The sequence below is a fragment of the Mycobacterium sp. Panama NTM2 genome, assembly GCF_054355555.1.
Genome location: NZ_CM135953.1, coordinates 3532611 through 3588839 on the forward strand (window position 1 = coordinate 3532611; position 56229 = coordinate 3588839).

At 69.9% G+C, this 56229-nt stretch carries 57 protein-coding genes (2 of these 57 running past the window's edge); 20 read left to right on the forward strand and 37 right to left on the reverse strand.

Annotation, left to right across the window (positions count from 1 at the left end):
• On the reverse strand, positions 1–615 hold the 5' portion of the coding sequence (gene lepA / locus ACXYX3_RS16675) for a translation elongation factor 4 (protein WP_458612117.1). The gene continues 1272 nt to the left of window position 1, outside the view; the window shows 615 of its 1887 coding nt (coding positions 1–615); it begins with the start codon at positions 613–615; its stop codon lies off the left edge, out of view.
• Positions 616–684: 69 nt separating this feature from the next.
• On the opposite strand from lepA, the gene ACXYX3_RS16680 reads away from it, so the two are divergent.
• A complete protein-coding gene (locus ACXYX3_RS16680) occupies positions 685–1296 on the forward strand; it encodes a type II toxin-antitoxin system PemK/MazF family toxin (RefSeq protein ID WP_241206211.1) in 612 nt (203 codons plus the stop codon).
• 18 nt (positions 1297–1314) lie between these two features.
• Here ACXYX3_RS16680 and ACXYX3_RS16685 read toward each other — a convergent pair whose 3' ends face one another.
• The 10 genes from ACXYX3_RS16685 to ACXYX3_RS16730 form a co-directional block, all read right to left on the reverse strand.
• Entirely contained in the window at positions 1315–2679 is a 1365-nt protein-coding gene (locus ACXYX3_RS16685; RefSeq protein WP_458608272.1) for an NADH-quinone oxidoreductase subunit N, read from the reverse strand.
• Between the two features lie 3 nt (positions 2680–2682).
• On the reverse strand, positions 2683–4173 hold the full coding sequence (locus ACXYX3_RS16690) for a complex I subunit 4 family protein (RefSeq protein ID WP_458612118.1): 1491 nt from the start codon (positions 4171–4173) through the stop codon (positions 2683–2685).
• A gap of 7 nt (positions 4174–4180) precedes the next feature.
• Positions 4181–5971: a proton-conducting transporter transmembrane domain-containing protein gene (locus tag ACXYX3_RS16695; protein WP_458608273.1), complete on the reverse strand. Its 1791-nt coding sequence runs from the start codon at positions 5969–5971 to the stop codon at positions 4181–4183.
• A gap of 4 nt (positions 5972–5975) precedes the next feature.
• Positions 5976–6278 (reverse strand): NADH-quinone oxidoreductase subunit NuoK, encoded by a 303-nt coding sequence (locus ACXYX3_RS16700; RefSeq protein WP_458608274.1) that lies wholly within the window; start codon positions 6276–6278, stop codon positions 5976–5978.
• Positions 6275–6838 (reverse strand): NADH-quinone oxidoreductase subunit J, encoded by a 564-nt coding sequence (locus tag ACXYX3_RS16705; protein WP_458612119.1) that lies wholly within the window; start codon positions 6836–6838, stop codon positions 6275–6277. Before ACXYX3_RS16705 ends, ACXYX3_RS16700 begins: the two co-directional genes overlap by 4 nt.
• 20 nt (positions 6839–6858) lie before the next feature.
• Entirely contained in the window at positions 6859–7761 is a 903-nt protein-coding gene (locus tag ACXYX3_RS16710; protein WP_458608275.1) for an NADH-quinone oxidoreductase subunit H, read from the reverse strand.
• Positions 7758–8792: a hypothetical protein gene (locus ACXYX3_RS16715; RefSeq protein WP_458608276.1), complete on the reverse strand. Its 1035-nt coding sequence runs from the start codon at positions 8790–8792 to the stop codon at positions 7758–7760. Before ACXYX3_RS16715 ends, ACXYX3_RS16710 begins: the two co-directional genes overlap by 4 nt.
• Entirely contained in the window at positions 8783–9127 is a 345-nt protein-coding gene (locus tag ACXYX3_RS16720) for an NADH-quinone oxidoreductase subunit A (protein WP_458608277.1), read from the reverse strand. Before ACXYX3_RS16720 ends, ACXYX3_RS16715 begins: the two co-directional genes overlap by 10 nt.
• A gap of 67 nt (positions 9128–9194) precedes the next feature.
• A complete protein-coding gene (locus ACXYX3_RS16725; RefSeq protein WP_458608278.1) occupies positions 9195–9800 on the reverse strand; it encodes a GNAT family N-acetyltransferase in 606 nt (201 codons plus the stop codon).
• 10 nt (positions 9801–9810) lie between these two features.
• Positions 9811–10911 (reverse strand): LLM class flavin-dependent oxidoreductase, encoded by a 1101-nt coding sequence (locus ACXYX3_RS16730; RefSeq protein WP_458608279.1) that lies wholly within the window; start codon positions 10909–10911, stop codon positions 9811–9813.
• Positions 10912–11053: 142 nt separating this feature from the next.
• Here ACXYX3_RS16730 and ACXYX3_RS16735 point away from each other — a divergent pair, with 142 nt between their 5' ends.
• The 4 genes from ACXYX3_RS16735 to ACXYX3_RS16750 are packed head-to-tail and all read left to right on the forward strand — an operon-like array spanning position 11054 to position 15042.
• On the forward strand, positions 11054–12049 hold the full coding sequence (locus ACXYX3_RS16735; protein ID WP_458608280.1) for a methionine ABC transporter ATP-binding protein: 996 nt from the start codon (positions 11054–11056) through the stop codon (positions 12047–12049).
• Complete coding sequence (locus tag ACXYX3_RS16740; RefSeq protein WP_241206201.1) at positions 12046–12729, forward strand: methionine ABC transporter permease; 684 nt, start codon at positions 12046–12048, stop codon at positions 12727–12729. Before ACXYX3_RS16735 ends, ACXYX3_RS16740 begins: the two co-directional genes overlap by 4 nt.
• Before the next feature lie 10 nt (positions 12730–12739).
• The gene (locus ACXYX3_RS16745; RefSeq protein WP_458608281.1) at positions 12740–13645 is read left to right on the forward strand and encodes a MetQ/NlpA family ABC transporter substrate-binding protein; all 906 of its coding nucleotides are present in this window, start codon (positions 12740–12742) and stop codon (positions 13643–13645) included.
• Positions 13646–13683: 38 nt separating this feature from the next.
• Entirely contained in the window at positions 13684–15042 is a 1359-nt protein-coding gene (locus tag ACXYX3_RS16750; protein ID WP_458612120.1) for an NtaA/DmoA family FMN-dependent monooxygenase, read from the forward strand.
• Here the strand turns inward: ACXYX3_RS16750 and ACXYX3_RS16755 are convergent.
• Positions 15029–15457, reverse strand: coding sequence for a CBS domain-containing protein (locus ACXYX3_RS16755; protein WP_241206199.1), 429 nt, complete (start codon positions 15455–15457; stop codon positions 15029–15031). The genes ACXYX3_RS16750 and ACXYX3_RS16755 overlap by 14 nt on opposite strands.
• A 111-nt stretch (positions 15458–15568) precedes the next feature.
• Here ACXYX3_RS16755 and ACXYX3_RS16760 point away from each other — a divergent pair, with 111 nt between their 5' ends.
• Together ACXYX3_RS16760 and ACXYX3_RS16765 are read left to right on the forward strand one after the other, a co-directional pair.
• Entirely contained in the window at positions 15569–16591 is a 1023-nt protein-coding gene (locus ACXYX3_RS16760) for an aldo/keto reductase (protein ID WP_458608282.1), read from the forward strand.
• 40 nt (positions 16592–16631) lie between these two features.
• Positions 16632–17492, forward strand: a complete 861-nt coding sequence (locus ACXYX3_RS16765; protein WP_458608283.1) for a ribonuclease Z — start codon at positions 16632–16634, stop codon at positions 17490–17492.
• Here the strand turns inward: ACXYX3_RS16765 and ACXYX3_RS16770 are convergent.
• The 3 genes from ACXYX3_RS16770 to ACXYX3_RS16780 form a co-directional block, all read right to left on the reverse strand.
• On the reverse strand, positions 17476–18315 hold the full coding sequence (locus ACXYX3_RS16770) for a transglutaminase family protein (RefSeq protein WP_241206196.1): 840 nt from the start codon (positions 18313–18315) through the stop codon (positions 17476–17478). The two genes, ACXYX3_RS16765 and ACXYX3_RS16770, sit on opposite strands and share 17 nt — an antisense overlap.
• A gap of 67 nt (positions 18316–18382) precedes the next feature.
• Positions 18383–19357: an alpha-E domain-containing protein gene (locus tag ACXYX3_RS16775; protein WP_241206195.1), complete on the reverse strand. Its 975-nt coding sequence runs from the start codon at positions 19355–19357 to the stop codon at positions 18383–18385.
• 12 nt (positions 19358–19369) lie between these two features.
• Positions 19370–21007: a circularly permuted type 2 ATP-grasp protein gene (locus ACXYX3_RS16780; protein WP_458608284.1), complete on the reverse strand. Its 1638-nt coding sequence runs from the start codon at positions 21005–21007 to the stop codon at positions 19370–19372.
• Between the two features lie 211 nt (positions 21008–21218).
• On the opposite strand from ACXYX3_RS16780, the gene rpsT reads away from it, so the two are divergent.
• Complete coding sequence (gene rpsT, locus ACXYX3_RS16785; RefSeq protein ID WP_221362558.1) at positions 21219–21479, forward strand: 30S ribosomal protein S20; 261 nt, start codon at positions 21219–21221, stop codon at positions 21477–21479.
• 9 nt (positions 21480–21488) lie between these two features.
• On the opposite strand, the gene holA is transcribed toward rpsT, so the two are convergent.
• From holA to ACXYX3_RS16800, 3 genes are read right to left on the reverse strand one after another with little or no spacing between them, the layout of a single operon-like run.
• Positions 21489–22430, reverse strand: a complete 942-nt coding sequence (holA, locus tag ACXYX3_RS16790; protein ID WP_458612121.1) for a DNA polymerase III subunit delta — start codon at positions 22428–22430, stop codon at positions 21489–21491.
• Between the two features lie 8 nt (positions 22431–22438).
• Positions 22439–23911, reverse strand: coding sequence for a ComEC/Rec2 family competence protein (locus ACXYX3_RS16795; RefSeq protein ID WP_458612122.1), 1473 nt, complete (start codon positions 23909–23911; stop codon positions 22439–22441).
• A 43-nt stretch (positions 23912–23954) separates the two neighbouring features.
• Positions 23955–24797: a ComEA family DNA-binding protein gene (locus tag ACXYX3_RS16800; protein WP_458608285.1), complete on the reverse strand. Its 843-nt coding sequence runs from the start codon at positions 24795–24797 to the stop codon at positions 23955–23957.
• A 108-nt stretch (positions 24798–24905) separates the two neighbouring features.
• Here ACXYX3_RS16800 and ACXYX3_RS16805 point away from each other — a divergent pair, with 108 nt between their 5' ends.
• The 3 genes from ACXYX3_RS16805 to ACXYX3_RS16815 are packed head-to-tail and all read left to right on the forward strand — an operon-like array spanning position 24906 to position 27723.
• Positions 24906–25595: a hypothetical protein gene (locus ACXYX3_RS16805; protein WP_458608286.1), complete on the forward strand. Its 690-nt coding sequence runs from the start codon at positions 24906–24908 to the stop codon at positions 25593–25595.
• Positions 25595–26734: an acyl-CoA dehydrogenase family protein gene (locus tag ACXYX3_RS16810; protein WP_458608287.1), complete on the forward strand. Its 1140-nt coding sequence runs from the start codon at positions 25595–25597 to the stop codon at positions 26732–26734. The genes ACXYX3_RS16805 and ACXYX3_RS16810 overlap by 1 nt, the downstream gene beginning before the upstream one ends.
• Positions 26731–27723: an acyl-CoA dehydrogenase family protein gene (locus tag ACXYX3_RS16815; protein WP_458608288.1), complete on the forward strand. Its 993-nt coding sequence runs from the start codon at positions 26731–26733 to the stop codon at positions 27721–27723. Before ACXYX3_RS16810 ends, ACXYX3_RS16815 begins: the two co-directional genes overlap by 4 nt.
• On the opposite strand, the gene ACXYX3_RS16820 is transcribed toward ACXYX3_RS16815, so the two are convergent.
• The gene (locus tag ACXYX3_RS16820) at positions 27713–28522 is read right to left on the reverse strand and encodes an SDR family NAD(P)-dependent oxidoreductase (RefSeq protein ID WP_458608289.1); all 810 of its coding nucleotides are present in this window, start codon (positions 28520–28522) and stop codon (positions 27713–27715) included. The genes ACXYX3_RS16815 and ACXYX3_RS16820 overlap by 11 nt on opposite strands.
• A gap of 49 nt (positions 28523–28571) precedes the next feature.
• Between ACXYX3_RS16820 and ACXYX3_RS16825 the strand changes: the two genes are divergently transcribed.
• Positions 28572–29615 (forward strand): NAD(P)H-dependent amine dehydrogenase family protein, encoded by a 1044-nt coding sequence (locus ACXYX3_RS16825; protein ID WP_374238394.1) that lies wholly within the window; start codon positions 28572–28574, stop codon positions 29613–29615.
• Here ACXYX3_RS16825 and ACXYX3_RS16830 read toward each other — a convergent pair.
• Genes ACXYX3_RS16830 through ACXYX3_RS16855 form a run of 6 tightly spaced genes read right to left on the reverse strand, consistent with a single transcriptional unit; the run spans position 29593 to position 33615 of the window.
• Positions 29593–30447, reverse strand: a complete 855-nt coding sequence (locus ACXYX3_RS16830) for a DegV family protein (protein ID WP_458608290.1) — start codon at positions 30445–30447, stop codon at positions 29593–29595. The two genes, ACXYX3_RS16825 and ACXYX3_RS16830, sit on opposite strands and share 23 nt — an antisense overlap.
• 2 nt (positions 30448–30449) lie before the next feature.
• Positions 30450–31190 carry a diglucosylglycerate octanoyltransferase gene (gene octT, locus ACXYX3_RS16835; RefSeq protein WP_458608291.1) on the reverse strand — a complete coding sequence of 247 codons (741 nt, stop codon included), beginning with the start codon at positions 31188–31190 and terminating at the stop codon, positions 30450–30452.
• On the reverse strand, positions 31180–31857 hold the full coding sequence (gpgP, locus tag ACXYX3_RS16840; protein ID WP_241206186.1) for a glucosyl-3-phosphoglycerate phosphatase: 678 nt from the start codon (positions 31855–31857) through the stop codon (positions 31180–31182). The genes octT and gpgP overlap by 11 nt, the downstream gene beginning before the upstream one ends.
• Positions 31854–32225 carry a ribosome silencing factor gene (gene rsfS / locus ACXYX3_RS16845; protein ID WP_458612123.1) on the reverse strand — a complete coding sequence of 124 codons (372 nt, stop codon included), beginning with the start codon at positions 32223–32225 and terminating at the stop codon, positions 31854–31856. The genes gpgP and rsfS overlap by 4 nt, the downstream gene beginning before the upstream one ends.
• Positions 32209–32826: a nicotinate-nucleotide adenylyltransferase gene (gene nadD / locus ACXYX3_RS16850; RefSeq protein WP_458612124.1), complete on the reverse strand. Its 618-nt coding sequence runs from the start codon at positions 32824–32826 to the stop codon at positions 32209–32211. The genes rsfS and nadD overlap by 17 nt, the downstream gene beginning before the upstream one ends.
• A gap of 60 nt (positions 32827–32886) precedes the next feature.
• Positions 32887–33615 (reverse strand): GntR family transcriptional regulator, encoded by a 729-nt coding sequence (locus ACXYX3_RS16855; RefSeq protein ID WP_241206185.1) that lies wholly within the window; start codon positions 33613–33615, stop codon positions 32887–32889.
• 150 nt (positions 33616–33765) lie between these two features.
• Between ACXYX3_RS16855 and ACXYX3_RS16860 the strand changes: the two genes are divergently transcribed.
• Genes ACXYX3_RS16860 through ACXYX3_RS16875 form a run of 4 tightly spaced genes read left to right on the forward strand, consistent with a single transcriptional unit; the run spans position 33766 to position 39285 of the window.
• Positions 33766–35244 carry an amino acid permease gene (locus ACXYX3_RS16860; protein WP_458608292.1) on the forward strand — a complete coding sequence of 493 codons (1479 nt, stop codon included), beginning with the start codon at positions 33766–33768 and terminating at the stop codon, positions 35242–35244.
• Positions 35241–36674, forward strand: a complete 1434-nt coding sequence (locus ACXYX3_RS16865; protein ID WP_458608293.1) for an FGGY family carbohydrate kinase — start codon at positions 35241–35243, stop codon at positions 36672–36674. Before ACXYX3_RS16860 ends, ACXYX3_RS16865 begins: the two co-directional genes overlap by 4 nt.
• Positions 36671–38056, forward strand: a complete 1386-nt coding sequence (locus tag ACXYX3_RS16870; RefSeq protein ID WP_458608294.1) for an NAD(P)/FAD-dependent oxidoreductase — start codon at positions 36671–36673, stop codon at positions 38054–38056. Before ACXYX3_RS16865 ends, ACXYX3_RS16870 begins: the two co-directional genes overlap by 4 nt.
• Positions 38053–39285, forward strand: a complete 1233-nt coding sequence (locus tag ACXYX3_RS16875; RefSeq protein WP_458608295.1) for an NAD(P)/FAD-dependent oxidoreductase — start codon at positions 38053–38055, stop codon at positions 39283–39285. The genes ACXYX3_RS16870 and ACXYX3_RS16875 overlap by 4 nt, the downstream gene beginning before the upstream one ends.
• A 63-nt stretch (positions 39286–39348) precedes the next feature.
• Here the strand turns inward: ACXYX3_RS16875 and ACXYX3_RS16880 are convergent, their stop codons facing one another.
• The 4 genes from ACXYX3_RS16880 to ACXYX3_RS16895 all read right to left on the reverse strand — a co-directional run bounded on the left by ACXYX3_RS16880 (position 39349) and on the right by ACXYX3_RS16895 (position 43955).
• Positions 39349–40218, reverse strand: coding sequence for a type IV toxin-antitoxin system AbiEi family antitoxin (locus tag ACXYX3_RS16880; RefSeq protein WP_458608296.1), 870 nt, complete (start codon positions 40216–40218; stop codon positions 39349–39351).
• 130 nt (positions 40219–40348) lie between these two features.
• Positions 40349–41785 carry a vWA domain-containing protein gene (locus ACXYX3_RS16885; RefSeq protein ID WP_458608297.1) on the reverse strand — a complete coding sequence of 479 codons (1437 nt, stop codon included), beginning with the start codon at positions 41783–41785 and terminating at the stop codon, positions 40349–40351.
• Positions 41785–42672 (reverse strand): AAA family ATPase, encoded by an 888-nt coding sequence (locus ACXYX3_RS16890; RefSeq protein ID WP_458608298.1) that lies wholly within the window; start codon positions 42670–42672, stop codon positions 41785–41787. The genes ACXYX3_RS16885 and ACXYX3_RS16890 overlap by 1 nt, the downstream gene beginning before the upstream one ends.
• Positions 42673–42686: 14 nt before the next feature.
• Positions 42687–43955, reverse strand: a complete 1269-nt coding sequence (locus tag ACXYX3_RS16895) for a glutamate-5-semialdehyde dehydrogenase (RefSeq protein WP_458608299.1) — start codon at positions 43953–43955, stop codon at positions 42687–42689.
• Between the two features lie 23 nt (positions 43956–43978).
• Between ACXYX3_RS16895 and ACXYX3_RS16900 the strand changes: the two genes are divergently transcribed.
• A complete protein-coding gene (locus ACXYX3_RS16900; protein WP_458608300.1) occupies positions 43979–44836 on the forward strand; it encodes a PfkB family carbohydrate kinase in 858 nt (285 codons plus the stop codon).
• Here the strand turns inward: ACXYX3_RS16900 and ACXYX3_RS16905 are convergent.
• Complete coding sequence (locus ACXYX3_RS16905; protein ID WP_458608301.1) at positions 44833–46875, reverse strand: NAD(+) synthase; 2043 nt, start codon at positions 46873–46875, stop codon at positions 44833–44835. The genes ACXYX3_RS16900 and ACXYX3_RS16905 overlap by 4 nt on opposite strands.
• Positions 46876–46929: 54 nt before the next feature.
• On the opposite strand from ACXYX3_RS16905, the gene ACXYX3_RS16910 reads away from it, so the two are divergent.
• From ACXYX3_RS16910 to ACXYX3_RS16920, 3 genes are read left to right on the forward strand one after another with little or no spacing between them, the layout of a single operon-like run.
• Positions 46930–47469 (forward strand): cysteine hydrolase family protein, encoded by a 540-nt coding sequence (locus ACXYX3_RS16910; RefSeq protein ID WP_241206031.1) that lies wholly within the window; start codon positions 46930–46932, stop codon positions 47467–47469.
• A gap of 50 nt (positions 47470–47519) precedes the next feature.
• Entirely contained in the window at positions 47520–48356 is an 837-nt protein-coding gene (locus ACXYX3_RS16915; protein WP_458608302.1) for an NAD-dependent protein deacetylase, read from the forward strand.
• Complete coding sequence (locus ACXYX3_RS16920; RefSeq protein WP_241206029.1) at positions 48353–48967, forward strand: hypothetical protein; 615 nt, start codon at positions 48353–48355, stop codon at positions 48965–48967. The genes ACXYX3_RS16915 and ACXYX3_RS16920 overlap by 4 nt, the downstream gene beginning before the upstream one ends.
• Here ACXYX3_RS16920 and proB read toward each other — a convergent pair.
• The 7 genes from proB to ACXYX3_RS16955 all read right to left on the reverse strand — a co-directional run.
• On the reverse strand, positions 48964–50064 hold the full coding sequence (gene proB, locus ACXYX3_RS16925; RefSeq protein WP_458608303.1) for a glutamate 5-kinase: 1101 nt from the start codon (positions 50062–50064) through the stop codon (positions 48964–48966). The two genes, ACXYX3_RS16920 and proB, sit on opposite strands and share 4 nt — an antisense overlap.
• Entirely contained in the window at positions 50061–51503 is a 1443-nt protein-coding gene (gene obgE / locus ACXYX3_RS16930) for a GTPase ObgE (protein ID WP_458608304.1), read from the reverse strand. The genes proB and obgE overlap by 4 nt, the downstream gene beginning before the upstream one ends.
• A gap of 95 nt (positions 51504–51598) precedes the next feature.
• On the reverse strand, positions 51599–51865 hold the full coding sequence (rpmA, locus tag ACXYX3_RS16935) for a 50S ribosomal protein L27 (RefSeq protein WP_043410731.1): 267 nt from the start codon (positions 51863–51865) through the stop codon (positions 51599–51601).
• A 17-nt stretch (positions 51866–51882) separates the two neighbouring features.
• A complete protein-coding gene (rplU, locus tag ACXYX3_RS16940) occupies positions 51883–52206 on the reverse strand; it encodes a 50S ribosomal protein L21 (RefSeq protein WP_046366659.1) in 324 nt (107 codons plus the stop codon).
• Positions 52207–52365: 159 nt separating this feature from the next.
• Positions 52366–55308, reverse strand: a complete 2943-nt coding sequence (gene rne, locus ACXYX3_RS16945) for a ribonuclease E (protein WP_458608305.1) — start codon at positions 55306–55308, stop codon at positions 52366–52368.
• 310 nt (positions 55309–55618) lie between these two features.
• The gene (gene ndk, locus ACXYX3_RS16950) at positions 55619–56029 is read right to left on the reverse strand and encodes a nucleoside-diphosphate kinase (RefSeq protein ID WP_458608306.1); all 411 of its coding nucleotides are present in this window, start codon (positions 56027–56029) and stop codon (positions 55619–55621) included.
• Between the two features lie 32 nt (positions 56030–56061).
• Positions 56062–56229, reverse strand: partial view of a DUF4233 domain-containing protein gene (locus ACXYX3_RS16955; RefSeq protein WP_241206025.1) — the 3' portion only. Its footprint extends 228 nt past the window's final position; the window shows 168 of its 396 coding nt (coding positions 229–396); the start codon falls outside the window, past its right edge — the gene reads right to left on this strand; its stop codon occupies positions 56062–56064.

The window sequence follows — 56229 nt, forward strand, 5'->3', positions numbered from 1 at the left end:
GACCTGTCGCACGACCTCGTCGAGCAACGCGGCGACGCCTTCGCCCGTCTTGCCGGACACGCGCAGCACGTCGGAGGGTTCGCAGCCGATGATGTGGGCGAGTTCGCCGGCGTAGCGGTCCGGATCGGCGGCGGGCAGGTCGATCTTGTTCAGCACGGGGATGATCGTCAGATCCCGGTCCAGCGCCAGGTACAGGTTGGCCAGCGTCTGCGCCTCGATGCCCTGGGCGGCGTCGACCAGCAGCACGGCGCCTTCGCAGGCCTCCAGGGCGCGAGACACCTCGTAGGTGAAGTCGACGTGGCCGGGCGTGTCGATCAGGTGCAGGACGTGCTCCTGGTCACCGACACGCCATGGCAGCCGCACGTTCTGCGCCTTGATCGTGATGCCGCGTTCCCGCTCGATGTCCATCCGGTCGAGGTACTGCGCACGCATGTCGCGGTCGGAGACCACGCCGGTGAGCTGCAGCATCCGGTCGGCCAGCGTCGACTTGCCGTGGTCGATGTGGGCGATGATGCAGAAGTTCCGAATCTGCGCCGGCGCGGTGAAGGTCTTGTCGGCGAAACTGCTAATGGAATTTCTCCTGGTGAGCGCGATACGGGTACCGGAAACGGCCAGTCCAGAGTAACGAGCACCCGCCCGCGCGACACAATCGAGCGCCGCGGCGAGCGCCTACAGTGGGGTGTTATGGCGTCATCGTCCTCGCCCTTCAAGACTTTCCAGAGGCTGGTGTTCTCCGAAGCTCCCAAGCTGGTGCGGCACATCCAGCGGTCGGATTCGCTACAGCGTGGGATCCAACAGGGCATCCAGTACGGGCTTGCGCAGGGCTTGCGGCTGGGCATGGAGGTCATCGCCGGCACCCAGACTCAGCCGGTCCCGGCGCTCCCCGCGGGCCGCCCGGTCTCGAACACCTTCGTCCCGACCGCGCATCGCGCCCGCCGAGTCGTCTACGCCCCCGACCTGGACGGCCGTGCCGATCCGGGCGAGATCGTGTGGACCTGGGTGGTCTACGAGGACGACCCGACCCGCGGCAAGGACCGTCCGGTGCTGGTGGTGGGCCGGGACCGCGACACTCTGCTCGGCCTGATGCTGTCCAGCCAGGATCACCACCGCGGCGATCCGAACTGGGTCGGCATCGGGTCCGGGTCCTGGGACTACGAGGGCCGGGCCAGCTGGGTGCGGTTGGACCGGGTGGTCGATGTGCCCGAGGAGGGCATCCGGCGCGAGGGCGCGATCCTGGACCGCACGACGTTCGAGGCGGTGGCCACCCGACTGCGCGCCGAGTACAGCTGGTCCTAGGCCTGCGCTGGGCCTGCGTCACCCCGAGAGCGCGGGCCACGCCAGGCCGGCGGCCACGCCCAGGGCCAGGCTCAGTCCGGCGGCCACCACCGCCGCACCCGCCGACCAGCGTCCGGCTGGGAACGCTCCGCCGGTTCGCTGCACCGCAGGGACGATCCAGCGCAGGTAGTAGAACAGGCTGATCAGCGTGTTGACGAACACGACCACCGCCAGCCATGCCGCCCCTGCCTGCCACGCCGCGGCCGTGGTGGTCAGCTTGCCGACGAACACCGCCGTCGGCGGGGTGCCGACGAGCCCGAGCAGCGCCACGATCAACGCGAGCGCGAGCCAGGGCCGCGCGCGCAGCAATCCCCGGTAGGACGCGAGTTCGCGGGCCTGCGGCAACGCGGTCGACACCGCGAACGCCGCACTGTTGGTCAGCGTGTAGGCGGCCAGGTAGAAGAGCAGTGCGGGCTCGGCCAGCGCGGCGCGCCCGGCGACCGCGACCGGTACCAGCAGGTAGCCGACCTGGCTGACGGTCGACCAACCCAGCAGCCGCCGCGGATCGGTTTGCCACATCGCGGCGAGATTGCCCAGCGTCATGCTCGCCACCGCCAGGACCGCGATCAGCAGCGGCCAGGCGACGGTGCCCGGCAGGATGTGAACCAGCCGGTAGATCGCGACGACCGCCCCCACCTTCGGCACGGTGGTGAGGAACAGCGCGGCGGTGCCGGTCGAGCCCTGGGCGGCGTCGGGCACCCAGAAGTGGCCGGGCACGGCACCGGCCTTGAACAGCAACCCGCCCAACACGCCGACCGCGCCGGCGGCGACGAGACCGACGGGCGCGCCCGCCAGGCGGTCTGCCACCTCCGGATACAGCGTGGTGCCTGCGGCGCCGTAGAGCAGCGTGACACCGAGCAGCATCAGGATTCCGAACAGCGCGCCCAGCAGGTAGGCCTTCATCGCCGCCTCGGCGCTGCGCGCACTGCCCGCCAGGCCGATGAGCGCATACAGCGGGATGCTGGCCAGCAGGTAGCCGACGGCGAGCACCATCAGGTCGTGGGCGCCGGCCAGCACGAGCACCCCCGCGGTGGCGAACAGCAGCAACGCATACGTCTCGCTCTCGCGCGCCGAGCCGGCGAGTTCGTCACCCGCCACGACGAGCGCCAGCAGCGTGCCGAGCGCGGCGACGACGCGCACCACCCCGGTCGCGGTATCCGAGACGAACGTGCCGTCGAAGGCGCTGCCGCCGGGGCCGGCCCAGTGCACGGCGGCGACGGCCGCCGCAGCGATCAGCGCCGCCGCCGCCAGCGCTCGGCCCCATCGCTGGCGTTCCCTGCTCGAGAACGATCCGCTCAGCAGCACGAGCAGCCCCGCACCGAAGATCAGCAGTTCAGGCAGCACCGGTTACCGCCCGACCAGGGTGACGAGCGTGCTCGCGGCGGGCTCGATGATGTCGAGCAGCGCCCCGGGCAGCAGACCGATCACGACCGCCAGCCCCAACAGCGTTGCCGGCGGCCAGAATTCGACGCGCGCCAGGTCGGTGAAGCCATCCGAGAGGCCCGTGGCCGGGCCGGTGAACATCCGCTGGAGCGCCCGCAGGAACAGCGCGGCGGTGATCAGGATTCCGGGCAGGGCGACGGCGGTGACGGGCGCGGCCGCGATGCTGCCGGCGAAGATCTGGAATTCGGCGATGAAGCCGGAGAACCCGGGCAGCCCCAACGACGCGAACGCGCCCACCGCGAACAACGCCGCGAGCTTCGGGGCGGGACCGGCCAGGCCGCCGTAGTCGGCCATCCGGTAGCTGCCGGTACGGGCGTGGAACACCCCGGCCAGCAGGAACAGCGCACCGGTGATGAGCCCGTGACTGACCATCTGGGTGACCGCACCGGTGACGGCGATGTCGCGGGCGTCGGCGGTGCCGGTTGCCGCCACCCCCGCGGCGCCGACCGCGAGCACCACATAGCCCATGTGGTTGACCGAGGTGTAGGCGATCATCCGCTTGAGGTTCTCCTGGGCGAGCGCCACCAGCGCGCCGTACAGGACCGAGACGATGCCGACCGCGACGATCACCCATGCCCAGTCCCGCCACGCCTGCGGCAACATCGGCATCGCGATGCGCACGAAACCGTAGGTGCCCATCTTCAGCAGCACGCCGGCCAGCACCGCGGAGCCGATCGCGGGAGCATCGGTGTGCGCGGGCGGCAGCCAGGTGTGGAACGGGAACGCGGGGGTCTTGATCAGCAGCCCGATGAGCACCGCGGCCAGCACCAGCGCGCCGGCCGACGGACGGCCGTCCAGCGGCGCCGCGGCGGCCAACGCGAGCATGTCGAAGGTGTGCGGTTCGGCAGCGACGAAGAGGCCGATGAAGCCGGCCAGCAACGCCAGTGACCCGAGGAAGGTGTAGAGGAAGAACTTCAGCGCCGACCGGCCCGCATCGCCGTGGCCCCAGCCTGCGATCACGAAGTACATCGCGACGATGGACAGGTCGAAGAACACGAAGAACAGGATCAGATCCGCGGCGACGAAGAGCCCGAGGCTCACGGTCTGCAGGAACAGGAAGAGGGCGGCCTGTGTCCGGGGGCGGTCGGTGTCGCGCAGGCTGTGGACCGCGCACGCCAGGAAGATCACCGACGTGAGCGCGACCAGCGGCAGCGACAGGCCGTCGACACCGACGTGGTAGCTGCTGTCCACACCGGGAATCCACGCCACCTGTTCGTCGAAGGCCAGCGTGTTCGGCGGCGGGGTCTCGTAACGCAGCCACACCGCCGCGACCAGCGCCAGATCGACGGCGGCGGTTCCCACCCACAGCCATCGCACCGCGGCATCGCCGAGGCGCGGTACCGCGAGCAGCATCAGCGCTGCGGCCAGCGGCAGGAAGACGATCAGGCTGAGCACAGTCACCTCACGTGAGAAGGAGAAGGACGGCGACGACGACGAGGACGGCGGCGGCCATGTAGTACTGGTGCAGCTGCCCGGTCTGCGGGCGGCGCGCGAGCTGTCCCGACCGGCGGATCAGCGCTGCCGACGCCTCGACCGCGCCGTCGACGCCACGGTGGTCGGCGCGGTCGGCGCCCCGGGCCACGGTCACTGTTGCCGTCGCCGTCGTCTCGACGGCTCGGTCGAGCACCCGGTCGTCGAACCGGGCGAGCGCGTCGGCCAGCCGCAGCACCGGCCGCACGACGACCCGGTGGGCGGCCGCCTCGAGCCCGAGCCAGGAGCGCGCCCACCGCGGCTCGGGCACACCCCAGCGCAGCACCGCGAGCACCACGACGGCGGCGAGCACCGCCGATCCGACCAGCTCGGTCACGGGAGCGCTCTCGGCGATGCCCCAGGGCGGCACGGTGAGCACGCCGGCGGCCGCCGCGCCGAACGCCAGCACCACCAGCGAGATCTGTTCGCCGGCACCGGGCGTCGCGTCGACGGCGTCTCCGCCGGGGACGGGCCGCCAGACGACGAGCAGGATCTTGCCCGCGTAGGCCGCCGACAGCGCGGTGGCGAGCAGACCCGCCGCGTACCACCACACCGAACGGTCCAGGGCGGCCGCGAGCACCGCGTCCTTGGTCGCCCACAGCGACAGCGGCGCGACACCGGCCAGCGCCAGCGCCAACACCGTGGCGGCGACGCCGACCACCGGCCAGCGCCGCGCCGCCCCACCCAGATCGTCGAGCTTCTTGCTGCCCAGCAGGGCCAGCCACGCCCCGGCGGCGAGGAACAGACCGGCCTTGGTGAACGCGTGCGCGATCAGTTGGGCCGCCCCGCCACCGGTCGCGGCCAGCCCCGCAGCCATCACCACGAACCCCAGCTGCGCCGACGTCGACGCGGCCAGCAACTGCTTGAGATCGCGCTGCGCGATCGCGACCAGCCCGAGCGCGATCGCGGTGAGCGCACCGAGCCACACGGCGGCCGGCGCCGCCCACCCGGTGGCGGCCAGCAACGGCGACACGCGCAGCAGCAGATAGCCGCCCATGGCGACCATCGCCGCCGAGTGCAGCAGGGCACTCACCGGGCTGGGGCCCTCCATCGCCCGGGCCAGCCAGAACGAGAAGGGCAACTGCGCCGCTTTGCCGAGTGCAGCGACCAGCAGGCCCGCGGCGATCACGTGTCGCCATCCCGGCGACGCGTCGCGCAGGTCCTCGAGCGCCAGCCCGGCTCCCCCGGCCAGCGCGGCGCCCGCCGCGACGTAGAGCCCGAGATCGGCGCAGCGGGTGGTGAGGAATGCGGTCAGTCCCGCGGAGATTCGGTGGGCGTCCTGCCACCGGTAACCGATCAGGGCGTAGGACAGTGCACCCATGACCTCCCACGCCAACAGCAGCGTCGGCAGGGTGGTGGCGGTGGCGGTCAGCATCGCCGCGGCGGCGAACAGCAGCATGTACCCGTGGAACCGGGCGCCGGCCACCGCGCGGTCGCCGACCGCGAACAGCAGCACCAGCGCCGTGACCACCGCGACCGCGGGCACCAGCGCGGCCGACAACCCGTCGACGCCCATTCCGAACTGCGTGCCGGCCATGAACGCCACGCCGACCCGCGGCCGCGTCGCCGCGACCGCGACCGACAGGGCGACCACCAGCACCGACACGACGATCGACGCCACCGCCGCGCTGCGCCGGCGCGGCCGGCCCAGCACCAGCGCAGCACCGGCTGCCGCGGGCAGGCACACCAGCGCCCACAGCGACGACTCGGGGAGAAAGAGCACGGAACTACCCGGACAGATCCGTGGCCGTGTCGGTCATGTCCGCCTGGCGGCGACGGTGCAGCAGCGTCGCGACGGCGAACCCCATCGCCATCTCGACGGTCATCGCGGCGATGATCACCATCAGCAGCACCTGACCGGTCGGCGCCGGGGCCACGAACCACCAGATGCCCGCGGCGGCCAGGATCACCGCGTTGATCATCAGCTCCAAGCCCATCATGACCATGACCACGACTTGTTGGGACAACGCGCCGTAGAGGCCGACGCAGAACACCGCGGCGGCCACCAGCAGCAGGGTCTGCAGCGTCATCGCCCCACCCCGCCCGGTTGCGGATCCTGCGGCGGCCGCGTCCCGAGGTCATCGCCGAAGCGGTCGTAGCGGCCGCGATGGGCGGCCAGTACCACGCCGCCCACGATCGTGGCCACCATCACCGGGCTGATCACGATCATCACCAGCATCTTCGGGCCCATCAGCGCGTCGCCGAGCGCCGCGGTGACATCGGGGGGCGGCGCCTGGCGGCGGGACGGCCAGTCGACCGCCAGGATGCCGGCGGCCAGCAGCAAGAACACACCCGCCGAGATACCCAGCGACATCCGTTTGCCGTGCACCATGCTCATCGGCATCAGCGCCGGGTTCATCCCCATGAACATGACCATGTAGACGGCCATCACCGCCATCTCCATCACCATCATCAGGATGACGACGACGCCGACGTAGTTCTGCTGCAGCAGCAGCACCACGACGCCGACGGCGATGAAGGACGCGGCCAGCGCGTAGGTGGCTCTCGCCATCGAGTCGACGGTGAACACCGCGATGCCGGCGATGACGGCCACGCCCGCGCAGGCCCAGAACACGGTGTCGGTCAGCAAGCCGGTGACCATGATGGTGATCAGCTCCTCCAAACGGCGACGACGGCGACGACGAGGTCCTGAACCAGCGCCAGCGGCAGCAGCACCAGCCATCCCACTTCCATGAACTTGTCCGGCCGCAGCACCGGGAGCCGGCGGCGTAGCCAGACGAGCACCGTCAGCACCGCGACCGCCTTGACCGGCACCCACAGCCAGCCCGGCAGCACCGGCCCCGCGCCGCCCCCGAGAAACAGCGGTACCGCGACCGCGGCGCCGGCGGCCAGCAACGCGTACCGGCCGAGCTCGAACAACAGCCGGTCGACGCCGGACAGTTCGGCCGCGGCGCCACCGGCGATGTCCACCCCCACCGCCGCCGAAGCCGGTCCCCAGACTGCGAACCCGGCGACGCCGAGGCAGTACACGACGAAGGCGACCGGCATCCACACCACGAACCAGAGGTCCTGCTGGGCTGCCGCGACGGTGCCCAGGTGCAGGCTCTGCGCGGCGATCGCGGGCGCCACCAGGGCGAACATCAGCGGCAGTTCGTATCCGAGCGCCTGCGCGAGGAATCGGTACCCGCCGACCAGCGAAGGCGCGGAATTGGGTCCCCAGCCGGCGAGCCACACCAGCGCCCACACCGTCACGTCCATCGCGTTGAACCAGACGATCCCGACGTCGAGATCGAAGAGCACCCACTGCCCGAGGGGCACGACGGTGATCATCGACAGCGCGGCGACGAGCAGACCCGCGCCGCCGAGGCGCCACAGGGGCCGGTCGGCCTCGACCGTGACGCGCCGCCGCTGCCGCATCAGCCGCGCCGTCTCCAGCATCGGGGCGGCGACCCGCGCACCGTCGAGGGCCGCCGCGTAGTACGCGAGACCCCCGAGCGCCAGGGCGGCCACCGGCGCCCACGCCCCGGACACCACCGTCGACGGTGCGCTCATGTCGTCTCCGCCCGGTCGGGTGAATCTGCGTCGACACCCAGGCCGGCGATCACGAGGCGTACCGCAGCGACGTCGAGCCCCGTCACGATGCCGGGCAGGGCGTCGGCCGCCACCGTCGGGTCGACGACGAGCGGATCGGCGTCGGACGCGTTCGTCGTCATCTCCGCCGTGACCCGCAGGCGGGTGAGCAGCCGGTCCCAGGCGTCACCGGCCAGGAACGCGGGCAGGCGAGCGCCGGCGACGTGGTCGGCGCTCAACGGGGCGAGGCCGCGCAGGGACCACCGCAGCAGCCTCGACCGACGCACGTCGCGCTGCAGCCGATCGAGCAGGCCGGCGGCACGGCGGTCGTGCGGGTCGTCGAGCAGCAGGTCACGGCAGCGGCGCGCCGTCACCGCCCCGCGGCGCCACCCGGCCAGCGCGAACAGGTCGAGCAGATGATCGCACTGCCGAGCGGCGCCGAGAGTGTCTGCCCGGCAATGGTTTTCGCCGTCGAGCACGTCGACGTCGACGTCGGTCACCACATCGCCGCTCAGGACGCAGCGCAGCACCACACCCGCGGGCCAGTGCGGCAGCACCGGCCCCAGCGGCAGATGCAGCACATCCATCTCGAGGCCGTCGCGGTCGTCGGCGCCCTCGGCCAGGGGGATGCCCGACGGCGCCATGTCGCCGTCACCGGTGTCGGGTCGTGACGGCCGGTTCCGCGCGTCGGCGACCTGAGCGGCGTCATCGAGCAACCCCGCCGCGGCGCGATCCAGCGCGTCGTCGACCGAACCCGCGTCGGCGATGTCGATGCGCACCCGCGGGCCCGGAAGCTGATCCCAGACCCGGTCGATCACGGTCGCGAACCCGGGCCCCGGGGTTCCGCACACCGCGAGCACGTCGGCGTCGGCCGCAGACGTCGCCGTCGTCCACCCCCGACCGCGCACGCGGCGCTGCACCGCGACACGGGTGGACCAGTGGCCCGGGATCTCCACCGCCAGCACATGGGTTCGGCGGATCGCGAGCCGCGCCGGCGTCGCGCTCAGGACCATCGCAGCGCACCCTCACGCCACGCCCAGACGACCGCCACGAACAGAGCGCCCAGGAATGCGAACATCTCGACGATCGCGCCGACCCCCTTCTCGACCACCACCACCGCCCACGGGTACATGAACAACATCTCGACGTCGAAAGCGAGGAACACCAGCGTCGCGGCGTACCAACGCACGTGATACCGCGACAGCGCATGCTCCTCGGGACGCCAGCCAGACTGGAACGGCAGCGACACCAGCGGATCGGCGGCCACCGCGGTCACCCGGTGCAGCAGATAGGCGCCCGCCACCCCGATCAGGCACACGACGAGCATCCAGGCGATGCCGGTGTACACGTGCTCGGCTCCTCTCGGGCGTCCCGCGGCGTGTCCATAACTTCCCCCGGCGCCGCCGGTTAAACGGTCAGCGGGGCGCCCGCCACATCTGCCACATCGTCGGTCCGCCGCCCGGCACGACGAGTTCGCCCGTCACCTCGAAGCCGAACCGCAGGTAGTACGGCACGTTCGACTCCTTGGTGGACTCCAGGTACGCCGGCGCGCCCTCGGCGTCGCAGCGGTCCAGCCGCGAGCGCATCAGAGCGTTGCCGAATCCGGCGCCGCGCACGTCGGGGTCGCTGCCGATGACCGCGAGATACCAATGGGGCTCCTCGGGATGGTGGCGTTTCATCAGCTCCGAGACCTCCATGCCGCGCTTGGCCTCGCCGCGCATCGCCAGCAGGAAGGTCGGCATCATCGCCAGGTCCTCGCGGGTCGTGGTCTTCCACCGGCCCGGCGGATCCCAGAGGGCCGCAGCGCCGAGATCGCCCCTACGGTGGGCCAGCTCGACAGCGTCGCCGGCGAGAAAGTGATGCCGGGTCATCGCCGCGAAGATGCGGGGCAGCGCGGTGGCGCGACGCGCATCGTCGGGCACCATCCACTGCATCACCGGGTCGTCGAAGAACGCCCGCCCGAGCACCCGCGACAGAGCCTTGACATCCGACCGGCGAGCAGCTGAGACGTCGATGCTCATCGGAAAAACCCTACGCGGCCGTGCCGATCTGCAGAAGCGGTATCACCCCGCCACCCACGTGGCGGATCTCCTCGATCTGCGGGTAGCCGGACAGGATGAACTCCGAGGCGCCCACGTCGGCGTACCGACCGAGCACGCCGGCCACGTCGGCGTAGCTGCCGACCGCGGCGGTGCCAGCGCCGTCGCGCACCAGGCTCGGACCCGCCCACAAACCCGGCGCGATCTCGAGGCTGCGGGCGTCGCGCAGCACCCCGTCCGTCAGCGCCGCCATCCGCCGCTGCCCCTCGGACACGCTCGCGGAGTAGCGGGCGTGAGCCCGCCTGACCTGCTCCGGGGTCAGGTCGGCAAGAAGTTCCTCGGCCCGCTCCCACGCCTGCGCGGTGGTGGGTCGGGCCACGGTGTGCAGCCGCACGCCGAAGCGCAGGGCGCGGCCGTGCTCGGCGGCCGCCGCGCGCACCCGCTCGAACTTCTCGGCGACCTGGTCGGGTGTCTCGCCCCAGGTGAGATAGACGTCGGCGTGTTCGGCGGCCACCGCGATGGCCTCGGGCGACGAGCCGCCGAAATAGACCGTCGGGCGCGTGGTGAGCGGGTAGGCGGTCTTTGCCCGCTCGACGGTGTAGAACTCGCCATCGAAGGAGAATTCGTCGTGGGACAGGATGCCGCGCACGATCGTCAGGAACTCGCCGGTGCGCCGGTACCGGGCCGTCTTGTCGAGATCGTCACCGAACCGGCGCATCTCGGCATCGTCGCCTCCGGTGACGACGTTGAGCGCCAACCGGTTTCCGGTGAACCGCTGATACGTGCTGACCTGCTGGGCCGCCAGTGTCGGGGAGAGCACCCCGGGCCGGAAAGCGACGAGGAACTTCAGCGCCCGGGTGTGCTGGGCCAGCGCCGCGGTGGCCAACCAGGAGTCTTCGCAGTACGACCCGGTCGGGGTCAGCGCCGCCTCGAAGCCGAGATCCTCTGCGGTGCGGGCCAGAACGGTCAAATTCTCCAGCGACGGCTCCAGGAACGAGGGCACCCGCGAACCAGTGGCGGCCTGATTGTCCGCGATCGTGGCGGTGTCGCCGTGGGTGGGTAGGTACCAGTGCAGCGTCGGACGGACAGCCATCTCGCGAGCCTCACTGGAACCCGCCCGACGGTCAAGAGTTTCGCCCACGGTGATCGCAAGATCCCAATCATGCTGCGCTAGTTACGATCACAGCGATCTCTATGCTGTCGACAGCCTGACGGTATGCGTAGGTTCTCCCGACGTGATCGAAATCGAGAAACTGACGAAGCGGTTCGGTGAGCGCGCCGTGCTCGACGACGTCAGCCTGTCGGTAGCCGATGGCGAGATCCTGGCGGTGGTCGGGCCCAGCGGCGCCGGCAAGAGCACCTTGAGTCGCTGCATCAGCTTCCTCGAACGGCCCACCAGCGGCACCGTCCGCGTGGACGGGAAGGACTTCACCACCCTGTCCCCCGACCAGTTGGTGGCGGCGCGCCGCAAGATCGGGGTCATCTTCCAGTCCGCACCGCTGCTGCGGCGCCGCACCGTTGCCCAGAACGTGGCGCTGCCCCTCGAATACCTCGGTGCAACAAACGAATCCGTCGATCGACGCGTCGGTGAACTGCTCGACCGGGTCGGCCTGTCCGACCGCGGCGCTTCCTACCCCGCACAGCTCTCCGGCGGTCAGAAGCAGCGGGTCGGCATCGCCCGCGCCCTCGCACTCGGACCGTCGCTGGTGCTCTCTGACGAGGCCACCTCGGGACTCGATCCGGCCACGACCACGTCGATACTCGATCTGCTCAGCCACCTTCGTGACGACTACGGCCTGTCGATCATCCTGATCACCCACGAGATGGAGGTGGTCCGCGACATCGCGGACTCGGTGGCCAGGATCGCCGACGGACGCATCATCGAGTGCGGATCCGTCGAGGACATCATCTTGGATCCTGAGTCGTCACTGGCGCACGAACTCCTTCCTGACCGGCCGAGAGTGCCGCTGCGCGACGACGGTGAGGTGTGGGAGGTGTCCTACGCCTCGCGTGACGTACCGCTGGACTGGCTGACCTCGATACAGCACGCCCCCGGCCTGTCGGGCACCCGGGTCAGCGTCCTCAGCGCCAGCGTGGAGGCGATCCGCGGAATCGCCGTCGGCCGCGCCGTTCTGGCACTCTCACCCTCTGCGCCAACGGGTTTCGCCCGGTATCTCACCGACCTCGGACTGCACGTCAGCGCACCCCGGTCCGCGGAGATCGCGGCGTGACACTGCTGGCCCAAGAAGACTTCAGCACGCCCTGGCACAAGGTACCCGGGCTGCTGTTGCCCGCTTACGGGGAGACGTGGCTGATGGTCGGCATCACGATGGCACTCGTCGTGCTGATCGGCATCCCGGTCGGAGTGATCCTGCACAACACCTCGGGGCTGGGTTTGTACCCGGACCCCCGGGTTTTCGTCGTGCTCAACACGATCGTCAACATCGGCCGCTCACTGCCCTTCCTGATCCTGATGGCGGCGATCATCCCGGTGACACGGTTCCTCGTCGGCACCACCATCGGCATCCCGGCGGCCGTCGTGCCGATGACCGTGGCCGGGGTTCCGTTCTTCGCGCGACTGGTACAGAACGCGCTGAGGGAAGTCCGCTCCGACGTCACCGACATGGGGCAGGTCTCCGGCGGGTCCACACTTCAGGTGATCCGCACCGTGCAGCTCTCCGAGGCACTTCCGGCCATCGCCGGAGCACTCACCGTCAACACGATCGCGATGATCGACTACTCCGCGATCGCCGGTTCGATCGGTGCCGGCGGAATCGGCAACCTCGCGATCACCTACGGCTACAACCGATTCGACGACAACATCATGATCGCGACCGCCATCTCGTTGATCATTACCATCGCCGTCGTCCAATTCGTCGGCGACCGTGTGGTCAAAGCCCTCACCCGGTGAAAGGACACCCATGACCGACCAGATCAGTTCGCCTTCGAGCGCGGGGCTCGACATCGACATCAAGAAGAAGAAGAAGCGCTGGCCGTGGATCGCGGCCGCCGCTGTCGTCGTGCTCGCCGTCGCCGGGGGAATCTCCTATGCGCAGTTCTCCACTAAGGACAAGCCGTTCGGCACGACGTTGCCGGTGGCGACGTGGAGCACCGACATCGCCGCCGAGAACCTGCTGAGCTACATCGCGTCCGACATCGCGCCCGACCACGGGATCACCATCGAGCCCATCAAGATCGACAACCTCATCGAGATCAATCGCGCCGTCGACGCCGGAACCGTGGCAGGCAACTTCTTCGAGCATCAACCTTTTCTCAACGATGCCATCGCCGCCAACGGTTTTCAGCTGACCCTGGCCGCGCCGACGTTCACCTGGGACCAGGCCACCTACTCGGACAGGTACCGCAACTGGGACCAGGTGCCCCAGGGCGCCAAGATCGCGCTGCGCGACGACCCCGCCGGACAGGCCATCGCATTGCTGGACCTCGCGCACGACAAACAGATCACGCTCAAGCCCGGTAAGGACACGCTCGCCGGTCTGCCCCAGCTCGGCGACATCGCCTCCAACCCGAAGAACTACCAGTTCGTGCAGGTTCCCATCGGTCAGCTGGCGCGTAGCCTCGCCGACGTCGACGCCATCGTGGTCCACATCTCCGACGTCTACGCCGCCGGCCTGACGGAACAGCAGATCCTCGCCCGCGAACCCGCGCCGAAAGGCAGCGAGGGTGGCCTGGTGGTGAGCGACAAGCACATCGACGACCCCAACGTGGTCGAGCTGATCGACACCTTCGAGGACCCCCGCATCGCACAGTTCCTGCAGACCACCGACAACACGCTGATCCGCGACACGTTGGGCCCGATCTCGTGACCGGCGCCAAGCGGCCCCTGTTCTACTCGGCGTTCGTGATGAACACCGCCTCCCATGTGCTGCACGGGCTGTGGCGGGCGCCCGAGGCTCGCAACCACGAGTTCAACAAGCTACGGCACTGGACGTCGCTGGCCTCGAGCGTCGAGAAGGCCGGCTACGATCTGCTGTTCTTCGCCGACGTGTTCGGGCTGCGCGCACCGTGGAACGGCAACTGGCGCAAGGCTGTCGAGGGCGGTATCCAGGTTCCGGTCAACGACCCGTCGTCGCTGGCGTCGGCGCTGGCGGTGGTCACCGAGAACCTGGGCATCGTGTTCACCAGTTCGATCGTGCAGGACCACCCGTTCAACTTCGCTCGCAAGATGTCATCGCTGGACCACTACACCGACGGGCGGCTCGGCTGGAACGTCGTGACGAGCTTCAATGCCAACATGTTCCGCAGTTTCGGCTACGACGGCACCCTGGGTCACGACGATCGCTACGACTGGGCCTACGAATACGTCGACGTCGCCTACAAGCTGTGGGAGGGGTCGTGGGACGAGGACGCGCTCGTCCAGGACAAGGAGCGCGGGGTGCACTCCGATCCGGCCGGCATCCACCGTATCCATCACGTCGGCACGCGATACTCGGTCGAGGGGCCCCATTTCTCGTCGCCGTCGCCGCAGCGCACGCCGGTGCTGTTCCAGGCCGGCGCGTCGCCTGCAGGCCAGCTGTTTTCGGCCCGTAACGCCGAGGGTGTCTACATCAGCAGCCCGGATCCGGCCGCCGCCCATGCGCTGACCAACGAAACTCGGGCGCTGGCAGCCGACCACGGCCGGGATCCGGGCGACATCGCGTTCGCGCAGGGCCTGTCGTTCGTCGTCGGTGACACTCACCGCGACGCGGTGAGGCGCCACGACGAGATCAAACGCCATCTCGACCTGGAAGGCGTTGCGCTGCATGCCCTCGGCGACGCGGGTGTGGACGCAGGCCATCTCCCACTCGACACGCCCATCAGCCAGCTCGGCGAGTTCACCGGAGTGCAGGGTTTCGCTCGATGGGCCGCTGAAGCGTCGGGCAATGTGGAGCCGACGATCCGTGACCTGGCTTGGGTGCTCGAAGGGGCCAATCGGGTCGTCGGCACCGCCGACGAGATCGCCGATCAGCTCGAAGAATGGCGGGAAGCAGGGGTCGACGGCATCAACGTGTACCACGCGACGGTGCCGGGCTCGTTCCAGGAGACAGCGGATCGCCTGTTCCCGACCCTGCGGGAGCGCGGACTGATCGCCACCGACAAGTCGGGGACGCTGCGGCACAAGTTGTTCGGCCGCGGTGACCGGCTTCCCGACAGCCACCCTGCTGCTGCCTACCGGGGAGCCTTCGCCGACAACTCGCTGCTGGACCCCGTCATCCCTGGGTGATGTAGTCCTGCAACCGCTGTTGCTCGCGCTCGAGCTCCTCCATGCGGGTCTTCACCACGTCCCCGATGCTGACGATGCCGCGCAGCCGGCCATCGACGACGACGGGCACGTGTCGCACCCGGTTGGTGGTCATCAACGCGCTCAGGCTGTCCACCGAATCATCGGGTCCGCACGTCGCGACCACGGTCGTCATGATGTCGGCGACGGGGCGGCGCAGCAGCTCGGCACCGATCTCGTGCAAACCGCGCACCACGTCGCGCTCCGAGACGATGCCCTGCAACCCCTCCTCGGACACCACCACCATTGCGCCGATGTTGTGCACCGCCAACTCCGTGAGCAGCCCCGCCACCGACGTGTCGGGAGTGATCGTCGCGACCGCGGCGCCTTTGACGCGCAGAACGTCGGAGATACGCATCACCACCTCCTTGTGATGTAGCTCACTCAGGGTACTCCCAGCGGGCGCCGGAACAGAATGCCACGCCGGATCGGTTGCCCCTTCGAAGACGACGACCATCGGGAGGACCGCATGACACACTCGATCACCCTGGGCGACCATCTGACCGTCAGCCCTATGGGGTTCGGCGGGATGGCGCTGACGCCGGTGTACGGCGGCGCGGTCGACGACGCCGAGTCGCTGGCCACGCTGCATCACGCGGTCGACGTCGGGGTCACGTTCATCGACACCGCCAACGTCTACGGGTCAGGCGACAACGAGCGTCTCATCGCGCGTCTGCTCGCGGACCGCCGTGACGACGTCACGTTGGCCACCAAGTTCGGCATCGTCGCCAACCCGGCGGGCACCCGGGGCCGCGTCACCGTGCGTGGCGACGCGGCCTACGTGCGGCAGTGCATCGACGAGAGCCTGCAGCGCCTGCAGACCGACGTCGTGGACCTGTACTACCTGCACCGGCGCGACCCCGCGGTGCCGATCGAGGAGACGGTGGGCGCCATGGCCGACTTGGTGCGCGCAGGCAAGGTCCGCCACCTCGGGCTCTCCGAGGTCTCGGCAGACGAGCTGCGGGCCGCCCACGCCGTGCATCCGATCGCCGCCCTGCAGAGCGAATGGTCGATCTGGACTCGCGACATCGAGGCCCAGATCGCACCGGTGGCCGCCGAACTGGGCGTCGGCATCGTGCCGTTCTCCCCGCTGGGCCGAGGGTTTCTGACCGGCACGGTGCGTTCCGCCGCCGACATCTCCGCTACCGACTTCCGCCGCACGATGCCGCGGTTCGCCGACGGTGCGCTGGAGGCGAATCAGCGCGTGGTGGACGCCATCGGAGAGGTCGCCGGCGACGTCGGCGCCACCGCAGCCCAGGTGGCGCTCGCGTGGCTCCGCCACCGGGCGGAGGAACTCGGCGTGGCCGGCGTGCCGATCCCCGGGACCCGGCGGGCGGCCCGCATCGACGAGAACCTGGGGTCCCTGACGGTGGCGCTGACGGCCGAACAGGTCAGCGCACTCGGGCGCGCAGGCGACGCCGTGACCGGCGGTCGTTACGCCGACACGGCGGCGGTGCGGTCGAGCAGCGACGAGAACACGACCGAGCTGTGATTGCGCCGCGCCGACGCTGTCCTGGCGGTATACCTGCTCCATGATCGAAGTGACCCTGCTCGGCACCGGCAGCCCCATCCCCGACCCTCGCCGCGCGGGGCCGTCGACACTCGTCCGCGCGGGCGGGCAGACGTTCCTCGTCGATTGCGGCCGCGGTGTTCTGCAGCGCGCCGCGGCGATCGGGGTCAGCGCGAACAACCTGACCGCGCTGCTGCTGACCCACCTGCACAGCGACCACATCACCGATCTGGGCGACGTCCTGATCAGCCGTTGGGTGGGCAACTTCGCGCCCGACCTGACGCCGCTTCCGATCATCGGCCCGCCCGGAACCGCCGAGGTCGTTCAGAAGACGCTGGAAGCGCTGCAGTTCGACATCGGCTACCGCATCGCCCACCACGCCGACCTGACCGCGCCACCTCCGGTGGAGGTCGAGGAGGTGACCGGTGGGGTGGTGTGGGGCCGTGACGGCGTGCGAATCGTCGTCGGCCCAACGGACCACCGTCCTGTTGCGCCGACCATCGCGTTCCGCATCGAGCACAACGGCGCCTCGGTGGTCTTGGCCGGGGACACCGTGCCGTGCACCGGTCTCGACGAATTGGCCGCTGGGGCAGGCGCATTGGTGCACACCGTGATCCGAAAGGACCTGATCGACGCGATGCCGGTGCAACGCATCCGCGATATCTGCGACTACCACTCCTCGGTGCAGCAGGCCGCCGAGACCGCGGCGCGCGCCGGCGTCGGCATCCTGGTCCTGACGCACTACGTGCCCGCGCTGGTGTCCGGCCAGGAGGACGACTGGCGGGCGCTGGCGGCGACGGCGTTCGACCGTCAGATCGAGATCGGCGACGATCTGCACCGGGTGGAGGTGCACCCGGGGGTGTGCGTCAAGCCAGCCGGGTGATCTCCACGATGACGTCCAGATCCGTCGATCCCTCGCCCGAGTAGATGCCCTTGAGGGGGGTGACGTCTGCATAGTCACGGCCCACACCGACGCTGATGTACTGCTCGGTGATCTCGGTGTCGTTGGTGGGGTCGTAGTGCCACCATTCCCCGGTCCACGCCTGAATCCACGCGTGGCTCTGCCCGTCGATCGTCTCGCCGATCTGCGCCTCGCGCTGCGGATGCAGGTAACCGGACACATAGCGGGACGGAATACCCATGCCGCGCAACAACATCAGGGTCAGATGCGCGAAGTCTTGGCAGACTCCCTTGCCTTCGCGCAGCGCATCGACACCGGAGGTGTGCACGCCGGTGGTCCCCGGCACGTACTGCAGTTCGCCCTGCACCCAGCGCGCCGCCTCGATCACCGCTTCGGCGGGGTCGTGGTACTTGGCGATGCGCCGGCCGACGCGTTCGATGCGCTTGCTGGCCGGCACGTAGTGGGTGGGTGCCAGCACCTCGTCGTAGCGGTCGATGACGGCCTCGCCGGCGAGGTCGGTCCAGGACACCTTCTCCGCCGGCGCCTCGGGCCGATCCGTCTCCACCACCGACGACGCGGTCACCTCGAGCTCGGTGTGCGGTGCGTGCAGGTCGAACGCGGTGACCGCGGTGCCCCAGTAGTCGACATAGCGGTAGGACCGGGTCGCCGGAACGGTCTCCACCCGATTGAGGATGACGTTCTGCCGCGAGTCCGAGCGCGGCGTGAGCCGCGCCTCGTTGAACGACGCGGTGACCGGGGACTTGTAGGCGTAGCCGGTCGAGTGGACCACGCGCATCCGCCACATTATCTGCTCCTCTTCGTGGTCTGCTCTTCGCCCGAGGGCTCATCGCTGCGCGACAGGCTCATCGGCCTCAGATCTCCCCTTCTTCGATCACCAGTGCATTGCGCCCCGCATCTGTCCACGCCACCCACGGCGCGGAGTGGAAGTACTGCAGCGCCACCGACTCTCCCACGTCGAAACACGTCTTCTGGAGCGCGGCCAAGCGTTCCTCGAGCGATTCGAGCAGCACCCCGGGTCGCAGGAATTCCAACTCGCTTCGCGCGCGGCCCAGCAGCAGCTGCGCTTCGGCGGTGGCGCCGAGACGTCCGTGCGGCCGGTTCATCAGCTCGTCGAGGCTGTGTTCGGCGAGCCTGAGCGAATAGAAGATGGACCGCGGGAACAGCCGGTCCAACAACATGAATTCGACGACGCGGCCGGCGTCGAGGGCGCCGCGGTAAGTCCGCAGATAGGTGTCATGGGCACCGGCGGAGCGCAGCAGCGTGACCCATGCGGGCGACGACGCGCTGTCACCTACCCGGGACAGCAGCAGACGAACCGTCATGTCCACCCGCTCCAGTGCGCGTCCGAGCACCATGAAGCGGTAACCGTCGTCGCGTGACAGCGTGGAGTCGGCCAACCCGGCGAACATCGCGGCGCGGCCCTCCACATAGGACAGGAATTCGTGCGGGCCGAGCCGTTTGGCGGCGCGTTCCCGCTCGGCCAGCGCGTTGTAGGTGGTGTTCAGGCACTCCCAGATCTCGGTGGAGGTGACTTCGCGTGCGCCGCGGGCGTTTTCCCGGGCGGCCGAGATGGCCTCGACGATCGAGCAACCGCCGTAGGTCTCCCGGCTGAAGGCCACGAGGTCGGTCAACGACCACACGTCGAGCACCTCGTCGGGCGGATCCATGCCCAGCACCCGCAGCAGGGTGCGCGACGCCTGGTCGGGGTCGACGCTGGAATCCTCCAGCAGTTGGTGCACCGTGACGTCGAGGATGCGTGCGGTGTCGTCGGCGCGCTCCACGTAGCGCCCGATCCAGTAGAGAGATTCGGCGTTTCTGGCCAGCATCGTCGCCCTCCCCTACTGCTGCTGCTGCTGTTGTTGTTGCTGCTGGTCGTGACTGGACTCGGCCTTGCCGTTGCGGCTGCCGTTCTTGGTGGCCGCCGCCCGGGGCAGGGAGCGCACCACCTCGGCGGCGCCCAGTTCACGGTCGGCGACCGACGTGCGCGACGCCAGCACCCAGGTGTCCTTCGAGCCACCGCCCTGGCTGGAGTTCACCACCAACGATCCTTCGGGCAGCGCCACCCGGGTCAGCCCACCGGGAAGCACGTAGACGTCGTCCCCGTCGTTGACCGCGAAGGGTCGCAGGTCGACGTGGCGGGGTGCGAGTTCGTCGTCGATCTGCGTCGGCACCGTCGAGAGCTGCATCACCGGCTGGGCGATCCAGCCTCGCGGGTCCGCGGTGATCTTGCGGGTGATCGTCGCGAGCTCCTTGGCCGACGCGTCGGGACCAAACACGATGCCGTAGCCGCCGGAGCCCTCGACGGGTTTGATGACCAGCTCGTCGATGCGGTCGAGCACCTCTTCGCGTTCCTCGTCGAGCCAGCAGCGATAGGTGTCGACGTTGGCGAGCAGCGGCTTCTCTCCGAGGTAGTACTCGATGATCGTGGGCACGTAGGTGTAGACGAGCTTGTCGTCTCCTACTCCGTTGCCCACGGCGCTGGAGATCACGACGTTGCCCGCGCGGGCCGCGTTGAGGATGCCCGCCACGCCCAGCACCGAATCGGGCTTGAACTGCATCGGATCGAGGAAATCGTCGTCGATGCGGCGATAGATCACATCGACCTGGCGCTCCCCCTCGGTGGTGCGCATGTACACGGTGTTGTCGCGACAGAACAGGTCGCGACCCTCGACGAGCTCGACGCCCATCTGCCGGGCGAGCAGCGAATGCTCGAAATACGCCGAGTTGTAGACCCCGGGGGTCAGCACGACGACGGTGGGATCGGCGACGTTGTTGGCCGCGGCGTTGCGCAGCGCCCGCAGCAGGTGCGACGAGTAGTCACCGACGGCCCGCACCCGGTGGGTGGCGAACAGGTTCGGGAACACCCGCGCCATCGTGCGGCGGTTCTCCATCACGTAGGACACCCCGGATGGGGACCGGAGGTTGTCCTCCAGCACACGCCACGTCCCCTGCGCGTCGCGGATCAGGTCGATGCCGGCGACGTGGATGCGCACCCCGTTGGGCGGGATGATGCCGACGGCCTCGCGGTGGAAGTGCTCGCACGACGTGACGAGCCGGCGCGGAATCACCCCGTCGCGCAGGATCTCCTGCTCGCCGTAGATATCGTCGAGGTACATCTCCAGGGCCTGGACCCGCTGGCGGATTCCGCGCTCGAGTCGCGTCCACTCAGCCGCGGAGATGACCCGCGGGACGAGGTCGAGCGGGAAAGGTCGCTCCTGCCCGGACAGCGAGAACGTGATGCCCTGATCGATGAAGGCGCGGCCGAGCGCGTCGGAGCGGGCCTCCAGGTCGGCCACGTCGGCAGGGGCCAGCTCCTTGTGGATGCCCTTGTAGGGGCCGCGCACGGTGCCACTGGCATCGAACATCTCGTCGAATGCCTGGGCGTAGGTGCCGAGTTTGTTGTATCCGCCGAAGATGCCCTCGTGCCGTCGGGTCGGCTTGGTGGTGCGTGTGGTCCGTGCGGTTTCTGTCGGCAAAGCTCTCGTGCTCCTCCCGTAGGCAGACGTGCGCTATGCATGTACTCCAGACACGCACCTTGCCATGCTGCAGCATTTCCGCCGTTTCGGCAGGCCAGTGGCCTCCGTTTTGGGTGATGTACTCGCTCGCTGCTAACCTGAACAGTCGCTGCCCCCCGCGGGCGCCCCCAGACTCATTTCAACCCGTCGAGATTGCCGAAGGATTACACGCGTGGCCAACATCAAGTCGCAGGAGAAGCGGAACCGCACCAACGAGCGCCGCAGACTGCGCAACAAGTCGGTGAAGTCGTCGCTTCACACGGCGGTCCGCGGGTTCCGGGAGGCCGTCGAGGCCGGCGACAAGGACAAGGCCGGCGCGTTGCTGCTCTCGACCAGCCGCAAGCTCGACAAGGCGGCCAGCAAGGGCGTCATCCACAAGAATCAGGCCGCCAACCGCAAGTCGGCGCTGGCCAAGGCGCTCAACAAGATCTGACGCGCCGCCTCAGTCGCTGACCAGTGAGGCGACCGAGCGCACCGCGTTTTCCAGCGCGTAGTCGGCATCTGCCGCCGCGCCTTTGACGTCGGCGTTAAGCGCTGCCACCAGACGCAGCGCTTCGGCCACGGAATCCCGCGACCATCGTCGCGCCTGTTTCTGGGCTTTCTGCACGCGCCAGGGCGGCATGCCGAGTTCTCCGGCGAGCCGATAGGGATCACCCGACAGCGGGGCCACCCGTGCGATCGTGTGGACCGCCTCGGCGAGCGCATCGGCCAGCACGACGTGCGGTTCACCGGCCATCATCGCCCAGCGCAGCGCTTCGGCAGCCCCGGCGACGTCGCCGATCACGGCCTTATCGGCGATGTCGAAACCCTTCACCTCCGCTTTCCCGGAGTGGTATCGGCGGACCGCGGCAGCGTCGACCACACCGCCGGTGTCAGCCACCAGCTGCGAGCAGGCCGACGCCAGCTCCCGCAGATCCGAGCCGATGGCATCGATCACCGCGTCGACGGTGTCATCGGAGACCTTCGTACGCAGCGCGCGAAACTCCTTGCGGACGAAGTCGACGCGGTCGGCGGCCTTGGTGATCCGCGCGCACGGGTGGACCTCGGCGCCCAGCTTCTTCAGCCGATCGGCGAGCGCCTTGGCCCGCCCGCCGCCGGAATGCACGACCACCAGCAGCATGCCCTCGGGCAGATCGGCGGCGGCCCCCTCGATGACGGCCACCGCCTCCTTGCCCGCCTCGGCTGCGGATTCGAGGACGACCACGCGCTCGTCGGCGAACAGTGACGGGCTGAGCAGCTCGGCGATCTCACTGGCACTGACTTCGCCTGCCCGCAGGCGGTCGACCGGGACGTCGGTGGTGCCCGCCGAGGCGCGCGCCTGGGCCAGGACCGCTGCGACAGCGCGTTCGACGAGCAACTCCTCGTCACCGAGGATCAGGTGCAGGCCGGTGCTCACCGGACGATGGTGCCACGCCGGCCCGACAGCCCCCGATGCCACACCGCCGCAACCACGCAGGAGCCGGCCGCGACGACCGCCACTCCGGCCAGGCCCGACGGCACCGGCAGTGCCGCCACCGGCACCGCGGCCGCCCAGCGGGCCGTACTCGCCAGCCACCACACCTCCGGACCGGTGAACCGGATGAGCAGCTGGGCACCTGCCGGCCACAGCGGGCACAGCGCCGCCGCGGCCGTCCCGATCACCGTGATCGGCGCGATGACCGGCGCGACGGCCAGATTGGCGATCACCGCGACGAGGCTCACCGACCCCGACACCCCCGCCACGAGCGGGGCCGTGACCAGCTGCGCGGCCAACGCCACACTGACCGCATCGGCGAGCGGGCGCGGCCAGCCGCGGCGCGTCAGTCGCTGCGACCACACCGGCGCGACGAGAACCAGGCCCGCGGTGGCCGATACCGACAACGCGAAGCCGACGTCCACGGCGAGCTGCGGAGTGGCGATCATCAGCACGATGACCGCGGTTGCCAACGCGGGCAGCGCTTGCCGGCGACGATGGGTGAGCACGGCCAGCAGCGTGATGGCGCCCATGACCGCGGCCCGCAGCACGCTCGCCGACGGTTGGACGACGACGACGAAGCCGGCCAGCGTGACCGCCGCCAGCACGACGGCGATCCGGGGTCCGAGCAGCGCAGCGCTGAGCAGCATCGCCGCGCACACGATCGTGATGTTCGCGCCGGACACTGCCATCAGGTGGGTCAACCCGGCGACCCGGAAATCCTTGGCGGTCTGCGCTGACACCGCAGAGGTGTCCCCGAGCACGAGCGCCGGCAGCAGGGTCGCCTGGTCCGCCGGCAGGACGAGGCGGACCGCCTCGGCGAAGTCCGCCCGAATGCGGTGCGCCAGCCGGTACACCGGAGCTGCCTCACCGAGGCGTGGCCGCCCGGTCGCCGACAACACCGCGACGCTGAGATCGCGGCGACCCGGGCGGCCCACCCGGGCGCGGAAACCCGCCGGTCGACCCGCCTGGAGCGCCACGTAATCGGTGCCAGAGGCGAACACCAGCACCGCACCGGACGACGGCGCCCCGTCGAGGCGGACGAGCGTGGCCCGGAACATCGTCCGGCCACCGTCGAGCACACGCGGCGTTTCGTCGGGTGTGACCACGACGTCTGCGACCGATCCGATGCGCGTCGTCACCGGGTGATGGTCCACGGCGTCGACACGTAGGCACACCGCGACCGCGAACCCGCCACCCACCAGAGCGACCGCCGTCGCGGCGACCACCACCGAACCTCGCTCCGTCCGCCCGCCCGTGGCCTGTCTCCGGCTCGCCCACCACCCCGCCGCGGCGGTCACCGCGACACCAGCGACGACGGCGGCACCTGCGGCGGCGTAACCCCACACGATCCCGGCGGCCGTCACCGCCCACGCGGTCAGCGCCGCGGGGATCAGCCGCACATCGGTCATCGCACGCTCGGTCACTTCACTGCTCGGTCATGTCACTGCTCGGTCACTTCACCGCGACGAGGGGGCGCAGCTTGTCCAACCTCGCCGGGCCGATCCCGTCGACGTCGCCCAACTGATCGACGCTGCCGAAGCGACCGTGCGCGTCCCGCCACGCCACGATCGCCGCCGCGGTGACCGGACCGACGCCGGGCAGGGCATCGAGTTGCTCGGCGGTCGCGGTGTTCAGGTCGACCGGTGTCTGCGCGGCCCCTGCCGCCGGCGGCGCACCCGCCGACGAGGTCGTCGGTGACCCCGGTGGCGCGGACGCATCCGACACCACCGAGCTGCCCATCTCGGTCGGCTGCCCGGGCACCGCGCCGATGCCCACGACGATCTGTTCGCCGTCGGCGACCTTGCGTGCCAGGTTCAGACCGAGCACGTCGGCGCCGTCGAGCGCCCCGCCCGCCGCCTCGAGCGCGTCGGCGATCCGTGCTCCCGGCTCGAGCGTGACCAGACCGGGGCGGTGTACCAGCCCGACGACACTGACCACGGCAGGTCCCGGCGCCGCCGAGGTCAGCGGCGCGGGGGCGCCGGAGGCCGCCATCTCGACCGGCGGAAGCCTGGCCGACACCACCGCGGGTGGCTGGTCACGCAGCAGACTGATGACCGTCACGAGCACCGCGATCACGCCGACGACGCCCAGAGCGACGACCCCGGCGCGGCCGGGGTCGGCGCGCACACGTGACAGCCACGCCGGGCCGCGGTCAGTGCTCTGCTCGGGCAGCCAGCGCGACAGCACGGAGTCGGCGCCGTCGTCGTCGGGCTCCGCAGGGTCCGCCGTGATGTCCGCCGCGACGTCGGAACCCAGGCGCCGCCGGAGCCGCTCGGCAGGCAGTTCGCTCGACATACCGCGACGGTAGGCACGCCCGCCGACGGGCACGGCGATGCGCCGCGTCAGCCCGCCCGGCCTGTGGATGAACTCGGCTCTGGGGACAGCGGGATAGCATGACCGCCAATGAACGGTCGAGCCCCGATGATCGCCGGCGCCGCGTTCGCGGTGCTGTACGCCACGGCCGTCGTCGTCCTCCACGCGCTGCCCGGCGCCGACCCCGGTGTCACCCGCGTGCAGGCTCTCCTGCTGACCTTCGCCGCGCTGGCGCTCGTGGTGGTGCTGGCCTTCGCCCGGGACCGGCTCAGCGGACCGCCCGCCCACCTGTTCACGATCGGCTCGACCCTGCTGGTGGCCGAACTCTGCATCGCCGTCTGGTTCCTCGGCGGACTCTCGCTGCGGCCCGGCCAGACCGCGGTCGCCACCGCACGCGCCATCGAGGACGTCGGCGTGATGTGGCTTCCCGTGGCCACGATCGCCAACATCGTGGTGGCCGCACCGATCCTGCTGTACGCCAACGAGGGCCGGCTGCCGCGGTGGCTCGGCATCCTCGCCGCCGTCTTCGCGGTGGAACAGCTGATCGAGACCATCACGGTGATCGGTCCGCCCGGCAGCTTCATCTCCCCCGGCGGCCCCATGAACCACTACGTCGGTGGCCTGCTGTCGGTGCTGTTCGTCGCCGGACTCGGTGTCGCGCTCGGCATCCCGACCGCCGGGGAATCCACCGCGACCCCCGAAGACACCGACGAGGCGAGTGGCGAGGCCGGTGACGGGGCCACAGACGCCGACGACGCCCGAGAACCCGTAGGAGAGTGATGGCGCTTCCCCGCCTGGTACCGCAGTCGAGCGGCGACCATTCGAGCACCGACGGACTGCGCGCCGAGGTTCGAGGTTTCCTCGCCGAGCAACGCGCCGCGGGCACCTTCCACCCCTCGGTCGATGTGTGGCTGTCCGGCTGGGACGAGGCGTTCACCGCGGCGTTGGCCGCCCGCGGCTGGCTCGGCATGACGGTGCCTGTGGAGTACGGCGGGCCGGGACGGTCGTTCCTCGAACGTTTCGTGGTGACCGAGGAACTCCTGGCCGCGGGCGCTCCGGTGGCTGCTCACTGGATCGCCGACAGGCAGATCGTGCCATCACTGCTCAAGTACGGCACCGAGCGACAGAGGGCTCATTTCCTCCCGAGAATCGTTGCCGGCGAATGCTTTTTCGGCATCGGCATGAGCGAGCCGGATTCCGGCTCGGACCTGGCCAGTGTGCGGACCCGCGCGCAGCGGGTCGAGGGCGGCTGGCGGCTCACCGGTACGAAGGTGTGGACCTCCGGTGCGCATCTGGCCCACGCGTTCATCGCGCTGGTACGCACCGCACCCGTGGATCCCGCCCACCGGCACGCGGGACTGAGCCAGTTCATCGTGGACCTGCGCGGCGAGGGGGTGCAGATCCGGCCCATCACGTCGATGAACGGCGCCCACCACTTCAACGAGGTGATCCTGGACGACACATTCGTGCCCGACGACATGGTGTTCGGCGAGATCGGCGCCGGCTGGCAGCAGGTCACCTCGGAGCTGGCCTTCGAGCGCAGCGGACCCGAACGGGTGCTCTCGACGTTCATGCTCCTCGACGCGACGGCTCGGGCGATGAGCGACGGCGAGCTCCCGCGCGATGCCGAGCTGGGCAGACTGGTGGGCCGTGTCGCCGGCCTTCATCAGATGTCCTCCGCGGTGGCCGGCGCGTTGCAGCGCGGCGAGCCGGCGGACGTGCCCGCCGCCGTCGTCAAGGTCCTCGGCACCACCACCGAAGGCGATATCGCCGAATACGGTCATCTGGCAACCGAACACGGTGCGAGCATCGCCGCGCTGGCCGATGCCGCGGTGGACCAGCGACCCGGCTTCACCATCCGCGGGGGCACCAACGAGGTGTTGCGCGGCGTGATCGCCCGCGGATTGGGGCTGCGATGAGTGCGTCCGAGATCGATGCCGCGCTGACCGCCATGATGGCGGCCGTGTTCGCCGAACACGGCGACGACACCGATCTGTGGGATCGCCTCGACGCTCTGGGCCTGATCCGGCTCACCGGTCCGGAGGATTCCGGCGGCAGCGGCGCCGGATGGGCCGAGGCCGTCGAGCTGCTGTCCGCCGCGGTACGCCATGCCGCGCGAATCCCCGTGGCCGAGCACGATCTTCTGGCCTGCTGGCTCCTCGACGCCGCGGGTGTCCCCGCCGACTCCCGGCCACGCACCGTCGCACTGCTCGACTCCCGAGGCCGCGCAGACGGGGTACCGTGGGCGTCCCGCGCACGGCGGATCGTACTGGTGTGGCAGCAGGACGACGGCTACCGCGTCGCCGACGTCGACGCCACCGATGTCTCGATCACGCCGGGCGCCAACATGATCGGCGAACCTCGCGACACCGTCGCCGTCGACATCGCGGCGGTGTCCGGCGTCGCGGTCGCCGGGGAACTCGTCGACACGCTGCGCCTCAAGGGCGCCCTGGTGCGCGCCGTACAGATCTGCGCGGCACTGGACAGCGCGCTCGAATCGTGCGTCGACCACGCGACCACCCGCATCCAGTTCGGCCGCCCGCTCGCGAAGTTCCAGGCCGTCCAGAACCTCGTCTCCGACATCGCGTGCGAGGCCGCGCTGGCCCGCTCGGCCACGGAGGCAGCCCTGTCGGTCGCCACGGCCACCGACTGGGCGGCCCCGCAGTTGGAATTCCTTGTGGCAGCAGCCCGTTCGTGCGCCGGACACGCGTCCTCCGTGGTGGTCCGCAACGCCCACCAGGTACACGGCGCGATCGGCACCACGATCGAGCACCGACTGCACCACTTCACGCGGGCGGCACTGGCGTGGCGTTCGGAATTCGGCTCGACGAGGCACTGGGACCAGCGGCTGGCCGACATGGCGGTGCAGGCCGCCCCACACGGGCTGTGGTCGTTGATCAGCCCCTGACGATCACCGAGCTGGGTTCGCGCGGTGCGCCCAGCACGTCGCGGTGCGACGGGGGAACCCGGCCCCCGGCATCGGTGATCCCGTACTCGCGCGCCACCTCGGCGCCGATCACGGCCCGGCCGCTGCGCCGGGAGAGTTGCGGATCGCCGAACATCGCGTCGATGAGATGCCCCGTGAATTCCGGTGTTTCGGCATGGGAGGCGAAGTCGTCCAGTGCGGCGGGATTGCCGTCGAACATGCGGCGCATGCGCTCGGTGAGCAGGATGCCCATCCAGATCGACACCGTCGCCACGCCGGTGCCGGCGAAGTCGACCGCCATGTCGGCGGCCATCTTGTCGGTGCCCGCCTTCTGCGCCCCGTAGGCGGGGCCGTGCATGTAGCACACCGCTCCGGGAGAAGACGTGAACGCGATGAGCCCGCGGTCTCGCTCGATGAGCAGCGGGGCGGCGTGCCACGCGGCGACGTAGGAGGATCGCAAGCCGACGTCGAGGACGTCGGCCAGCGCTCTCGGCCTGCGCCAGAACGGATCCGGGCCCACCAGGTCGTCGGAGATCGCGGCCGCGTTGTTGACCAGGAGGTCGAGCCGTCCCTCGTCGCGCGCCAGCCGGTCGAAGAACTCGCCGACGGCGTCGTCGTCACGGTGATCGAGTTGCACGCCGACACCCCAGTGCGGGGCGGGATCGACACCGCGGCCGGTTCCGTACACCCGCCAGCCGTGAGCGGCCAGCGCCGAGGCGATGCCGTGCCCGGCTCCCCGGCTGGCACCTGTCACCACGGCGACCCGCGTCGACTCACCCATGCGGCAACTCTAGAGGCGGTAGGTTGACGCCATGTCAGATGCCATGTCGATGGACAAGCCCCTGCGGGTCATCCAGTGGACCACCGGGAACATCGGCCGCCGGTCTCTGCACGCGATCATCGGGCGCGACGACATGGAGCTCGTCGGCGTCTACGCCCACGGCGCGGACAAGGTGGGCGTGGATGCCGCCGAGTTGGCCGGCTGGCCCGAGCCGACCGGGATCGCAGCGACGAACGACATCGAGGCGCTGATCGCGCTGCGTCCCGACGCCTGCTGCTACAACCCGCTGTGGCCGAGCGTCGACGAGTTGGTGCGGCTGCTCGAAGCCGGTGTCAACGTCTGCTCGTCGGCAGCCTGGATCACCGGGGGCAAGCAGTCACCCGAAGACCTCGAACGTATCCGAAACGCCTGCGCGAGCGGCAATTCCACGATCTTCGGCAGCGGTGCCCATCCGGGGATGTCGAATCTGGTCGGCATGGTGCTCAGCGGCGCATGCGAGCGGGTCGACGAGATCCGGATCACCGAGTCGGTGGACTGCTCGACCTACGAATCCGCCGGCACCCAGACCGCGATGGGCTTCGGCCGGCACCCCGACACCCCCGGCCTGGCCGAGAGCGTGCGCCGCGAGAGCGAGGTGTTCGCCGAGTCGGCCGCCATGATGGCCGACGCCATCGGCGCGACGCTGGACCGGATGACCTTCGACGTGACATTCACCGCCGCCACCGGAGACAGCGACCTGGGGTTCATGACGATCCCGGAGGGCACCGTGGGCGCAGTGATGGGATACCACCGAGGCTGGGTCGGTGAACGCAACGTGGTCAGCGTCGGCTTCAACTGGATCATGGGCAGCCACGTCACACCCCCGAAGCCTCTGGAGCACGGGCATGTCGTGCAGGTGTTCGGGGTGCCCAACATGCGCACCGTCGTGCACTGTCTGCCGCCGAGAGACTGGACCGAGCCCGGCTTCATGGGCCTGGGCATGATCTACACCGCGCTGCCGGTGACCAACGCGGTGCCCGCGGTGGTGGCGGCGCCGCCGGGCATCGTGACGCTGGCCGACCTGCCGCCGATCACAGGCCGGTTCGCGGGCTGACCTCGGACACCTGCACGGCCACCCCGACCGCTCCCCCGCCGACATGGACCGACAGCACCGGACCCATGTCCTCGACGGTCAACGACGACAACTGCGGCAGCCGCTGGGTCAGCGCCGCGCCGAGTCGGTCTGCGGCATCATGATTGTCGACGTGGTGCACCACCACGTCCGCCGGCCCCGTGGCGACGATGTCGGCGACGCGATCCACCAGCGCGGCGTGCGCCTTGCTGACGGTGCGGATGCGCTGATCGAGCACGAGCCGGCCGTCCATGTCCAGTTTCAGCAGCGGCTTGAGCGACAACGCGGTGCCCAGCCACGACGACGCGGTACCGATACGTCCGCTGCGGCGCAGGTTGTCCAGCCGGTGCACCACGAGGAACACCCGGGTGCGGTCGCGGGCCCCGCGGGCCGCCTCGGCGACCGCGTCGAGATCGCCGCCGCGGGCCGCGCACCGCGCCGCCTCCCGCGCGATGAACCCGGTGCCCATCGCCGCCGAGCGCGAATTCACCACGCGCACAGACGAGCCGAACTCGCGCGCGGCAGTGACGGCAGCGCTGTAGGTGCTCGACAGAGCCGCCGAGAGATGCACGGCCACCACACCGTCGCCGTCGCTGTCGGCCAGCGCACGGCGATAGTGCTCGGCCAATTCCGTCGGTGCCGCGCCCGCCGTCGTGACCTTGGGCCGGTCGTGGAGGTCATGCGGGACGTCGTCGACGCCGTCGCGCAGATCGACACCGTCGACGAGCACGTGCAACGGCACCTCACGGATGCCCCATCGTGCCGCCTCGTCGCCCAGGCGCGCCGAGGAGTCGCTGACCACCACCACGGCCATGGTCAGGTGCGCGAATCCGGGATCGGGACACCGGCTTCAGCGAGCCCCTTGAGCATCAGGTCGGCGACCGCCCGGTGCGCCTCGAAGTTCCAGTGGATACCGTCGGGATTGCCGCGGCCGCTGTAGATCTCGTCTGCGACGGCGGCTTTGAGGTCGACCAGTGGGACCGCGTGCTCGTGCGCCCAGCGGGTGAGCGCGGCGACCGTGCCGGCGCGGCCGTGGTGCGCATTGCCGTAGGACGCCGCAGTGTGCACCGACGGCAGCGACGCGACCACCGGTATCCCGGGCCGGTTGAAATCGATGGCGGCGCGCGTCATCTCGAGGTATTCGACGGTCAGATGCGGCGGCAGCGCCGGCCGCGCGATCGGCGAGAGCCGCGGCTGCAGCCAGCTGTAGCCGTCGCGCACCCAGCGCCGCAGCCGCGGCGGCCGGGCGTAGCGGATCAGTTCCCGCAGCGCGGTGGGCAGCACCGACGGCAGCGAGTCCATGCCCGACGTCGCGTAGACCACGGCGCCGGCGCGGGGAAGCGCCGCCCACGACCGCGGGTCCTGCGTCGCCGCCCACCACACGTCGCGGCTGGTCCAGCCTATCCGCCCGATGACCTCGACGTCCCAGTCGAGCTGTGCGGCAACGAGATTCGGCCAGATGCGCGGATCGTCGGCGGGCAGGCCGCCGGTCGGGCCGTAGTAGGACAGGGAGTCACAGAAGACGAGCAGCGTGCGTCGGCCGGCGTCAGAGGACATCGCCTGCGACCTGCGCCGAGGCGTTCCACACGTCGAGGCGCCAGCGTATGTCGGCCAGGCTCGCCGGATCGCCGTCGCGGCGGGTGTGTCCGGCCAACTGCACCCAGCTGGCGTTGCCCAGCCCGCCGAGAACGGGCCAGTTGTCGACGGGCAGATCCAGCAGCGCCGCGGTCAGCGCGGCGATCAACCCGCCGTGCGCCACGAGCACCACCGGCCGGTCGGCAGCGTCGGCACCCCACTCCGGTTGGCCGGCCACCAGTTCGCGCACCAGCGGCAGGCTGCGGTCGGCGACGTCGACCCGGCTCTCCCCGCCGTGGGGGGCCCAGCGCGCGTCGTCGCGCCACGCCAGCCGGGCCCCGGGGGCGACCTCGTCGACCTCGAGGTGGGTCATCCCCTGCCAGTCGCCCAGGTGTGTCTCCCGCAGCCGGGTGTCCAGCGACACCTGCTGGCCGCACCGGTCACCCAGCGCCACGGCGGTGTCCAGCGCCCGGCGCAGATCCGACGAGACGATCAGCAGCGGCTGACGTTTGGCGAGCGCTTCGGCTGCGACCACGGCCTGCTCACGACCGAGATCCGACAGGTCGGTGTCCAGCTGACCCTGCATGCGGCTGCCTGCGTTGTACTCCGTCTGTCCGTGCCGCAGCATGACCAGCTTGCGCACGGTCACGCGTCGTCTCCGGACAGCTCCACCGGCACCAGCGGGCAGTCGCGCCACAACCGGTCCAGGGCGTAGAAGTTCCGCTCGTCCTGGTGCTGGATGTGCACCACCACGTCGACGTAGTCGAGCAGGGTCCAGCGGCCCTCGCGGGTGCCTTCGCGGCGCGCGGGCTTGTACCCGGCCTGCCGCATCTTCTCCTCGACCTCGTCGACGATCGCGTTGACCTGACGTTCGTTGGACGCCGAGGCGATGACGAAGCAGTCGGTGATGACGAGCTGCTCGGACACGTCGATCACGACGACGTCGTCGGCGAGCTTGGCCGCGGCCGCACGCGCGGCGGTCTCGGCCATGTGGATGGCTTCAGGTGTGGCGGTCAGGGGCGGTCTCCTTCACATGTGGTTGGTAGAGATGCCGTTTGGCGACGTACTGGACGACACCGTCGGGCACCAGGTACCAGATCGGCCGCGAGGCTTCGGCACGCTCACGGCAGTCGGTCGACGAGATGGCCAGCGCCGGCACCTCGACCAGATGCAGGGCATCGTCGGGCAGTTCGGCCATGGCGGCGGAGATGTGTTTGCCGTCCAGCTCGTAGCCCGGCCTGCTCACCCCGACGAAACGCGCGATCGAGAACATCTCTTCCCAGTTCTGCCAGGACAGGATCGACGCCAGTGCGTCGGCACCGGTGATGAAGTACAGGTCGGCGTCGGGGTTGAGCGCGTGCAGATCCCGCAGGGTGTCCTTGGTGTAGGTGGGGCCGCCGCGGTCGATGTCGACCCGGCTGACCGAGAACATCGGGTTCGACGCGGTGGCCACGACGGTCATCAGATAGCGGTCCTCGGCGGGGGTGACGGCTCTGCTGCGCTTCTGCCACGGCTGGCCGGTGGGCACGAACACCACCTCGTCGAGGCCGAACAGGTTGGCCACCTCGCTGGCGGCGACCAGGTGCCCGTGGTGGATGGGGTCGAAGGTTCCACCCATCACCCCGAGCCGCCGTCGCGTTTGCACGAATAGCGAGCTTACGGGACCGAAACGCAGGCCTCAGACCGATGAGAGCCGGTGGGCGCCCAACTCCTCGGAGACCTCGAAGGCGGCGCGATCGGCGCGGTACACGTCGCGCGCGTACTCCACGCATCGGCCGGAGGTGTCGCGGGTGCTGCGAGTCAGCAGGGTGCCCGCCGATCCGGCGCGCACGCCCAGCTGCATGCTCGACGCGTCGTCGAGCACGATCGACTCGAGCACCGCGGTGGACCGCGCCAGGTCGATCCCGTAGCGCGAGCGCAGCAGTGCCCACAGCGACCCGTCGTCCGGCTCGTCGAGGATTCCGGGGGTGAGGTCGGCGGGCAGATACGTGGTTTCCAGCGCGAACGGCACGTCGTCGACGCTGCGCAGCCGGTAGAACACGTGCACCGCGGCGCCGTCGGGCAGGTCCAGCGCCCGCCCGACCGCGGGCTTGGCGGTCTGGTGTTCGGCCCACAGCAGCTTCGCCGCCGGCCGCCGCCCCATCCGTGCCACCTCTTCGGAGAAGCTACCGACGTGGAAGCGGACGCGCGGTTCGGCGACGAAGGTGCCGCGTGGCGGCTTCCGGTAGACCGCTCCTTCGCTCTCCAGCAGTGAGAGCGCCTGACGCGCGGTCATCCGGCTGACGCCGTGCTGTTCGGCGAGTTCACGTTCGGACGGCAGCAGGGTGTGCGGACCCAATTGCTCGGTGGCTATCCGGTCGCGGACGTCCGCGGCGATCGACATGTACAGCGGCGTGCCCGAGGCCATCCCGTCAGATTAGTCCTGCGAGCTGGGCTTCGACCGGTGTGACGGCGGGGTAAGAAGTCGGTTTCCGGATTGACGGGCGTCACAAGTGACCTTCATACTTTGGTTCAACCACATGGTCTATACCATCAATCGAACGGCCAGGAGGCTCCCGTGACCCGCCCTGACTCCCGCGACTCGGCCGAGCTCGCTCAGTTCGGCTACACCCAATCCCTGGAGCGGCGTACCGGCAGGTTCGCCTCGTTCGCCGTCGCCTTCGCGTTCGTCTCGATCGCCACGGGCATCTTCACCACCTACGGGGCGGTGTTGAACAGCTCCGGCCCCGTCGGGATCTGGACCTGGCCGATCGCGGTCGTGGGGCAGCTGGCCGTGGCATTCGTGCTGGGCGCGCTGGCCTCCCGCATCCCGGTCACCGGCTACCACTACCAGTGGATGTCGCGGCTGGCGAACCCCATCCTGGGCTGGATCATCGGCTGGATCTCGTTCACGTTCCTCGCGATCGTGGTGGTCGCGGTCGACTACACGATCGCCTCGACGATCCTGCCGGTGCTGCTCAGCTATGACAGCACCCCGACGATCGCCTGGGTGATGACCGCCGGTGTCCTGATCCTGCAGGCCCTGCTGGTGGCGCTGTCCACCCCGTGGGCCGAGCGGGTGAACAACAGCCTGGTGACGCTGGAGCTGATCGGGATGGCGCTGTTGACAGTGCTGCTGCTCGTGGTCGGCGCGGTGCGCGGCGATATCGATGTCGCGAACCTCGTCAGCAAGGGTGCGGTGGCGACGGAGGGATTCTGGAGCTTCGGCGACTGGACATCGGCCGGACCGTGGATGCTGGGCTTCCTGCTGGGCGCGTTCACGATCGTCGGTTTCGAATCCGCCGCCAACCTCGCCGAGGAGACCCACGATCCGGAGCGCGTGGTGCCGCGGGCCATGTGCAATGCGGTGTTGGCCTCCGGTGTGCTCGGCTTCGTGTTCCTCATCGCGGTCACACTCGCCGCCGGCGATCCCGTCGCACTGGCCGAATCGGGCACCCCGATCGCCGACGTCATCAAGAACACCCTGGGCTCGGTGGTGGCGACGCTGCTGCTGCTCATGGTCGTGCTCGCGATCTTCGCGTGCGGTCTGGTCATCATGATCACCGGCGTCCGACTGACCTGGGCGATGTCCCGCGACCGCCGCTTCCCCGGCTGGCAGCAGTGGAACCAGATCTCGCCCCGCTTCCACACACCGTTCAAGGCGACGCTGCTGTACTTCGCGCTCGCACAGCTGATCCTCGCGATCTTCGCCCACTCCGAGACCGCGCTGTTCACCCTCTTCAGCGCCGCGACACTCCTGCCTGCTGTGATGTACGCCTCGACGGTGGTGCTGTACTTGGTCAAGCGCTCGTCGCTTCCCCGTAACGGCAAGTTCGATCTCGGAAAGTGGGAGATGCCGATCTTGGTGGTGGCAGTCGTCTGGCTGGCCTTCGAGCTGGCCCTGTTCCGCGACGCCGCCTTCAAGCAGGCGTGGGCCTATGTCCTGGTGATGGTCGCGATCGGCGCGGCCTACCTCGTCTATCTGTTGATCCGACACGGTCGTGCGGGGCTGACGATGCCCGACATGGCTTCCATCGACGCCGAGCTGCGGGAGTGAGCGGAGCGATCCTGGCGATCGACCAGGGCACCTCGGGCACCAAGGCCGTCGTCGTCGACGACCGCGGCCGGGTGTGCGCAACGGCCGAGGTGCCGCTGCGGCCCGACTACCTGCCCGGCGGCGGCGTCGAGCAGGACCCCGAAGCGTTGTTCGCGAGTGTCGTCACCGCCGGACGCCGCGCGCTCGCCGAGGCCGGCGTGCCCGTGGCCGCGGTGGCGCTGGCCAACCAGGGCGAGACCGTGCTCGCGTGGGACCGCGCCACCGGCGCTCCGCTCACCCCGGCGGTCGTGTGGCAGGACCGGCGCGCCGAAGCGCTGTGCGGATCGCTGGTCGAGCACGGTGCGCGCATCGCCGAACGCACCGGCCTCGTCCTCGATCCGTACTTCTCGGCGCCGAAGATGGCGTGGATCCGGGAGAACAGGACGCGCGACGGCGTCGTCACCACCACCGACACCTGGCTGGTGCACCGGCTCTGCGGCGCGTTCGTCACCGACGCCGCGACGGCCAGCCGCTCCTTACTGACCACGCTGGACCAGGCCGGCCGGGTCCCGGGCTGGGACGACGAGCTCGTCGCGCTGTTCGGACTCGCCGGCGAATCGCTGCCCGAGATCGTGGCCTGCGATCAGACCGTCGGGCACACCGACGTGTTCGGGCCGACGCTGCCGGTCGGCGGCCTGATCGTCGACCAGCAGGCCGCCCTGCTCGCCGAGAGCTGCCTGGAGCCCGGCTCGGCGAAATGCACATACGGCACCGGGGCGTTCCTTCTCGCCCAGCTCGGCACCGAGCCGGTGCGATCCCGGTGGGGGCTGACGACGTCGGTGGCCTGGCGGCTGCGCGACGAGACCGCGTTCTGCGTCGACGGCCAGGTCTACACCGCGGCATCGGCGGTCCGGTGGGCCGTGGATCTCGGTCTGGCGCCCGCGCCCGACCAGCTCGACGCCGTGTCCGCCGACACGAGCGGCGGCGTGGTCTGCGTGCCTGCTCTGGCGGGGCTCGCGGCGCCGTGGTGGAACGCCGCGGCCACCGCCAGCTTCACCGGCATGACATTGTCGAGCACCCGCGGGCACCTGGTCCGGGCGCTGCTGGAGGGGGTCGCCGCGCAGGTGACCGCACTGACCGAACTCGTCTGCGCCGACCTCGGCCGGCCGCTGACCCGGCTGCGGGTCGACGGGGGCCTGACCCGGTCCGAGGTGCTGATGCAGGCCCAGGCCGATCTGGCGCAGCTCCCGGTGGAGGTCTACCCGTCACCGCACGCCACCGCGCTCGGCGCCGCCGCATGCGCCCGGCTCACCATCGATCCCGGCCTCGCCGTCAACGACGCGATCGGCGCGTGGACCCCGCAGCGCACCTACGAACCGCGCTGGCCGGCCGAGCGTGCCACCGACTTCCTGGCGCGCTGGCGCCGCACCGTTGAGGAGACCACCCAATGACTGCCGAACATGTCACCGACGTCGTCGTCGTCGGCGCAGGCATCGTCGGCGCGGCGATCGCCCGCGCGCTCGCCGGCACCCACCTGTCCGTCACGCTCGTCGAGGCCCGTGACGACGTCGGCGACGGCACCAGCAAGGCCAACACCGCCCTGCTGCACACCGGGTTCGACGCCACCCCCGGCACCCTGGAGTCCCGGCTCGTCGCCCGCGGCTACGACCTGCTCGGCGCCTACGCCGAAGAAACCGGAATCCCCGTCGAGCGCACCGGCGCCATGCTCGTCGCCTGGACCCAGGAAGAGCTCGACGCGCTGCCCGGCCTGATGGTCAAGGCCGAAGGCAACGGCTACCGCGACTGCGGGCTCTTGAGTGCCGACGAGGTCTATCGTCGGGTCCCCTCGCTCGGGCCCGGGGCGATGGCCGGCCTGAGCGTGCCCGGCGAGTCGATCATCTGCACGTGGACCACGAACCTCGCGCTGGCCACCGATGCGGTGGCGCGCGGCGCGACGCTGGTCCGCGGCGCGCGTGTGACGACCGTGGAGCCCGGCGCCCAGCACACCACCGTGCACACCACCCGTGGCGAGATCCGCGCCCGCTGGGTGATCAACGCCGCCGGCCTGGGCGCCGATCACCTCGACGCTCAGTTCGGATACCAGCGCCTCACCGTCACCCCGCGACGCGGTGAATTGCTGGTGTTCGACAAGCTGGCGCGGCCCATGGTGCCGGTGATCGTGCTCGCCGTCCCGTCCTCGCGCGGCAAGGGCGTTCTCGTCAGCCCCACCATCTACGGCAACGTGATGGTCGGTCCGACGTCGGAGAACCTGACCGACCGGACGGCGACCGGAACGTCGGAGAAGGGGCTGGACTTCCTGGTGTCGAAGGGCCGCGCACTGATGCCGGCGCTGTTCGAGGAGGAGATCACCGCGACGTACGCGGGCCTGCGGGCGGCGAGCAATCACGACGACTACGTGATCGACCTCGACGCGGCCGCGCATTACGTCCTGGTCGGCGGTATCCGATCCACCGGCCTGACCTCGGGGATGGCGGTGGCCGAGTACGTCTGCGGTCTGCTCGCCGAGGCGGGGGTCGACGTCTCCGAGCGGGAGGGTCTGCCGCCTCCACCGCGGATGCCGAACATCGGCGAGACCGGCGTGCGGCCCTATCAGGACGGGCAGCGCATCGCCGCCGACCCCGACTACGGCCGGCTGGTCTGCTTCTGCGAACGCGTGAGCGTCGGAGAGATCCGAGACGCATTCGAATCTTCCATTCCCCCAGCTGATCTCGATGGTCTGCGGCGCCGCACCCGGGTGATGAACGGGCGATGCCAGGGCTTCTATTGCGGCGCGCACACCGCCGAGCTGCTGGCCGAGGGAGTGGCGAGATGAGCCGGGTCGCGATCATCGGCGGCGGCCCCGCCGGGCTGACCGCGGCCGCCGCGCTGGCGCCCCGCGTCGAGGGCGAGGTGCTCGTGCTCGAACGGGAACGCCACACCGGTGGAATCCCCCGCCACAGTGACCATCTCGGCTACGGCATGCGGGATCTGCACCGGTTCGTCTCGGGACCCGCCTACGCGCGACGGCTGACCGCGATGGCGGCCGAGGCGGGCGCGACGCTCGAGACCGAGGCGATGGTCACCGGCTGGGCGGGCGAGCGCACGCTTCAGATCACCTCGCCGCGCGGGGTGCGGACCGTCACCGCCGACGCCGTGATCCTCGCGACGGGTGCGCGGGAACGGCCCCGCCCCGCACGGCTGATCCCCGGCGACCGGCCCGACGGTGTGTACACCACGGGACAGCTCCAGAATCTCGTGCACCTTCAACACGGCCACGTCGGCTCCCGGGCCGTCATCGTCGGCGCCGAACTGGTCAGCTGGTCGGCGGTGCTGACGTTACGGGAGGCGGGCTGCGCGACCGTTGCCATGATCAGCCGATATCCACGCGCCGAGGCGTACACCGCGTTCCGCCTTCCGGGCCGGGCGCTGATGTCGGGTCCGGTGCTGACCAGCAGCCGGGTGGTGGCCGTCAACGGCAAAGGCAGGGTCCAATCGGTCACCGTCGAGCACGCCGGCCAACGCCGCGACATCGCTTGCGACACCGTGGTTTTCACCGGCGATTGGATTCCCGATCACGAGCTGGCCCGCACCGGCGGCCTGGACATGGATCCGTCGACGCGCGGGCCGGCCGTCGACGCCGGGTTGCGCACCAGCCGGCCCGGGGTGTTCGCGGTGGGCAACCTGCTGCACCCGGTGGACACCGCCGACGGCGCCGCACTCGACGGCCGCCACGTCGCCACTGCAGTCCAGCAGTGGCTCCGCACCGGCGGCACGGCCGAGCCGGTGCACAGCGCGGCGCACATCCGGGCGCAGGCGCCGTTGACGTGGGTTGCGCCGCAGCGGGTGTCGACGGTCGGCGGCAGCGCGCCGCGAGGTGACCTGCTGCTGTGGACCGACGAGTACCGCCGGCTGCCCGCGTTGCGCGCAGTTCAGGACGGGCGCGTCGTGGGCACTGCCCGCACGCTGTGGCCGGCGGCGCCGGGCCGGGTGTACCGGGCACCGTGGTCGCTAGTCGCGGGGGCGGACCCCAAGGGCGGCGACGTCACGGTGTCCCTCGCCTGACTTCTGCCGCGAGTGTGCGGTTTCATCCGCAACACGCGCAGGAGGGCGTATGGGGATCCACACTCACGACATCGCTGGGCAGCCGCGCGCCCGCAATGCGGCCCGGACACGGTCGAGGAAGACGGCAGGGCGGCGCAGCATCACCGAGCTGACGCGGATCACCGACCACTCGGCGGCCTCGAGTGCGGCCCACCGCTCGATGTCCCATGCCCGCTGCCCCGCGTCGGTCCAGTGCTGAACTCCGTCGTACTCGACGGCGACATGCCATTCATCCCAGCCCATGTCCAACCGTGCGAACACCCGGCCGTAGACATCACGAACCTCGATCTGCGTCTCGAGCGTTGGAAACCCGTTGCGCAGCAGGGTCAGTCGCGTCAGCGTCTCGTACGGCGATTCCGCGCCGGCGTCGACCAGCGGCAGCACCCGGCGCAGCCGACGTTGCCCGCGCGCGCCGGGGTGCAGGCGCGCGACGTCCATGACGTCGGCGGGCTTGACGTCGACGGCGTTCATCAGCGCATCGATCCGCTGGACGGCCTCGGTGTGCGGCAACCGCCTCCCCAGGTCGAAAGCGGTTCGCGCCGGTGTCGTGACAGGAAGCCCGTGGACCTGGGTGATCTCCGCCGGATCGAGCGTGTCGGTGTGCACGACGATCCCGGCGGGCGGTCTGCGGTTGTCATGCACCACCACCGCCGGTCGGTCGCCCTCGACCCACTTAGCGCCCAGCACCGCGGCCGCCGACGTCTCCGCCATCACGCCACGGCGCCCCGACCACAGCCACGCGGCGCGGGCGCGGACGACGGCGTCGAGCTCGGCGCCCCGCGGAATCCACACGCCGGGATACACCGCCTCGTGGTGACGGCGGAGTTGACGCAGGGTCAACTCACCCGCGGCCATGGCCTCCGATGCGATGAACGGCCAGTCGATCTCGGTCATGCCGGCCAGCGTGTGCGCGGCCGCCGACAGAACTGAGGCTCAGAGCCCGGTTATCCACAGCCTGTCGCGCCGAGAGTGAATCCTCATCCGCCCGCCGCGGCGTGTCGCGGATGAAACCGCACACTCGCCCCTAGACGGGGAGTAACGAGTCGATCACCGAGGCCAGCTGCTTGGCCGACCGGCACTCGTGCATCGCGATCACGTCGGTGTAGCGCGGCACCGCGGAGTCGCCGCTGCCCCACAGATGCTTCGGCTCGGGGTTGAGCCAGTGCGCGTGGCGGCTCGCGTTGACCATGTGGGCGAGCAGGTCGGCTTCGGGATTGCGGTAGTTGTTGCGGGCGTCGCCGAGGACCAGCAGCGAACTGCGCGGCGAGAGCACATTGGGGAACTTGTCCAGGAACGAGACGAATGCGTGGCCGTAGTCGGAGTGCCCGTCGCGGGTGTACACGCCCGCCTCCCGGGTGATGCGCTGCACGGCCACCGCCAGATCGGCGTCAGGACCGAACATCTCGGTCACCTCGTCGGTGGTGTCGATGAACGCGAACACGCGGACCCGCGAGAACTGTTGCCGCAGCGCGTGCACCAGCAGCAGCGTGAAATGGCTGAACCCGGCGACCGAGCCGGACACATCGCACAGCACCACGAGCTCCGGCCGGGCCGGATGCGGCTTCTTGAGCACCACGTCGATCGGCACACCGCCGGTGGACATCGACTTGCGCAGCGTCTTGCGTAGATCGATCTCGCCGGCGCGGGAGCGTCGTCGCCGGGCCGCGAGCCGGCTCGCCAACGTACGGGCCAGCGGCGCGACCACCCGGCGCATCTGGCGCAGCTGTTCGCCTGAGGCACGCAGGAACTCGACGTTCTCCGACAGTTGCGGCACGCCGTAGGTCTGCACGTGTTCGCGGCCCAGTTGCTCGGCGGTCCGTCGCTTGGTCTCGGCCTCGACCATCTTGCGCAGCTGGGCAATCCGCTGCGCGGCAAGGGCTTTGGCGATCTGCTCCTGCGTGGGCGTCGGTTCCTCGCCGTAGGGCGCCAGCAGGCCGGCGAGCAACCGCCCCTCGAGGCTGTCCAGGCTCATCGCCTTGAGCGCCTGGTACGACGAGTACGACGGTCCCCGGCTGGAGTTGTACCGGCCGTAGGCCTCGACGATCTGGGCGATCATCGCCGCGAGCCGCTCATCGAGCTGACCCGCGTCCTCGTTGTCAGACAGCAGATCCAGCAGCGCCTGCCGCATCGCCTCCGCGTCGTCGGGCGGCACTGCCTCGTCCTCGCTCGAGGCGTCGGCGAGCACGGTTCGCGACCCCAGCGCGGGAGGGAAGTAGAGGTCGAACAAGGCGTCGTAGGTGTCGCGATGGTCGGGCCGGCGCAGCACCGCACACGCGATACCCTCCCGCAGCGCAAGCCTGTCGGCCATCCCGAGCACGGTCATCACCCGTCCCGCGTCGACGGTTTCCGACGGTCCGACCGCGATACCCGCGCCGCGCAGCGCCTCGACGAACTCGACGAGATGACCGGGAATCCCGTGCGGGGCAAGCGGTTGCGGCGGACGCGTGCGACGCGGGGCCATCAGTTGAGCCTCAGCTCCCCGGCGGCCTTGACCTGATCGGACTGGTGTTTGAGGACCACACCGAGCGTCGCGGCGATCACCTCGTCGTCGATGGTGTCCAGGCCGAGCGCCAGCACGGTGCGCGCCCAGTCGATGGTCTCGGCCACCGACGGCACCTTCTTCAGCGCCATCGCGCGCAGCACGCCGACGATGCGTACCAACTCCTCGGCCAACCGCTCCGGCAGCTCCGGCACCCGCGACAGCAGGATGCGCCGTTCCAGGTCGGGGTCGGGGAAGTCGATGTGCAGGAACAGGCAGCGGCGCTTGAGCGCTTCGGACAGCTCGCGGGTGGCGTTGGAGGTCAACACCACCAGCGGTTTACGTTCGGCGACGATCGTGCCGAGCTCGGGCACGGTGACCGCGAAGTCGCTGAGCACCTCGAGCAGCAGGCCTTCGATCTCGATGTCGGCCTTGTCGGTCTCGTCGATCAGGAGCACGGTCGGCTCGGTGCGCCGGATCGCGGTCAGCAGCGGGCGCGACAGCAGGAACTCCTCGGAGAACACGTCGGTCTTGGTCTGGTCCCAGTCCCCCTGGCCACCCTGGCTGCCGGTCTGGATGCGCAGGATCTGCTTGGCGTGGTTCCACTCGTAGAGGGCCCGCGCCTCGTCCACGCCCTCGTAGCACTGCAGGCGCACCAACCCCGAGCCGGTGGCCTGGGCGATGGCCCGCGCCAGCTCGGTCTTGCCGACGCCCGCGGGCCCCTCGACCAGCAGCGGCTTCTCCAGCCGGTCGGCGAGGAAGACCGCGGTCGCGGTCGCGGTGTCGGGTAGGTACCCGGTCTCGGCCAGCCGGCGCGCGACGTCGTCGATGTCGGCGAACAGCGGCGCTGGGCGCGCGGGGACACTCACAGATGTTCTCCTGACTAAGGACGGGTCTGACCGTCACCCCAGACGATCCATTTGGTGGAGGTCAGCTCGGGAAGCCCCATCGGTCCCCGGGCGTGCAGCTTCTGCGTCGAGATGCCGATCTCGGCGCCGAAGCCGAACTGTTCCCCGTCGGTGAACGAGGTCGAGGCGTTCACCATCACCGCCGCGGCGTCGACGCGTTCGGTGAAGCGTTGTGCCGCAGCCAGATCCGTGGTCACGATGGCTTCGGTGTGGCCGGTGCCGTAGGTGTTGACGTGGTGGATCGCGGCGTCGACACCGTCGACGACAGCGAGCGCGATGTCCATCGACAGGAACTCGGCCCGCAGCTCGTCCTCGGACGGGTCGGCGTGCACCGTGACCCCGGCAGACTGCAGCGCAGAGGTGAGCCGGGGGACCGCGACGTCGGCGACCGCCGCGTCGATCAGCAGGGTCTCGGCGGCGTTGCAGACGCTGGGCCGACGGGTCTTGGCGTTGAGCACGATCGACTCGGCCATGTCCAGATCGGCCGAGGCGTGCACGTAGACATGGCAGTTGCCCACGCCGGTCTCGATGGTGGGCACCTGCGCATCGCGCACCACCGCGTCGATCAGTCCGGCTCCGCCGCGCGGGATCACCACGTCGACGAGGCCGCGCGCCTGGATCAGATGCGTGACGCTGGCTCGGTCGGCGCTGGGCAGCAACTGCACCGCGTCGGGGTCGAGGCCCTCGGCCACCAGCGCGGCGCGCAGGGCCTCCACCAGCGCGGCGTTCGACCGGGCGGCCGACGAGCTACCGCGCAGCAGCACGGCGTTCCCGGACTTCAGCGTCAGGCCGAACGCGTCGACGGTGACGTTGGGGCGGCCCTCGTACACGATGCCGACCACGCCCAGTGGGACGCGCTGCTGACGCAGCTGCAGCCCGTTGGGCAGCGTCCGCCCGCGCAGCACCTCCCCGATCGGATCGGGAAGCGCGGCCACCTGTCGAAGCCCGTCGGCGATCCCGTCCACCCGGGTCGGGGTCAGCGCCAGCCGGTCGAGCATGGCGTCGGGGGTGCCGGCGTCGCGGGCGGCGGCCAAATCGGCCTCGTTGGCGTCGAGGATGACGCGGGTGTTCAGCAGCAGGTGATCAGCGGCAGTGTGCAGCGCCCGGTTCTTGGTCTCGGTGCTGAGCGTCGCCAGGTCGCGGGACGCGGTACGGGCGCGGCGGGCGGCCTCGTGCACCTGCCCGCGCACGTCGTCGGCCGCCCCCGGCGTGCCCACGCTGCGTTCCGGTGCGTGCAGACTCATCCGCCCAGCGTAGCGTTGCCGCGGTGGCGAGGATCTGCGTGGTGGGCAGTGTCAATGCCGACCTCACCTTCACCGTCGAGGCGCTCCCCGAGCCGGGCGAGACCGTGCTGGCCTCCTCATTGGCGACGAGCCCCGGCGGCAAGGGCGGAAATCAGGCCGTGGCGGCGGCCCGTGCCGGCGCCGAGGTGCGTCTCGTCGCCGCCCTCGGCGATGACGCGGCGGCCGGTGAGCTCCGCGCGCACCTGGGTCGTAACGGCGTCGACCTGCGCGCTGTCACGGAGGTGCCGGGTCCGAGCGGGTCGGCGGCGATCCTGGTCGACGCCGGCGCCGAGAACTGCATCGTGGTGGCGCCGGGCGCCAACGCGCACCTGAGCCTGACGTCGGCGCAGGTCCGGTCCGTGATCGCCGACAGCGACGTCGCGCTGATCTCGTTGGAGATCCCGATCGCCACGGCGATCGCCGCCGCCGGGGTGGCACGCGACGGCGGCGCGGTCGTGATGGTCAACGCCTCCCCTGCGCTCACCGATCCCGGGCACCGCAATCAGCTCGCCGAGCGCGCCGACGTCGTCGTGGTCAACGAGACCGAGGCGTCGGATTGGCGCGATGCCGGGGTGCCTCACCTGGTGATCACCCGCGGCGCCGCCGGCGTGCAGCACGTGGCCGACGGCTCGGCGCGTGACATAGCGGCTCCCGCGGTCGAGGCGATCGACACCACCGGGGCAGGCGACGTGTTCGCCGGCGTCCTGGCCGCGACGTGGCCGACGGGCGCCGACGTGGCGCTGCGCCGCGCCTGCGCTGCGGGCGCGTTGGCGACGCTGGTGCCCGGTGCCGGTGACTGCGCTCCGACCCGCGAGGCGATCGACGACGTGCTGCAGCCCTAGTTGCTCGGGACGCAGCGGTCGATCTCGTCCAGCCAGGTGCGGGCGGACATGTCCGACGGCGCGCGCCAATCGCCGCGCGGTGACAGCGATCCCCCGGCCGAGACCTTCGGACCGTTGGGCAGCGCCGAGCGCTTGAACTGGCTGAACGAGTAGTAGCGCTGCGCGAAAACCTCGAGCCAGTGCCGGATCTCGCCGATGCTGAACGACGGCCGCTTGTCCTCCGGGATGCCGAACGGCCAGTCCCCCCGCTCGGCGTCACGCCACGCGTGCCAGGCCAGGAACGCCACCCGCGAGGGCCGGAACCCGTAGCGCAGCACCTGGAACAGCGAGAAGTCCTGCAACACATAGGGACCCACCTTGTCCTGGCTGCTCTGGATCTCCTCGTCCTCGCCGGCGGGCACCAGCTCGGGGCTGATCTCGGTGTCCAGGACGTCGGCCAGCACCTCGTTCACCGTCTGGTCGAACTGCTCGGACGAGATCACCCAGCGGATCAGATGCTGGATCAACGTCTTGGGCACCCCGCCGTTGACGTTGTAGTGCGACATCTGATCGCCCACACCGTAGGTGGACCAGCCCAGGGCCAGCTCGGACAGGTCGCCGGTGCCCAATACGATCCCGCCGCGATAGTTGGCCAGCCGGAACAGGTAATCGGTACGCAGGCCGGCCTGCACGTTCTCGAACGTGACGTCGTAGACCTTCTCCCCGCGGGAGAAGGGGTGGTCCATCTCCTTGAGCATCAGCTCGGCGGTGGCCTTGATGTCGATGGTCTCGAAGGTGACGCCCAGCGCCTCGGCGAGCCGGGTGGCATTGCTCTTGGTCCGCTCGCCGGTGGCGAACCCGGGCAGGGTGTAGGCCAGGATGTCGCTGCGCGGCCGGTCCTCTCGATCCATGGCGCGCGCAGCCACGATCAGCGCGTGGGTGGAGTCGAGCCCACCCGACAGACCGAGCACCACTTTCGGATACTTCAGCGCACGCAGCCGCTGTTCGAGACCGGAGACCTGGATGTTGTACGCCTCATAGCAGTCCTGCTCGAGACGTGCAGGGTCGTTGGGCACGAACGGGAAACGCTGCACCTCGCGTCGTAGTCCGACGTCGCCGTCAGGCGGGTTCAGCGTGAACTCGATGCGCCGGTAGGAGTCGTCATCGATGAGGTGGTGGCGCCTGTTGTCGTCGAACGTCCCCATCCGGACCCGCTCGTTGCGCAGCAGCTGCAGGTCGACGTCGGCCACGGATCGGCGCTCCCCCTTGGGAAATCGCTCCGACTGAGCGAGGCAGACGCCGTTCTCCCAGATCATCGTCTGCCCGTCCCAGGCCAGATCTGTCGTCGATTCACCCTCTCCTGCAGCGGCGTACACGTAGGCGGCCAGACAGCGCGACGACGCCGAGCGGGCCAGCAGGGAGCGATCCTCGGCCCGGCCGATCGTGATCGGGCTGCCGGACAGATTGGCCAGCACCGTCGCACCCGCGAGCGCCGCCTCGGCACTCGGCGGTACCGGGACGAACATGTCCTCACAGATCTCCACGTGCAGAACGAAGTTCGGGAGATCCTGGGCCGCGAACAACAGATCGGAACCGAACGGAACGGTCACTCCCCCGACGCGGATCTCGCCGCTCTCGTCGTCGCCCGCGGCGATCTGGCGCTTCTCGTAGAACTCCCGGTAGGTGGGCAGGTACGACTTCGGCACCACGCCGAGCACCTCACCCCGGTGGATGACGACGGCGGTGTTGTAGATCCGATTGCGGTGCCGCACCGGGGCGCCCACCACCAGCACCGGCATCAGCGCTGCAGATCCGGCGGCGACGTCCGCGACCGCGGTGTCGGCGGATTCGAGGAGGGCGTCCTGCATGACGATGTCATCGATCGAATACCCCGACAGCGTCAGCTCGGGGAACACCGCGAGGCCGACGTTGTCGTCATGGCACTCGCGGGCGATGCGCAGCACCGATTCCGCGTTCGCGGCCGGGTCGGCCAGCGCCGTGTGATGGGTGCAGGCGGCGACGCGGACGAACCCCTGCCGATACGCCGAGTAAAAGTCCATGGTTCATTGTGTCCCCGAAGTGTTCCGGCGATAACCCTGGGTATGCGTGAGGCCATGAGCACCACCGCGATCCTGGTCATCGACATGATGAACACCTACCGGCATCCCGACGCAGAGAAGTTGATCCCGCATGTCGAGCCTGTCGTCGAACCACTGAGCACACTCGTCGCCGCAGCGCAGGAGCGCGACGACACCGATTTGATCTACGTCAACGACAACTACGGCGACTTCAGCGCCGAGTTCAGCGACATCGTGCGCGGCGCACTCGACGGCGAGCGCCCCGACCTGGTGGAGCCCGTCGTGCCGAAGCACGGTCTGCGGGTGATGACCAAGGTGCGCCACAGCGCGTTCTACGCCACGTCACTGGCCTATCTGCTGACGCAGTTGAAGCCCGACCGCCTCGTCCTCACCGGCCAGGTCACCGAGCAGTGCATCCTCTACACCGCGCTGGACGCCTACGTCCGACACTTCCCGGTGGTGGTCCCGCGTGACGCCGTCGCGCACATCGACCCCGACCTCGGCGATGCGGCGCTGAAGATGATGGAGCAGAACATGCGCGCCGAGATTCTCGACAGTGCCGCGGAGGTGATCTGAAGAACCGGCTCTGAGCTGCCTCGATGGTTCGGGCACCTATTCTCGTAGACGTGGAGTCCCCCGAACTGATCGCCGTGCTCGGCGGCCGTCGCATCGCCGTGCTGACCGGGGCCGGCATGTCGACGGATTCGGGCATCCCCGACTATCGCGGGCCCGACTCCCCGCCGGCCAATCCGATGACGATCCGGCAGTTCACGACGGACCCGGTCTTCCGGCAACGCTACTGGGCCCGTAACCACGTCGGGTGGCGCCACATGGACGAGCGCCGACCCAACGCGGGCCACCGGGCGCTGGCCGCTCTGGAGCGAGCGGGCGTCGTCACCGGTCTGATCACCCAGAACGTCGACCTGCTGCACACGAAGGCGGGCAGCCGCGCCGTCATCGATCTGCACGGCACCTACGTGCACGTGGTGTGCCTGCAGTGCGGGGCCGGCATGTCCCGCGCCGCCCTCGACGACATGCTCGAGGCGGCCAATCCCGGGTTCCGGGAACGAGTCGGGAGCTTGGACAGCATCGCCGTCGCGCCGGATGCCGACGCGGTCGTGGGTGACACCTCCCAGTTCCGGATCGTCGACTGTCCCCGCTGCGGCGGCATGCTCAAACCCGACATCGTGTACTTCGGCGAGAGTGTGCCGAAAGCCCGGGTGGACGAGGCATACGCGATGGTCGACGACGCCGACGCGCTGTTGGTCGCCGGTTCGTCATTGACGGTGTACTCCGGCTACCGCTTCGTTCGCCATGCCGCGGCGCGCGCCATCCCGATCGCGATCGTCAACCGCGGCCGCACCCGCGGCGACGATCTCGCCACGGTGACGATCGACAACGGATGCTCACCGATGCTGGCGCTGCTCGCTGACGAGTTGCCGGCGCTGGGGAGCCCGGTGTGACGTCGCTTCTGCCCGGTGTGGGGACACCGCCGTCCGGACCCGCTGAGGAGCGGTGGGGCCTCGGTATCGGTGATGCTCTGGCCGCACTCACCCGCCTGCCGGACCCACTGCAGGGTGCGGTTCGGTTGCTCAATCATTTCGGGGGGCTGGCCGTCAGCGGTGACGAGGTCGAGTTCGACGGGGATGCCGTCGATTGGTCCGACGTCCTCGACATCGAGACCCACAGCCTGGTCGGCTACCTCCTGGCCGACGCCCTGCAGGCGCAGATAGGACGACTTCCCTTGCCGCGCTTCCCGTTTCGGCGCAGACTGCTCGGCCTGGCGTCCGACGCGGCGCTGACCGCGGCGGTGGCGGTGGCGGGCCGGCCGCTGTCGAGCCTGCTCGACGTTCGCATCCCCGCCGAGGTGAACTACCGCGGCCGCCTGCGCCACCGCACGATGTCGGCAGGGGTGCTCGCCACGCTGCTGCTCGCCGACCCCGCCGTGCGGACCGCGATCGTCGAGACCGCGTCCGCCCACGGGGTGCCGGTGCGGCGCGCCGACGATGACGCCATCGATGCGGCCGAGCGCCGCGCGCAGTGGCTCGAGAACTGGCTGAAAGACCGCTTCTAGACCGCGACGAGATCGTCGGCGTGCACGACCGGGCGCCGCATCTCCGCGGGCAGATCGGATGTCGAGCGGCCCAGCATGCTCGTCAACTCCACGGCGTCGTAGGCCACCACGCCGCGGGCCACCATCGTCGTGTCGCGGCTGCGCAGCTCGACGACGTCGCCGCCCGTGAACCGCCCGGTGACGGCGGTGATCCCGGCGGGGAGCAGCGAACGGCGGCGCCGCACAACGGCTTCGACCGCACCGTCGTCGAGCGTCAACGCCCCGGCCGCCTCGGCGGCGTAGCGCACCCAGAACCGGCGCGCGGACATCCGCTCGGCGCGGGGCGCGAAGACCGTACCCACCGAGGCATCGTCCAGCGCGGTCGCGGCATCGGCGGCCGCCGCCAGCAGCACGGGGACCCCCGCATCGGAGGCCAGCAGTGCCGCCGACAGCTTGGATTCCATGCCGCCGGTACCGAGGTGGCTGCCCCGACCCGCCGTCACGCCGGCGAGGTCATCGGGCCCGGCGACCTCGGAGATGAAGCGTGCGTTGCCTTTTCGCGGATCACTGTCGTAGAGCCCGTCGACATCGGAGAGCAGGATCAGCGCGTCGGCACCCACCAGGTGCGCGACGAGCGCGGAGAGGCGGTCGTTGTCGCCGAAGCGGATCTCGTTGGTGGCCACGGTGTCGTTCTCGTTGACGATCGCGACGGCATGCAGCGCGCGCAGCCGGTCCAGGGTGCGCTGAGCGTTGGTGTGCTGCACCCGCATCGAGATGTCGTGTGCGGTGAGCAGAACTTGGCCGACGGTGCGCTGATACCGCGCGAACGCGGTGCTCCACGAATTGACGAGCGCCACTTGGCCGACGCTCGCGGCGGCCTGTTTGGTCGCCAGATCGGTGGGGCGCCTGGTCAGGCCCAGCGGCTCGATGCCTGCGGCGATCGCGCCCGAGGACACGATCACCACGTCGGAACCGGCCTTCATGCGGGCTTCGATCGCGTCGACGAGATGGTGCAGCCGGCCGCTGTCGAACTCGCCTGTCGGCGTGGTCAATGCGGTGGTACCGATCTTGACGACAACCGATCGTGCGGTGCGGACCGCCTCGCGGTGACGGCTCATTCGGGATGACTCTCCCGACGGGCCTTCCTGGCCGCCTTGCGCTCGTCTGCGGACACCCGCTCGTTCTGTTCGAGCCGGATGTCGGTGCCGCGCCCGGACAGGTGCACGTCGACACCGGCGGGGGTCTGCGGTTCCCAGTCGAACGTCATGTCGCCGATGGTCACCGCGCAGCCCGGCCGTGCGCCGAGTTTGAGCAGTTCGTCCTCGACACCCAGACGCGCCAACCGGTCACCGAGATAGCCGACGGCCTCGTCGTTCTCGAAGTTCGTCTGCGCCACCCAGCGCTGCGGGCGGGTGCCGTGCACGACGAAGCCGCCCTTGCCGTCCGGTTCGACGGAGAACGAGGTCTCGTCGACAGGCACGGGCCGGATCACCGGGCGCCGCGGGACCACCTCGGGTTGCGCCGCACGGTACGCCGCGACCATGTCCCACAGTGCGAAGGTCAGCGGCCGCAGGCCTTCTCGAGCCACTGTGGACACCTCGAACACCGGCCAGCCGAATGTCGAGGCGATGTCCTCGGACACGAAGTCGGCGAGCTCACGGGCGTCGGGTACGTCGATCTTGTTGAGCACCACCGCGCGCGGGCGTTCGGCGAGGTCGCCGAGCGTGGTGTCACCCTGCAGCGTCGGTGTGTAGGCGGCGATCTCGGCTTCGAGCGCCTGGATGTCGGAGATCGGGTCGCGGCCGGGTTCCAGTGTCGCGCAGTCGACCACGTGCACGAGCACGGCGCAACGCTCGATATGGCGCAGGAAGTCCAGCCCCAGCCCGCGGCCTTCCGAGGCACCCGGGATCAGTCCGGGAACATCGGCGACGGTGAACGTGTGGTCGCCGGCGGACACCACCCCGAGGTTCGGAGCGAGCGTGGTGAAGGGGTAGTCGGCGATCTTCGGCTTGGCCGCCGAGATCGCCGACACCAGAGAGGATTTGCCTGCCGACGGGAACCCGACCAGGCCGACGTCGGCGACGGTCTTGAGCTCGAGAGTGAGGTCGCGGACCTCACCCTTCTCGCCGAGCAGGGCGAACCCGGGAGCTTTGCGGGCCCGAGACGCCAGTGCCGCGTTGCCGAGTCCGCCGCGACCACCTGCGGCCGCCTCGAACCGGGTGCCGGGGCCGACGAGGTCGGCGAGCAGTCGGCCCTGTTCGTCGAGCACGACCGTGCCGTCGGGAACCTTGACCTCGAGGTCGGCGCCTGCTGCCCCGTCTCGGTTGCTGCCGGCGCCCTGCTTGCCCGACGGGGCGACGACGTGCGGGTGGAAGTGGAAGTCGAGCAGCGTGTGCACCTGCGGGTCGACGACGAACACGATGCTGCCGCCTCGACCGCCGTTGCCGCCGTCGGGGCCGCCGAGCGGCTTGAACTTCTCGCGGTGCACCGACGCGCAACCGTTGCCGCCGTTACCCGCCCGGGCGTGGATCACCACGCGGTCGACGAAGCGGGTCATCGGTGTTCTCCTCTCTCAGTGCCGAAATCGACGTCTGGGCGCCAAAGTGCGAGTGCGTGGCGCCCGAACGTCGATCTCGACGATGGAGAAAGAAGTCAGGCGTCGGTGCGGGTCACCCGCACGATGTTGACGTACTTGCGACCACGCTTGGTACCGAATTCCACGGCGCCGGGGGCAGTCGCGAACAGGGTGTCGTCACCACCACGGCCGACGTTCACGCCGGGGTGGAAGTGCGTGCCGCGCTGACGGACCAGGATCTCGCCGGCCTTGACGACCTGTCCGCCGAAGCGCTTGACGCCGAGCCGCTGCGCGGCTGAGTCGCGACCGTTGCGTGAGCTGGAAGCGCCCTTCTTGTGTGCCATGTCTGTCGCTCCCGTCGTTACTTGATGCCGGTGACCTTGAGGACCGTCAGCTGCTGACGGTGCCCCTGGCGCTTGTGATAGCCGGTCTTGTTCTTGAACTTGTGGATGCGGATCTTCGGGCCCTTGGTGTGCTCGAGGACCTCGCCGGTGACCGCGACCTTCTCCAGCGCCTTCGCGTCGGTGGTCACGTCGGCTCCGTCGACGACGAGGGCCACGGGCAGCGACACCGTGCCACCGGGCTCGACGTCGAGCTTCTCCACCTTGACGATGTCACCGGCGGCGACCTTGTACTGCTTGCCACCGGTCTTGACGATCGCGTACGTGGCTTTCTGCGCTGCCATCGTTGGTCATCCTCTACTTCGCGTGCGGGCGCGCATCACCTGGGCGGTCTGCGTGCGGGTCTTGGTGCGGGATCTCATCCCTGCCCCGGGCCGGCGTGGGGCAGGCCCGGAAGACAACTGGTCAAGGGTACGTGAGCAGCGGGTTGAGGGTCAAACCGCTCACTCGTGACTGGGCGGCCCCGCCGGACGTGCGGCGGCTCGTCGGCGCTGCCGGACGGGCCGGGCAGTGACGGCAGCGGGCTGCTGGTCCTCGTCTTCATCGTCCGAGTCGTCGTCGGAGTCCTCGTCGGAGTCGTCCGAGTCGTCGTCGAGGTCGTCCTCGTCGTCCGAATCATCGTCGAAATCGTCGTCATCATCGGAGTCGTCGTCATCGGAATCGTCGTCATCCGAGTCGAGCACCTCGATGTCGTCGTCCTCGTCGTCCGAGTCCTCGTCATCCTCGTCGTCGGAGTCCTCGTCATCCGAGTCGTCGAACTCGTCGTCGAGCTCCTCGTCCTCGGCATCGGTGACCGCGGTCCGGATCGCATCCGGATCGAGCTCGGCGACCTCGTCGGCGGTGCCGGTGGCCTCGTCGTGGTCCTCGTCGTGGTCCTCGTCGTCCTCGTGCTTGCCGTTGGCCGCGGCCATCGCCTTGAACATCGGATGCTCACCGGGCGAATGGGCGGGCACCTTGGCGACCTGCACCTCTTGCTCACGCGCGCCGCGCTTGCCCCGCTTGCCGCGCCGGCCACCACCGCCGCCGCCGCCGTTCGACTCGGCCTTGCGACCGGCGCCCGACGCGGTGTCGATCGGATCGCTGTGCAACACGATGCCGCGGCCACCGCAGTGCGTACACGTCGAGGAGAACGCCTCGATCAGGCCCGTGCCGAGCCGCTTACGGGTCAGCTGCACCAGCCCCAGCGACGTCACCTCCGAGACCTGGTGGCGGGTGCGGTCGCGGGCCAACGCCTCGGTCAGCCGGCGCAGCACCAGATCGCGATTGGATTCCAGCACCATGTCGATGAAGTCGATGACCACGATGCCGCCGATGTCGCGCAGCCGCAGCTGCCGCACGATCTCCTCGGCGGCCTCGAGGTTGTTGCGGGTGACCGTCTGCTCGAGGTTGCCGCCCGAGCCGGTGAACTTGCCGGTGTTGACGTCGACGACGGTCATCGCCTCGGTGCGGTCGATGACCAGCGTGCCGCCCGAAGGCAGCCACACCTTGCGGTCCATCGCCTTGGCCAGTTGCTCGTCGATGCGGTGCACCGCGAACACGTCGGGGCCGTCGGACGCGGCAGGCTCGTAGCGCTCCATCCTGGCCAGCAGTTCCGGAGCCACCCCGGTGACGTAGTCGTTGATCGTGGTCCAGGCGTCGTCCCCGGACACGATCAGCTTGGAGAAATCCTCGTTGAACAGATCGCGGATCACCTTCACCAGCACGTCGGGCTCTTCGTAGAGCGCCACGGCCGCGCCGGCCTTCTTCTCGGTGATCTCGGCGGCCTTGGCCTCGATTTCGGTCCAGCGCTTCTGCAGCCGCGCGACGTCGCTGTGGATGTCGTCTTCTTTGACGCCCTCGGATGCGGTGCGGATGATCACACCCGCGTCGGACGGCACGACCTCGCGCAGGATCTCCTTGAGTCGCTGCCGCTCGGTGTCGGGCAGCTTGCGGCTGATGCCTGTCGACGACGCGCCCGGCACGTACACCAGGTAGCGGCCCGCCAACGACACCTGCGTGGTCAACCGCGCGCCCTTGTGCCCCACCGGGTCCTTGCTCACCTGCACGACGACGTAGTCACCGGGTTTGAGCGCCTGCTCGATCTTGCGCTGCGCGCCGCCCAGACCGGCGGCCTCCCAGTTCACCTCGCCGGCGTAGAGCACACCGTTGCGGCCACGGCCAATGTCGACGAACGCCGCCTCCATCGACGGCAACACGTTCTGCACGATGCCGAGGTAGATGTTGCCGACGAGCGACGCGGACGCCGCCGAGGTCACGAAGTGTTCGACGACGACACCGTCCTCGAGCACCGCGATCTGGGTGTACCGGGCGCCCTCGTGCGGCGGCTCTGCGCGCACCTTGTCCCGCACCACCATCGTGCGTTCGACGGCTTCGCGCCGGGCCAGGAATTCCGCTTCGCTCAGGATCGGCGGGCGGCGGCGGCCGGCGTCGCGGCCGTCGCGGCGGCGCTGCCGCTTGGCCTCCAGGCGGGTCGATCCGCTGATGCCCTGGATCTCGGAGTCCGACGATCCCTTGGCGCCCTTGGCGCGCGGCTCGCGTTCGTGCACGACGGTGTTGGGCGGATCGTCGGGCGACGAGCCGTTGTCGTTGTCGGCTCCGGACTTGCGGCGGCGCCGGCGACGGCGGCGGCGGGTCGCCCCGTCTGCACCGTTGTCGTCGTCGCCGCTGTCGTCGTCGGTGTCGTCGCCGGCCTCCGCGGCCGCGGAGGTCTCGTCGGAGTCGGCCGACTGTTCGTCGTCATCGGTGCCCGGCTCGTCACCGTTCTGTTCACCGCGACCCCGACCGCGGCCGCGACGGCCCCGGCGCCGACGCTTGGCGGAGGGCCGGCCGGACTGGTCGTCGTCGGTGTCGGAGTCAGAGTCAGAGTCTCTGTCCGTGTCGGTGTCGGTGTCGGTGTCGGATGACGCGTCGTCGTCCTCGTCGTCTCTGACCCGGGTGTCGGTGCGCACGGGCTGCGGCGCGACGAACAACGGCAGGTAGTCGGCGGGTTCGGACTCGACCGCGGGTGGCGTCTCGAGGATCAGCCGCGACTCGGGCTCCTCCTCGGCGGCCGCATCCGGCTGCTCCTCGGTGACCGGCTCGGGCTCGGGTGCCGCGACGGGCTCGACAGCCTCGGGCTCGGCCAGCGCTTCACGCACGCGGTCGGCCTCGTCGCGGCCGATGGTGGAGTGTGCGCTGCGGGTGCGTCCGTCGAGCTCGACCAGCGCATCGATGATGCGTCTGCTCGTGGTCCCCAGCACCCGGGCCAGGGAGTGCACCCTCAGGCGTTCGGGTGTCGGCGGAGCGGCGTCGGCCGGCTCCGCGGGCTGCGCCTCGACGGCCGCAGCAGTGGCAGGGTCTGCAAGGTTGTCGCCCAGATTCTCACCGAGATGGTCATTGTCGGCCACGTATTCTCCTCAAGCCCCCGGGCGCGTCGTTTGCTGACGCGGCCACGCGAGGGCTACTGACTATTGCGTCCGGGCCACATGAGCCCGAACTGTTGTTGGTCTCGCTCCGAGGCATCCCTACGGGACGTTCTCGGTGCCGGTCTGAATGATGGCTGGACGGTCGGCGCCACATCGGGGTAGCGATGGTCGCAGTCGTCGAAGTCTTCATCCGAGTGACCAACCCGGGGTAGTCAGGCCAGTCGCTCGCGCCCAGTATCCCACATCACTGCGGAGGAACCCGAAACGCGGCGTCAGCGGGTCGGCGAGCCGGTCAGCGGCCGGGGAACCAGAGCTCGATCTCGCGCGCGGCCGACTCCGGCGAATCGGAGCCGTGCACCAGGTTGAACTGCGTCTCGAGGCCGAGATCGCCGCGGATGGTGCCGGGCACGGCTTTCTCGACCGGATCGGTGCCACCGGCCAGCTGACGGAACGCGGCGATGGCGCGCGGCCCCTCCAGCACGGCCGCCACGACGGGACCGGAGGTGATGAACTCCAGCAGCGAGTCGAAGAACGGTTTGCCGTCGTGCTCGGCGTAGTGGGCCCGCGCGAGCGCGTCGTCGACGTTCTTGAGCTCGAGCGCAGCGACGGTCAGTCCCTTGGCTTCGATCCTGCTGATGATCTCGCCGATGAGCCGGCGGGCCACGCCGTCGGGCTTGATGAGGACGAGGGTTCGCTCTGTCACGGCCGACAGCCTACCCACACGCCGGGGGCCTCCTAGCCACCGTGTTCGGGGTCGCGCTGCTGCCCGGGCAGCAGGCCCCTCCTCTGGCGCCGCAGCACCTCGGCCCGCAGATAGGCGATCAGCAGCCACACCACCACGAAGAGCAGGCCGATGAAGCCGATCCCCGGGTACAGGGTCCAACCGGCCACCAGGAGGAGCTG

Coding starts and splice junctions, on each gene's coding strand:
- ACXYX3_RS16755 (WP_241206199.1), bottom strand. CDS start 15,457: ATGCGTATCTCCGACGTTCTGCGCGTCAAAGGCGCCGCGGTCGCGACG.
- obgE (WP_458608304.1), bottom strand. CDS start 51,503: ATGACCCGCTTCGTCGACCGCGTGGTGATCCACGCCCGGGCGGGTAAC.
- rpmA (WP_043410731.1), bottom strand. CDS start 51,865: ATGGCACACAAGAAGGGCGCTTCCAGCTCACGCAACGGTCGCGACTCA.
- ACXYX3_RS16905 (WP_458608301.1), bottom strand. CDS start 46,875: ATGGACTTTTACTCGGCGTATCGGCAGGGGTTCGTCCGCGTCGCCGCC.
- ACXYX3_RS16825 (WP_374238394.1), top strand. CDS start 28,572: ATGGACAAGCCCCTGCGGGTCATCCAGTGGACCACCGGGAACATCGGC.
- octT (WP_458608291.1), bottom strand. CDS start 31,190: ATGTCCTCTGACGCCGGCCGACGCACGCTGCTCGTCTTCTGTGACTCC.
- ACXYX3_RS16765 (WP_458608283.1), top strand. CDS start 16,632: ATGATCGAAGTGACCCTGCTCGGCACCGGCAGCCCCATCCCCGACCCT.
- ACXYX3_RS16800 (WP_458608285.1), bottom strand. CDS start 24,797: ATGTCGAGCGAACTGCCTGCCGAGCGGCTCCGGCGGCGCCTGGGTTCC.
- nadD (WP_458612124.1), bottom strand. CDS start 32,826: ATGGGTGGAACCTTCGACCCCATCCACCACGGGCACCTGGTCGCCGCC.
- ACXYX3_RS16745 (WP_458608281.1), top strand. CDS start 12,740: ATGACCGACCAGATCAGTTCGCCTTCGAGCGCGGGGCTCGACATCGAC.
- rplU (WP_046366659.1), bottom strand. CDS start 52,206: ATGGCAGCGCAGAAAGCCACGTACGCGATCGTCAAGACCGGTGGCAAG.
- ACXYX3_RS16875 (WP_458608295.1), top strand. CDS start 38,053: ATGAGCCGGGTCGCGATCATCGGCGGCGGCCCCGCCGGGCTGACCGCG.
- ACXYX3_RS16710 (WP_458608275.1), bottom strand. CDS start 7,761: ATGAGCGCACCGTCGACGGTGGTGTCCGGGGCGTGGGCGCCGGTGGCC.
- ACXYX3_RS16895 (WP_458608299.1), bottom strand. CDS start 43,955: ATGAGTCTGCACGCACCGGAACGCAGCGTGGGCACGCCGGGGGCGGCC.
- ACXYX3_RS16775 (WP_241206195.1), bottom strand. CDS start 19,357: ATGCTGGCCAGAAACGCCGAATCTCTCTACTGGATCGGGCGCTACGTG.
- ACXYX3_RS16855 (WP_241206185.1), bottom strand. CDS start 33,615: ATGGCCTCGGGCACGCCGCTGTACATGTCGATCGCCGCGGACGTCCGC.
- ACXYX3_RS16880 (WP_458608296.1), bottom strand. CDS start 40,218: ATGACCGAGATCGACTGGCCGTTCATCGCATCGGAGGCCATGGCCGCG.
- ACXYX3_RS16770 (WP_241206196.1), bottom strand. CDS start 18,315: ATGTGGCGGATGCGCGTGGTCCACTCGACCGGCTACGCCTACAAGTCC.
- ACXYX3_RS16805 (WP_458608286.1), top strand. CDS start 24,906: ATGAACGGTCGAGCCCCGATGATCGCCGGCGCCGCGTTCGCGGTGCTG.
- ACXYX3_RS16760 (WP_458608282.1), top strand. CDS start 15,569: ATGACACACTCGATCACCCTGGGCGACCATCTGACCGTCAGCCCTATG.
- ACXYX3_RS16870 (WP_458608294.1), top strand. CDS start 36,671: ATGACTGCCGAACATGTCACCGACGTCGTCGTCGTCGGCGCAGGCATC.
- ACXYX3_RS16795 (WP_458612122.1), bottom strand. CDS start 23,911: ATGACCGATGTGCGGCTGATCCCCGCGGCGCTGACCGCGTGGGCGGTG.
- ACXYX3_RS16730 (WP_458608279.1), bottom strand. CDS start 10,911: ATGGCTGTCCGTCCGACGCTGCACTGGTACCTACCCACCCACGGCGAC.
- ACXYX3_RS16715 (WP_458608276.1), bottom strand. CDS start 8,792: ATGGTCCTGAGCGCGACGCCGGCGCGGCTCGCGATCCGCCGAACCCAT.
- ACXYX3_RS16700 (WP_458608274.1), bottom strand. CDS start 6,278: ATGACGCTGCAGACCCTGCTGCTGGTGGCCGCCGCGGTGTTCTGCGTC.
- ACXYX3_RS16885 (WP_458608297.1), bottom strand. CDS start 41,785: ATGGCCCCGCGTCGCACGCGTCCGCCGCAACCGCTTGCCCCGCACGGG.
- ACXYX3_RS16815 (WP_458608288.1), top strand. CDS start 26,731: ATGAGTGCGTCCGAGATCGATGCCGCGCTGACCGCCATGATGGCGGCC.
- ACXYX3_RS16820 (WP_458608289.1), bottom strand. CDS start 28,522: ATGGGTGAGTCGACGCGGGTCGCCGTGGTGACAGGTGCCAGCCGGGGA.
- ACXYX3_RS16810 (WP_458608287.1), top strand. CDS start 25,595: ATGGCGCTTCCCCGCCTGGTACCGCAGTCGAGCGGCGACCATTCGAGC.
- ACXYX3_RS16750 (WP_458612120.1), top strand. CDS start 13,684: ATGAACACCGCCTCCCATGTGCTGCACGGGCTGTGGCGGGCGCCCGAG.
- proB (WP_458608303.1), bottom strand. CDS start 50,064: ATGAGCCGTCACCGCGAGGCGGTCCGCACCGCACGATCGGTTGTCGTC.
- ACXYX3_RS16725 (WP_458608278.1), bottom strand. CDS start 9,800: ATGAGCATCGACGTCTCAGCTGCTCGCCGGTCGGATGTCAAGGCTCTG.
- ACXYX3_RS16830 (WP_458608290.1), bottom strand. CDS start 30,447: ATGGCCGTGGTGGTGGTCAGCGACTCCTCGGCGCGCCTGGGCGACGAG.
- ACXYX3_RS16680 (WP_241206211.1), top strand. CDS start 685: ATGGCGTCATCGTCCTCGCCCTTCAAGACTTTCCAGAGGCTGGTGTTC.
- ACXYX3_RS16910 (WP_241206031.1), top strand. CDS start 46,930: ATGAGCACCACCGCGATCCTGGTCATCGACATGATGAACACCTACCGG.